Origin of the sequence: Sphingomonas sp. OK281 (genome assembly GCF_900115295.1) — a bacterium.
GTDB lineage: Bacteria > Pseudomonadota > Alphaproteobacteria > Sphingomonadales > Sphingomonadaceae > Sphingomonas.
In genome coordinates this window covers 288,358-344,561 of the sequence record NZ_FOVZ01000005.1, presented here as the reverse complement: position 1 = coordinate 344,561, position 56,204 = coordinate 288,358, and the positions used below count along the sequence as shown (strand labels likewise).

57 protein-coding genes and 1 tRNA gene (2 of these 58 only partly in view) are annotated in these 56,204 nt (G+C 64.8%); 35 read left to right on the top strand and 23 right to left on the bottom strand.

What is annotated here, in order from left to right; translation table 11 throughout:
- A protein-coding gene (locus tag BM244_RS18245) for a hypothetical protein (protein ID WP_139226969.1) crosses the window boundary here: on the top strand, positions 1 to 45 show its end. The gene continues 225 nt to the left of window position 1, outside the view; 45 of the gene's 270 nt are visible here — the last part of the coding sequence; its start codon lies beyond the left edge, outside the window; it ends in the stop codon at positions 43 to 45.
- Between the two features lie 7 nt (positions 46 to 52).
- Here BM244_RS18245 and BM244_RS18240 read toward each other — a convergent pair whose 3' ends face one another.
- Complete coding sequence (locus tag BM244_RS18240) at positions 53 to 310, bottom strand: hypothetical protein (RefSeq protein WP_093400322.1); 258 nt, start codon at positions 308 to 310, stop codon at positions 53 to 55.
- 29 nt (positions 311 to 339) lie between these two features.
- Between BM244_RS18240 and BM244_RS22765 the strand changes: the two genes are divergently transcribed.
- Both BM244_RS22765 and BM244_RS18235 read left to right on the top strand, forming a co-directional pair.
- Positions 340 to 576, top strand: a complete 237-nt coding sequence (locus BM244_RS22765) for a hypothetical protein (protein ID WP_139226968.1) — start codon at positions 340 to 342, stop codon at positions 574 to 576.
- A gap of 47 nt (positions 577 to 623) precedes the next feature.
- Positions 624 to 1,700 carry a lactonase family protein gene (locus tag BM244_RS18235; RefSeq protein WP_093400321.1) on the top strand — a complete coding sequence of 359 codons (1,077 nt, stop codon included), beginning with the start codon at positions 624 to 626 and terminating at the stop codon, positions 1,698 to 1,700.
- 21 nt (positions 1,701 to 1,721) lie between these two features.
- Here the strand turns inward: BM244_RS18235 and BM244_RS23225 are convergent, their stop codons facing one another.
- From BM244_RS23225 to BM244_RS23220, 6 genes are all read right to left on the bottom strand, one after another.
- A complete protein-coding gene (locus tag BM244_RS23225) occupies positions 1,722 to 1,898 on the bottom strand; it encodes a hypothetical protein (protein WP_175518286.1) in 177 nt (58 codons plus the stop codon).
- A 231-nt stretch (positions 1,899 to 2,129) separates the two neighbouring features.
- Positions 2,130 to 3,674 (bottom strand): DHA2 family efflux MFS transporter permease subunit, encoded by a 1,545-nt coding sequence (locus tag BM244_RS18230; protein ID WP_093400320.1) that lies wholly within the window; start codon positions 3,672 to 3,674, stop codon positions 2,130 to 2,132.
- 286 nt (positions 3,675 to 3,960) lie between these two features.
- Positions 3,961 to 5,124, bottom strand: a complete 1,164-nt coding sequence (locus BM244_RS18225) for an HlyD/EmrA/EmrK family protein (RefSeq protein WP_093400319.1) — start codon at positions 5,122 to 5,124, stop codon at positions 3,961 to 3,963.
- Entirely contained in the window at positions 5,121 to 6,530 is a 1,410-nt protein-coding gene (locus BM244_RS18220) for an efflux transporter outer membrane subunit (RefSeq protein WP_093400318.1), read from the bottom strand. The genes BM244_RS18225 and BM244_RS18220 overlap by 4 nt, the downstream gene beginning before the upstream one ends.
- Complete coding sequence (locus tag BM244_RS18215; RefSeq protein WP_093400317.1) at positions 6,527 to 6,997, bottom strand: MarR family winged helix-turn-helix transcriptional regulator; 471 nt, start codon at positions 6,995 to 6,997, stop codon at positions 6,527 to 6,529. Before BM244_RS18215 ends, BM244_RS18220 begins: the two co-directional genes overlap by 4 nt.
- 224 nt (positions 6,998 to 7,221) lie before the next feature.
- Complete coding sequence (locus BM244_RS23220; protein WP_175518285.1) at positions 7,222 to 7,371, bottom strand: hypothetical protein; 150 nt, start codon at positions 7,369 to 7,371, stop codon at positions 7,222 to 7,224.
- A 127-nt stretch (positions 7,372 to 7,498) separates the two neighbouring features.
- On the opposite strand from BM244_RS23220, the gene BM244_RS18210 reads away from it, so the two are divergent.
- The 11 genes from BM244_RS18210 (at position 7,499) to BM244_RS18160 (ending at position 20,244) form a co-directional block, all read left to right on the top strand.
- Positions 7,499 to 7,864 carry a hypothetical protein gene (locus BM244_RS18210; RefSeq protein WP_093400316.1) on the top strand — a complete coding sequence of 122 codons (366 nt, stop codon included), beginning with the start codon at positions 7,499 to 7,501 and terminating at the stop codon, positions 7,862 to 7,864.
- A 210-nt stretch (positions 7,865 to 8,074) separates the two neighbouring features.
- Positions 8,075 to 10,759: an aconitate hydratase AcnA gene (acnA, locus tag BM244_RS18205; RefSeq protein ID WP_093400315.1), complete on the top strand. Its 2,685-nt coding sequence runs from the start codon at positions 8,075 to 8,077 to the stop codon at positions 10,757 to 10,759.
- 491 nt (positions 10,760 to 11,250) lie between these two features.
- Positions 11,251 to 12,477 carry an ATP-binding protein gene (locus BM244_RS18200; protein WP_093400314.1) on the top strand — a complete coding sequence of 409 codons (1,227 nt, stop codon included), beginning with the start codon at positions 11,251 to 11,253 and terminating at the stop codon, positions 12,475 to 12,477.
- A gap of 46 nt (positions 12,478 to 12,523) precedes the next feature.
- Positions 12,524 to 13,594: a substrate-binding domain-containing protein gene (locus tag BM244_RS18195; protein ID WP_093400313.1), complete on the top strand. Its 1,071-nt coding sequence runs from the start codon at positions 12,524 to 12,526 to the stop codon at positions 13,592 to 13,594.
- A 313-nt stretch (positions 13,595 to 13,907) separates the two neighbouring features.
- Positions 13,908 to 15,284, top strand: coding sequence for a phosphate ABC transporter permease subunit PstC (gene pstC, locus BM244_RS18190; protein WP_093400312.1), 1,377 nt, complete (start codon positions 13,908 to 13,910; stop codon positions 15,282 to 15,284).
- On the top strand, positions 15,277 to 16,575 hold the full coding sequence (pstA, locus tag BM244_RS18185; protein ID WP_093400311.1) for a phosphate ABC transporter permease PstA: 1,299 nt from the start codon (positions 15,277 to 15,279) through the stop codon (positions 16,573 to 16,575). Before pstC ends, pstA begins: the two co-directional genes overlap by 8 nt.
- Positions 16,575 to 17,354, top strand: a complete 780-nt coding sequence (gene pstB / locus BM244_RS18180; protein ID WP_056051462.1) for a phosphate ABC transporter ATP-binding protein PstB — start codon at positions 16,575 to 16,577, stop codon at positions 17,352 to 17,354. Before pstA ends, pstB begins: the two co-directional genes overlap by 1 nt.
- Positions 17,355 to 17,368: 14 nt before the next feature.
- Positions 17,369 to 18,058: a phosphate signaling complex protein PhoU gene (gene phoU / locus BM244_RS18175; protein WP_056489018.1), complete on the top strand. Its 690-nt coding sequence runs from the start codon at positions 17,369 to 17,371 to the stop codon at positions 18,056 to 18,058.
- Positions 18,058 to 18,750 carry a phosphate regulon transcriptional regulator PhoB gene (phoB, locus tag BM244_RS18170; RefSeq protein WP_055873047.1) on the top strand — a complete coding sequence of 231 codons (693 nt, stop codon included), beginning with the start codon at positions 18,058 to 18,060 and terminating at the stop codon, positions 18,748 to 18,750. Before phoU ends, phoB begins: the two co-directional genes overlap by 1 nt.
- A gap of 127 nt (positions 18,751 to 18,877) precedes the next feature.
- On the top strand, positions 18,878 to 19,234 hold the full coding sequence (locus BM244_RS18165) for a hypothetical protein (RefSeq protein ID WP_093400310.1): 357 nt from the start codon (positions 18,878 to 18,880) through the stop codon (positions 19,232 to 19,234).
- 95 nt (positions 19,235 to 19,329) lie between these two features.
- Positions 19,330 to 20,244 (top strand): SDR family NAD(P)-dependent oxidoreductase, encoded by a 915-nt coding sequence (locus BM244_RS18160; protein ID WP_093400309.1) that lies wholly within the window; start codon positions 19,330 to 19,332, stop codon positions 20,242 to 20,244.
- 185 nt (positions 20,245 to 20,429) lie between these two features.
- On the opposite strand, the gene BM244_RS18155 is transcribed toward BM244_RS18160, so the two are convergent.
- Positions 20,430 to 21,062, bottom strand: a complete 633-nt coding sequence (locus tag BM244_RS18155) for a S24 family peptidase (protein ID WP_254784551.1) — start codon at positions 21,060 to 21,062, stop codon at positions 20,430 to 20,432.
- Between the two features lie 113 nt (positions 21,063 to 21,175).
- Between BM244_RS18155 and BM244_RS23215 the strand changes: the two genes are divergently transcribed.
- The 4 genes from BM244_RS23215 to BM244_RS18140 all read left to right on the top strand — a co-directional run bounded on the left by BM244_RS23215 (position 21,176) and on the right by BM244_RS18140 (position 24,134).
- Positions 21,176 to 21,352: a hypothetical protein gene (locus tag BM244_RS23215; RefSeq protein WP_165895153.1), complete on the top strand. Its 177-nt coding sequence runs from the start codon at positions 21,176 to 21,178 to the stop codon at positions 21,350 to 21,352.
- Positions 21,353 to 21,354: 2 nt separating this feature from the next.
- Positions 21,355 to 21,675 (top strand): hypothetical protein, encoded by a 321-nt coding sequence (locus BM244_RS18150; protein ID WP_093400307.1) that lies wholly within the window; start codon positions 21,355 to 21,357, stop codon positions 21,673 to 21,675.
- Positions 21,676 to 21,742: 67 nt separating this feature from the next.
- Positions 21,743 to 22,927 (top strand): acyl-CoA dehydrogenase, encoded by a 1,185-nt coding sequence (locus BM244_RS18145; protein WP_056055772.1) that lies wholly within the window; start codon positions 21,743 to 21,745, stop codon positions 22,925 to 22,927.
- A gap of 73 nt (positions 22,928 to 23,000) precedes the next feature.
- Positions 23,001 to 24,134: a CaiB/BaiF CoA transferase family protein gene (locus BM244_RS18140; RefSeq protein ID WP_093400306.1), complete on the top strand. Its 1,134-nt coding sequence runs from the start codon at positions 23,001 to 23,003 to the stop codon at positions 24,132 to 24,134.
- Positions 24,135 to 24,195: 61 nt separating this feature from the next.
- On the opposite strand, the gene BM244_RS18135 is transcribed toward BM244_RS18140, so the two are convergent.
- Complete coding sequence (locus BM244_RS18135; protein WP_093400408.1) at positions 24,196 to 25,491, bottom strand: sugar MFS transporter; 1,296 nt, start codon at positions 25,489 to 25,491, stop codon at positions 24,196 to 24,198.
- Between the two features lie 104 nt (positions 25,492 to 25,595).
- Here BM244_RS18135 and BM244_RS18130 point away from each other — a divergent pair, with 104 nt between their 5' ends.
- From BM244_RS18130 to BM244_RS18100, 8 genes are all read left to right on the top strand, one after another.
- Entirely contained in the window at positions 25,596 to 26,141 is a 546-nt protein-coding gene (locus BM244_RS18130; RefSeq protein WP_093400305.1) for a (2Fe-2S)-binding protein, read from the top strand.
- A 295-nt stretch (positions 26,142 to 26,436) separates the two neighbouring features.
- Positions 26,437 to 27,429: an RcnB family protein gene (locus BM244_RS18125; protein WP_093400304.1), complete on the top strand. Its 993-nt coding sequence runs from the start codon at positions 26,437 to 26,439 to the stop codon at positions 27,427 to 27,429.
- 116 nt (positions 27,430 to 27,545) lie between these two features.
- Positions 27,546 to 28,229: a prolyl hydroxylase family protein gene (locus BM244_RS18120; RefSeq protein WP_093400303.1), complete on the top strand. Its 684-nt coding sequence runs from the start codon at positions 27,546 to 27,548 to the stop codon at positions 28,227 to 28,229.
- A gap of 414 nt (positions 28,230 to 28,643) precedes the next feature.
- Positions 28,644 to 30,407, top strand: a complete 1,764-nt coding sequence (gene recJ, locus BM244_RS18115) for a single-stranded-DNA-specific exonuclease RecJ (RefSeq protein WP_093400302.1) — start codon at positions 28,644 to 28,646, stop codon at positions 30,405 to 30,407.
- Between the two features lie 47 nt (positions 30,408 to 30,454).
- Positions 30,455 to 30,529: transfer RNA gene (locus BM244_RS18110), tRNA-Glu, on the top strand.
- Between the two features lie 79 nt (positions 30,530 to 30,608).
- A complete protein-coding gene (locus tag BM244_RS23635) occupies positions 30,609 to 31,229 on the top strand; it encodes a DUF6538 domain-containing protein (RefSeq protein WP_254784550.1) in 621 nt (206 codons plus the stop codon).
- Positions 31,226 to 32,053, top strand: a complete 828-nt coding sequence (locus BM244_RS23630) for a site-specific integrase (RefSeq protein ID WP_254784548.1) — start codon at positions 31,226 to 31,228, stop codon at positions 32,051 to 32,053. Before BM244_RS23635 ends, BM244_RS23630 begins: the two co-directional genes overlap by 4 nt.
- Positions 32,054 to 32,096: 43 nt before the next feature.
- Positions 32,097 to 32,681: a serine hydrolase domain-containing protein gene (locus BM244_RS18100; protein ID WP_175518284.1), complete on the top strand. Its 585-nt coding sequence runs from the start codon at positions 32,097 to 32,099 to the stop codon at positions 32,679 to 32,681.
- Between the two features lie 54 nt (positions 32,682 to 32,735).
- On the opposite strand, the gene BM244_RS18095 is transcribed toward BM244_RS18100, so the two are convergent.
- The 4 genes from BM244_RS18095 to BM244_RS18080 form a co-directional block, all read right to left on the bottom strand.
- Positions 32,736 to 33,944, bottom strand: a complete 1,209-nt coding sequence (locus BM244_RS18095; protein ID WP_139226966.1) for a hypothetical protein — start codon at positions 33,942 to 33,944, stop codon at positions 32,736 to 32,738.
- A gap of 17 nt (positions 33,945 to 33,961) precedes the next feature.
- Positions 33,962 to 34,825 carry a serine protease gene (locus tag BM244_RS18090; RefSeq protein ID WP_093400299.1) on the bottom strand — a complete coding sequence of 288 codons (864 nt, stop codon included), beginning with the start codon at positions 34,823 to 34,825 and terminating at the stop codon, positions 33,962 to 33,964.
- Complete coding sequence (locus tag BM244_RS18085; protein WP_175518283.1) at positions 34,822 to 36,519, bottom strand: caspase family protein; 1,698 nt, start codon at positions 36,517 to 36,519, stop codon at positions 34,822 to 34,824. Before BM244_RS18085 ends, BM244_RS18090 begins: the two co-directional genes overlap by 4 nt.
- A 419-nt stretch (positions 36,520 to 36,938) precedes the next feature.
- On the bottom strand, positions 36,939 to 37,988 hold the full coding sequence (locus BM244_RS18080) for an alpha/beta hydrolase (protein WP_175518282.1): 1,050 nt from the start codon (positions 37,986 to 37,988) through the stop codon (positions 36,939 to 36,941).
- Between the two features lie 590 nt (positions 37,989 to 38,578).
- On the opposite strand from BM244_RS18080, the gene BM244_RS18075 reads away from it, so the two are divergent.
- Together BM244_RS18075 and BM244_RS18065 are read left to right on the top strand one after the other, a co-directional pair.
- Positions 38,579 to 39,331 (top strand): GntR family transcriptional regulator, encoded by a 753-nt coding sequence (locus BM244_RS18075; protein ID WP_093400296.1) that lies wholly within the window; start codon positions 38,579 to 38,581, stop codon positions 39,329 to 39,331.
- A gap of 520 nt (positions 39,332 to 39,851) precedes the next feature.
- On the top strand, positions 39,852 to 40,112 hold the full coding sequence (locus tag BM244_RS18065) for a hypothetical protein (protein WP_139226965.1): 261 nt from the start codon (positions 39,852 to 39,854) through the stop codon (positions 40,110 to 40,112).
- Between the two features lie 280 nt (positions 40,113 to 40,392).
- Here the strand turns inward: BM244_RS18065 and BM244_RS18060 are convergent, their stop codons facing one another.
- The 5 genes from BM244_RS18060 to BM244_RS23210 all read right to left on the bottom strand — a co-directional run bounded on the left by BM244_RS18060 (position 40,393) and on the right by BM244_RS23210 (position 42,712).
- Positions 40,393 to 40,659, bottom strand: coding sequence for a hypothetical protein (locus BM244_RS18060; protein ID WP_056056324.1), 267 nt, complete (start codon positions 40,657 to 40,659; stop codon positions 40,393 to 40,395).
- Positions 40,660 to 40,724: 65 nt separating this feature from the next.
- Positions 40,725 to 41,240: a YciE/YciF ferroxidase family protein gene (locus BM244_RS18055; protein WP_093400407.1), complete on the bottom strand. Its 516-nt coding sequence runs from the start codon at positions 41,238 to 41,240 to the stop codon at positions 40,725 to 40,727.
- A 107-nt stretch (positions 41,241 to 41,347) separates the two neighbouring features.
- Positions 41,348 to 41,839 carry a nucleoside deaminase gene (locus BM244_RS18050; protein WP_093400293.1) on the bottom strand — a complete coding sequence of 164 codons (492 nt, stop codon included), beginning with the start codon at positions 41,837 to 41,839 and terminating at the stop codon, positions 41,348 to 41,350.
- Between the two features lie 92 nt (positions 41,840 to 41,931).
- Positions 41,932 to 42,564, bottom strand: coding sequence for an SOS response-associated peptidase family protein (locus tag BM244_RS18045; RefSeq protein WP_093400292.1), 633 nt, complete (start codon positions 42,562 to 42,564; stop codon positions 41,932 to 41,934).
- A 10-nt stretch (positions 42,565 to 42,574) separates the two neighbouring features.
- On the bottom strand, positions 42,575 to 42,712 hold the full coding sequence (locus BM244_RS23210; RefSeq protein WP_175518280.1) for a hypothetical protein: 138 nt from the start codon (positions 42,710 to 42,712) through the stop codon (positions 42,575 to 42,577).
- A 306-nt stretch (positions 42,713 to 43,018) separates the two neighbouring features.
- Between BM244_RS23210 and BM244_RS18040 the strand changes: the two genes are divergently transcribed.
- On the top strand, positions 43,019 to 43,219 hold the full coding sequence (locus BM244_RS18040; protein WP_093400291.1) for a DUF3606 domain-containing protein: 201 nt from the start codon (positions 43,019 to 43,021) through the stop codon (positions 43,217 to 43,219).
- 157 nt (positions 43,220 to 43,376) lie between these two features.
- A complete protein-coding gene (locus tag BM244_RS18035) occupies positions 43,377 to 44,186 on the top strand; it encodes a SirB1 family protein (protein WP_093400290.1) in 810 nt (269 codons plus the stop codon).
- 33 nt (positions 44,187 to 44,219) lie between these two features.
- Here BM244_RS18035 and BM244_RS22755 read toward each other — a convergent pair whose 3' ends face one another.
- From BM244_RS22755 to BM244_RS18010, 5 genes are all read right to left on the bottom strand, one after another.
- The gene (locus tag BM244_RS22755; protein WP_139226964.1) at positions 44,220 to 44,594 is read right to left on the bottom strand and encodes a hypothetical protein; all 375 of its coding nucleotides are present in this window, start codon (positions 44,592 to 44,594) and stop codon (positions 44,220 to 44,222) included.
- 68 nt (positions 44,595 to 44,662) lie between these two features.
- Complete coding sequence (locus BM244_RS18025) at positions 44,663 to 44,950, bottom strand: hypothetical protein (RefSeq protein WP_056413837.1); 288 nt, start codon at positions 44,948 to 44,950, stop codon at positions 44,663 to 44,665.
- On the bottom strand, positions 44,950 to 48,213 hold the full coding sequence (locus BM244_RS18020; protein WP_093400288.1) for an error-prone DNA polymerase: 3,264 nt from the start codon (positions 48,211 to 48,213) through the stop codon (positions 44,950 to 44,952). Before BM244_RS18020 ends, BM244_RS18025 begins: the two co-directional genes overlap by 1 nt.
- Positions 48,210 to 50,000: a Y-family DNA polymerase gene (locus BM244_RS18015; protein ID WP_368086089.1), complete on the bottom strand. Its 1,791-nt coding sequence runs from the start codon at positions 49,998 to 50,000 to the stop codon at positions 48,210 to 48,212. The genes BM244_RS18020 and BM244_RS18015 overlap by 4 nt, the downstream gene beginning before the upstream one ends.
- Positions 49,915 to 50,676, bottom strand: coding sequence for an ImuA family protein (locus BM244_RS18010; protein ID WP_254784546.1), 762 nt, complete (start codon positions 50,674 to 50,676; stop codon positions 49,915 to 49,917). The genes BM244_RS18015 and BM244_RS18010 overlap by 86 nt, the downstream gene beginning before the upstream one ends.
- Before the next feature lie 239 nt (positions 50,677 to 50,915).
- Between BM244_RS18010 and BM244_RS18005 the strand changes: the two genes are divergently transcribed.
- The 5 genes from BM244_RS18005 to nirB all read left to right on the top strand — a co-directional run.
- On the top strand, positions 50,916 to 51,113 hold the full coding sequence (locus BM244_RS18005; RefSeq protein ID WP_093400286.1) for a hypothetical protein: 198 nt from the start codon (positions 50,916 to 50,918) through the stop codon (positions 51,111 to 51,113).
- 915 nt (positions 51,114 to 52,028) lie between these two features.
- On the top strand, positions 52,029 to 52,607 hold the full coding sequence (locus BM244_RS17995; protein ID WP_093400284.1) for an ANTAR domain-containing response regulator: 579 nt from the start codon (positions 52,029 to 52,031) through the stop codon (positions 52,605 to 52,607).
- Positions 52,607 to 53,821 (top strand): CmpA/NrtA family ABC transporter substrate-binding protein, encoded by a 1,215-nt coding sequence (locus BM244_RS17990; protein WP_093400283.1) that lies wholly within the window; start codon positions 52,607 to 52,609, stop codon positions 53,819 to 53,821. Before BM244_RS17995 ends, BM244_RS17990 begins: the two co-directional genes overlap by 1 nt.
- A gap of 347 nt (positions 53,822 to 54,168) precedes the next feature.
- Positions 54,169 to 55,551: an MFS transporter gene (locus BM244_RS17985; protein ID WP_093400282.1), complete on the top strand. Its 1,383-nt coding sequence runs from the start codon at positions 54,169 to 54,171 to the stop codon at positions 55,549 to 55,551.
- 37 nt (positions 55,552 to 55,588) lie between these two features.
- A protein-coding gene (gene nirB / locus BM244_RS17980) for a nitrite reductase large subunit NirB (RefSeq protein ID WP_093400281.1) crosses the window boundary here: on the top strand, positions 55,589 to 56,204 show its start. 1,877 nt of this gene lie beyond the right edge of the window; 616 of the gene's 2,493 nt are visible here — the first part of the coding sequence; it begins with the start codon at positions 55,589 to 55,591; the stop codon falls past the right edge of the window.

The following is a 56,204-nucleotide window of genomic DNA, read 5'->3' as shown; positions in this document are numbered from 1 at the left end:
CTGCAGCATACCGGTTGGTTGATGCGCAAAAGCTACGGCGTTTAGGCCGGCCCTATTCCATATCCGCTTTGCCGAGATTGATCTTGTCGTACAACGCCAACAGCGCGGTGACCTCTTCGACGACTGTTTCCTGTTCGGCGCGCCAGCGTGCAGTCGCGTCCTGCTGTGGAATGCCGTCCTGCCCGTCGTGCAGAGTAAACCCCTGATCGATCAACCAGATCGCATCGCTCGCGCGCGATCGTTGTCGCCTCAGGTGATAGACCCATTGCTCGATAATCCCCGAAGGAACCAGTCTATCCAGATCGCCCATCGCGCGTCGGTAGGACAATGCCGGCCGCAATGCCAGCCATCGAACGGGTATCTTTATGGGACGACGGCTCGTCTGAAATTTGCCGGCAACATGCCGGGCGCAGCCGAACGATGATGGATTATCTACCGCACCCCTCAGTGCTCGAACGCAGGATGGACGATCAATCGGTTCTGGCTCGGCTCGCGCAGAACGTACCAATCGCACGGATGCACGAAGACCTCGCACAACTCTACCGCGAGCAGCTGATCGCCGCGCTGAAGCGATAAGCCGTTTCGGCTTTGGCGATGCATCGTCACGCCGTAGGAGCATTGCCATGCTCGACCGCGACATCGAACCTGCCCTCTCCGTCACGCCGTCCCCGTGGATCGGCACCTATGCCGGTGAGGGCGGCGGCGGCCTGTATCCCCTGACCGGCACGACTGGTTCGCTCGCGGTCGGCCCGCCGTATCGCGACGCGAGCAACGCCTCGTTCGGCGTCCATGCATCACGATTCGACCTCCACTATCTGGCGGACGAGCAGGATATCGGCAGGCTCGGCGTCCATCGGCGGACGAGTTCCGGCTGGCATCGGCTCGGCAGCGTGGCCACCGAGGGCGCCGCGCCCTGTCATGTCGCGATCGATGCCACCCAGTCGTGTATCGCGGTCGCCAACTATGGCAACGGTGGCATCGCGGTGTACCGTCTCGACCAGAATAGCGGCATGCCGATCATACCACCGATGGTGTACGTCAACGACGGGCGCGGCCCAGATCCGGATCGGCAGGAATCGCCGCACGCACATTGGGTCGGCTTCAGTCCGGACAACCGAACCTTGTATGCAACGGACCTGGGCACGGACGCCGTGCTCGCGTTTGCATTCGATGCGCAAAGCGGGACCATCGGTTCGGTCCAAACCGCGTTTCGCGCTGCACCGGGCTCGGGACCGCGGCACATGCTGTTTCACGACAGCCAGCCCGGGTTGGCGTATCTCGTCTGCGAACTGGACAGCACGCTGGTCACGCTAGACATCGACGGTACCGGTAATGGGTCGGTCGAACTTCGAGAACGCGCAACGTTGCCGACGATCCCCGCCGGATGGAGTGGCCACAGTATCCTCGCGCATATCGGCGCAAACGCGGCTGGAGACCGTCTATACGTCTCCAACCGCGGCCATGACAGCATTGCCGTCTTTGCCCTCGATGCACGCGGCGATGCGACACCGATCCAGCATATTACCAGCGGCGGCGTGTCGCCCAGGTTCTTCATGATATTGGAAGAAGAGGCCCGCATGATGGTCGTGCACGAGCGCGATCACCGCGTCACGATGCTCGACATATTGGCCGATGGAACACTCGCATCGACCGGCAACGCCATCACCGTACCAGGCGCGGCGTTCGCGCTGATCGGCTGACAGCCGCCACGCCCCTATGCTTCAGCTGACGCTGGCGATCAGCAAGGTCAGTTCGTTACGAACCGGGTCGACCTCGCTTCGCATCGGCTTCACGACCCGGCGCTTGGCGGGATAGGAAGCGCGCACGGCGTCGCACAGGTCGTTGACCGAGACGCGAATGCACGAACCTTCGTCGCAGATCAGGCGCGGCTTGCTCACGGACTGCACACATGTGGACGATGGCGCGGCCCATAACGGAGTCGCGCTCGTCAGCAGGCATGTCGCTACGATCCGCAAAGCGGTGTTCTTGATGATCATGTATCTGGCCCCCCACAGGCTGTTCGTATTTGGTGAAGCCACCGTTAGGGGTCTATTGGTTTCGATAGTGTTTCGATGGCCTATCAATCGTTTCGGACGCGATCCGTCATAAAGAAATGACAGCGATCTTGGTCAGTCGGCCGCAATTGGGCCTTGCGGGGGGTTGGCGCGGCGGGTGCACCAGACGAGCAGGATCAGCGCGAGGCACAGCCATGCCGAGAGGCGGAAGATATCGGTCGAAGCGAGCAGATATGCCTGCCCGACCATCTGCCGCGTGATCGCGCCCGCCGCCTGGACATCCGTCAGGCCCATCCGGGTCAAGGCGCCGCTGGCCATCTGATAGGGCGACGCGCTACCGACGGCGTCCGACAACCGGCTCTGGTGCAGGGCCTCCCGCCGATCCCACGCGGTCGTAATCAGCGAGGCGGCAAAGCTGCCCGCGGTGATACGCGCGAAATTCGAGATGCCCGTCGCGGACGGCAGGCGCTCGGCCGGTATGCGGTCGAACGAAATCGTCAGCATCGAAAGGAAGAAGCTGCTCATCGCGATACCCTGCACCAGCATCGGCAGCATCAGGTCGTAGAAGCTCGCATAGGTCGTGTACCCGGAGCGCAGGTAATAGGAGTAGCCGAACGCCGCGAACGCCACGGTGGCGAGCAGGCGCGCATCGAACTTGCCGGCAAGCTTCGCCATCAGCGGCGTCAGCAGCACGGCGACCACGCCGCTCGGCGCTGCGACCAGCCCCGCCCAGGTCGCGGTATAGCCCATCTGCGTCTGCAACCAGAGCGGCAGCAACAGCGTGTTGGCGAAGAACACCGCATAGCCGAGGCAGAACGCGGTCGTGCCGATCGCGAAGTTGCGGTTCTTGAACAGCGACAGGTTCACGGCCGGGTTGGCGTCGGTCAGCTCCCAGATGAGCCAACCCACAAAGCCGATCGCGGCAACGATCGTGGCGACGACGATCCGGTCGGCGGCGAACCAGTCGTCGTTCTTGCCGAGATCGAGCACGATCTGCAGTGCGCCGACCCAGATCACCAGCAGGATCAGCCCGACCTGATCGATCGGCAATTTCCGGGTGGGGGTGTCGCGCTTGCCGAGCTTGTTCCAGCAAATGAACGCCGTGAAGATCCCGAACGGGACGTTGATCAGGAAAATCCAGCTCCAATGATAGTTATCGGAGATGTAGCCGCCGAGTATCGGCCCCATGATGGGCGCAACCAGCGTCGTCATCGACCAGATCGCCAACGCAGTGCCCCGCTTGTGCGCAGGGAAGATCGCAATCAGCAGCGCCTGGCTGCCTGGAATCATCGGCCCCGAAACCGCGCCTTGCAACACGCGGAAGCCGATCAGCGAGGGCAGATCCCACGCGATCCCGCACAGGAACGACGCGATCGTGAACAGGACAACCGAGGTGCAAAACGTCTTCACCACCCCGAACCGGCCCATCAGCCACCCGGTCAACGGCACCGCGACTCCATTGGCGACCGCGAACGCCGTGACGATCCAGGTGGAGTTGTCGCTCGAGACGCCGAGATTGCCGGCGATGGTCGGGAGCGAGACGTTGGCGATCGTCGTGTCGAGCACCTGCATGAAAGTGCCGAGCGCGAGCGCGAACGCAGTGAGCGCGAGCGAGCCGCCGACGAGGGGGGCGGGACCGGGGCCGGAGGGGGCTGCCATTAGAGAACGTCCCGCTGAGAGCGAACTGCTGCACCCCAACCACCCCGGCGAAGGCCGGGGCCCAGTTGGGGGACGAGGCTAACGGAAGGCAGCGCGCTGTTACAACCACCTTTCCAACTGGGCCCCGGCCTCCGCCGGGGTGGTGCCGCCTGAAGCGTGGAGGTTACCAACAAGCCTGTTTCCCCGCGAAGGCGGGGACCCAGACTAGACTCCCGCCTTCGCGGGAGAACAAGGAAGGGAGCGCCGGCACCAACCCAGCAAGACGGGAGCGAACGGCGCACAATCATCACCGGTTCGCCGCGATGATCTGGCGGATCTTCGCATCGACCGCGGCATCACCCTGCCCGGTCGCCAGACCCTTATACGCCGCCACCGCCGGCCGCCCGACCATCGTTCCCGACTTGTCCGCGGTCTTGACGATCGCGTTCACCGACAGCCCGACCCGCAACGGATTGCGCCGCAGCTCGCCCTTGTCGAGCGCGATGCGCACCGGCACGCGCTGGGTGATCTTGATCCAGTTGCCGCTCGCATTCTGCGGCGGCAGCAGCGCGAACGCGTTGCCGCTACCCGCGCCGAGGCCGACGACATGTCCGTGATAGACGAGATCGTCGCCATACATATCGGCCGTCACCGTCGCAGCCTGCCCGATCCGCAGATCGCGCAACTGCGTCTCGCGGAAGTTCGCGTCGACCCAGACGCGGTCGAGCGGCACCACCGCCATCAACGGCATCCCCGCCGACACCTGCTGCCCGAGCTGCACGGTGCGTTGCGCGACGACGCCATCGATCGGCGCGACGACGTGCATGTGGCTGCGCGTGATCGCCGCCCGCCGATACGCCGCGATCGCCGCCAGCACCGCCGGATTGTTCGACACCGTCGTGCCGACGACGCCGTTACGCGACTGTGCTTGCTGGCTGCGCGCGAGTTGCAGCGTCGCGCTCGCCACCTTTACCTGGTCCGCCGCATGGCTCAGTTCCTCGCCCGAGATCGCGCCTTCCGCAGCGGCGCCGCGGCGACGGGCGAGATCGTTCCGCGCCCGCGCCAGCTCGGCCTCCGCCTGAACGACCGCAGCCCCGGTCTCGTTGACCTTCGAAAAGTCCGAGCGCGTCGCACGCACCGCCCGCGCAAGCTCCGCCTCGGCGGAGGCCACGCCGACATCCGCGGTCGCGGCGTCGAGGTCGATCAGCGGCTGTCCCGCCTTCACGACCTGCGTGTTGTCGGCATGGATCGCGGTCACCTGCCCGGGATCGCGCGCGGTGATCGCCACCACGTCGCCCGCGACATAGGCGTCGTCGGTCTCCTGGACGGGCGCCGCGAGCAGGAAGTGGAACACCGCCCACACGATCGCGCCGATCACGACGACCACGCCAAGGATCGTCAGCGCGCGCTTGCGTGCGCGCGGATTGCCGGCCGGAGCAGCGGCAGGCGGCGGCGTTTGCGTATCGGTCATCGCGTCATCCCCTGAAAATCATAACCACCGCCCAGCGCCAGTACGAGTTGCACGCGCTGTTGCGCGGCATCGGCGGCCAAGTCGGCGTCGGCCTGTTCGGCGGCCAGCGTGCGGACGTCGTTGTCGACAAGATCGAGCCGGCTATCGAGGCCGCTCGACACGCGGATCGCGTTCAGTCGGCCGGTCTCGGCATAGCCGCGCACCACCTCGCGCTGTCGCTGCCGGTCCGCGTCGAGCGCCCCGATCCGTGCCACTGCGTCACCCGCCTCGCGCACCGCACCGATCACCCGGTCGTTATAATCCGCGGTCGCCAGATCGAGCGCGGCGGTCGCGCCCGCGAGGTCCGCCTTCAACCGGCCATTGTCGAAGATCGGCAGATGGATCGCCGGCCCGACGCCGACCGTGCCCGCATCGAGCGAGAACAGATTGCCGAGCCCGACCGCCTGGAACCCCGCCAGCGCCGCCAGATTGACGTTCGGATAGAACGCCTTCCGCGCGACCTGACGCCCGGCGGACGCAGCCTCGATCCGCGCCTGCGCCGCCGCGATATCGGCACGTCGTGAGAGCAGGTCGGCCGGCACGGTCTTCGGCAACGGCAGCGCCGCGTCGAGCCGCAACGCCGTCGCGCCGATCGTCGCCGGATAATCCGCACCGCGCCCGGCGAGTGCGGCCAGCGCGTTCTTCGCGAGCACCTGCGCCGCCTCCGCACGCAGCAACGCCTGTCGCGCCTGAGCCAGCAGCGTGGTCGCCGCCTGCGCGTCGAGCTTGCTCGCCAGGTTGTTGCGGATCCGCACGTTCACCAGCCGCAGCGAATTCTGGCGCGTCGCGATCGTCCGCTGCGCGATACCAGCCTGCGCCTCGGCACGTTCGAGATCGATATACGTCTGCACCACCGCCCCCGACAGCGCCATCCGCGCCGCCGCGACGTCGAGCGAAGCCGCGCGCACCGACGCCCGCGCACCCTCGATCGCAGCTTTCTGACGCCCGAACAGATCGAGGTTCCAGCTGAGGTTCGCCGCAGTCGACCCCACGAACCGCGTCGACCCGGCATAGGGCGGCGGGATCGTGTAACGACCGCTCAACCGCGCGAGCTGCTCCTGCGCGTCGAGCGTCACGTCGGGGCCATTGTCGGCACGCCGCGTCGACAGCACCGCCTGCGCCTGCGCGACCCGTGCCAGCGCCGCATCGAGCGACGGGCTGCCCGCGACGGCATCGCGCACCAGCCGATCGAGCTGCTGATCGCCGAACGACCGCCACCAATCGGCGGCGATCACCGGCGCCGCATCCGGCGCCAGCCCCAGCGCCGTGGCCGATACCGGCTCCACGACGGTCTTCGAAGCAGGGATCGCGCATCCCGCGAGCAGCCCCGCCACAGCGATCGGGGATAGGGCGGTACCAATCTTCATGCGCGGCGTCCTTCGGTCAGAGCGTCGTCCAGCGTCGTGCGGAGTTTCTGCATCAGTTCGATCAGCTTCTCGATTTCGGCCCGGTCCCAGTCGACCAACAGGGTATTCCAGTATTCGATGATCGTATCGCGACACCGGATCGCGACCGCCTCGCCGTCGGGCGTCAGATCGAGATTGAGCACACGCCGGTCGTCGCTGGCGCGCGACCGCGTAACCCAGCCGTTTTGCTCCATCGCGTCGACCAGCCGCGTCGTCGCGCCCTTGTCGTGCGAAAGATCGCGCGCGAGATCGGCGCACGTTGCCGCCCGGCCAGCGAGGATGGACATGAGCGCAGACCATTGCGTGCCCGACAGGCCCTCCGCCGCGAACACCGGCTCGATCAGGCCCTGCCCGATCTGATGGATTCGCCGCGCGAGGTAGCCGAGCGAACAGTCCGGCCCGAAATCTGATTTGGTGTAGAACGCCATATCATTGCCATGGCAACCATTGCCCAGGCAGTCAATTGCGCGTTTGTACATTTGCCGGTGCAGCTACCCCGCTTTTACAGCTTAGAGGAAGCCGGCCTATAGAGCCGGGCTTATGGAGGGGGTCGATTTTGCGGCGTGGTGAGGCAAGTCATGCTGCCCACAGAGCATCGTGCCAGCGCCACCCTGCCCGATGAAAGAATATCCTTTGAAACCAGCGCGTTCGATCAGCCGGTCAGGAATTTCTGTCGATCGAGTTCGTCGAGACATTGTGCCAGCAGCGCACCGATCAAATGATTTAGCCGCTCGTCGGCGATTGATAGCGCGTGTGCGACTGCATCGCGCAACGCTCCGGTCTCTTCGCGCTCAATGGCCATGCGCGATGATCGCCGCTCTTGCACGGCCTTTCAATGAACTAGATTAGTTCACAAGATACTATCCTTTATCAAGTCTACCCTCTGTTTTGGCTATGGCGTGGCGCATCGGCCGAGCTTAGCATCCGGTATGGCAAACGAACCCGAATCGGCGCACGCGGGATCATCGCGGACTGCGGAAAACCTCATTCATGTGCGCAGCCTGCGCGCCGAAGTCTTCCCGAGCGAGATTTTCGACGAGCACGCCTGGAATATGATGCTGCAGCTGTTCGTCGCGCAGGCGAAGGCACAGGAAGTTTCCGAGAACGAATTGATCCGGGCGACCGGAACGCCGCCGGGCGCGGGGCAACGGTGGCTCGCGCATCTCGTCGCCGACGGGCAAATCGAGCCCTACACGGACGGCGGCGCCATCGCGTTGACGGCGTCCGCACTGGACCGGATGGAGGGATTCCTCCGCGATGCAAGCGCCATCCATCAGTCCGACGACTCAGCCTAGCGCGGTACGGTACGTCCCACGGCCGAACCGCCGCCGGTCGAGAAGATTACCGCGCAGCACAGGCACCCGCGCCCTTCCCCGATGCGCTCCCCCTTGCTAAGGCCCCAGCGGTAACAGCATTTTTCGCTCGGTCCCCGACGCGCCCGCGTGGCCTATACGGCTGCTTTCCCCTCGGCGCCCGGCGGCCCGACGCCCACGGGAAGGACCCCTATGACTGCCATTGGCCAGGATACCCTCAAGACCCGCACCAGCCTCTCCACCGGCGGCAAGTCGTACGACTATTACAGCCTCGCCAAGGCGTCGGAACAGCTTGGCGACATCAGCCGCCTGCCCTTCTCGATGAAGGTGCTGCTCGAGAACCTGCTGCGCTTCGAGGACGGCGTGACCGTCACGCGCGAGGATATCCAGGCGATCGTCGACTGGCAGAAGGAGCGTCGCAGCGACCGCGAGATCCAGTATCGCCCCGCCCGCGTACTTATGCAGGATTTCACCGGTGTTCCCTGCGTGGTCGACCTCGCCGCGATGCGCGACGCGATGACCAAGCTCGGCGGCAACCCCGAGAAGATCAACCCGCAGGTTCCCGTCCACCTCGTCATCGATCACTCGGTGATGGTCGACGAGTTCGGCACCCCGCAGGCGTTCCACGACAACGTCGACCTCGAATATGAGCGCAACATCGAGCGCTACGAGTTCCTCAAATGGGGCAGCAAGGCGCTCGACAATTTCCAGGTCGTCCCCCCCGGCACCGGCATCTGCCATCAGGTGAACCTGGAATATATCGGTCAGGCCGTCTGGTCGTCGGCTAGCTCGGGCGACCACGGTGACGGCACGATGATCGCGTATCCCGACACGCTGGTCGGCACCGACAGCCACACGACGATGATCAACGGTCTCGGCGTGCTCGGCTGGGGCGTCGGCGGGATCGAGGCCGAGGCCGCGATGCTCGGCCAGCCCGTGTCGATGCTGATCCCCGAGGTCGTCGGCTTCAAGCTGCTCGGCAAGCTGAACGAGGGCATCACCGCCACCGATCTGGTGCTCACCGTCACGCAGATGCTGCGCGCCAAGGGCGTGGTCGGCCGCTTCGTCGAGTTCTTCGGCCCCGGCCTGTCGTCGATGACGCTCGCCGATCGCGCGACGATTGCCAACATGGCGCCTGAGTACGGCGCGACCTGCGGCTTCTTCCCGATCGACGACAAGACGCTCGACTATATGCGCCTCACTGCGCGTTCGGACGAGAATGTCGAGCTGGTCGAGGCCTATGCCAAGGCCAACGGCTTCTGGCGCGACGAGAACGCGGAAGACCCCGTCTTCACCGACACGCTCGAACTCGACATGGGCACCGTCGTCGCCTCGCTCGCAGGCCCGAAGCGCCCGCAGGACCGCGTCAGCCTCAACAAGGTCGACGAGGTGTTCAACAGCGACCTCCACAAGCTCTACCACAAGGAGCAGCCCGCGCGCGTCGCGGTCGAGGGTCGCGAGCATGACATCGGCGACGGCGACGTCGTGATCGCCGCGATCACCAGCTGCACCAACACGTCGAACCCGTCGGTGCTCGTCGCCGCCGGTCTCGTCGCGCGCAAGGCCAACGCACTCGGCCTGAAGTCGAAGCCGTGGGTGAAGACCTCGCTCGCCCCCGGTTCGCAGGTCGTCACCGACTATCTCGACAAGGCCGGGCTGACCGCCGACCTGAACGCGCTCGGTTTCAACCTCGTCGGCTATGGCTGCACCACCTGCATCGGCAACTCGGGCCCGCTTGCACCTGCGATCTCGGCCGCGATCAACGAGAACGACCTCGTCGCCGCGTCGGTGCTCTCGGGCAACCGCAACTTCGAGGGCCGCGTGTCGCCCGACGTCCGCGCCAACTTCCTCGCCTCGCCGCCGCTCGTCGTCGCCTATGCGATCAAGGGCACCGTCACGACCGACATGATCGAGACGCCGCTGGGTCAAGGTTCGGACGGCCAGGACGTGTATCTACGCGACATCTGGCCGACCAACGAGGAAGTCCGCACGACGATGGACGCCAACATCGACGCCGGCATGTTCGGTGCGCGCTACGGCGACGTCTATGCGGGCGACGCCAAGTGGCGCGAGATCGACGTCACGGGCTCGGACACGTACGCATGGCGCGCAGGGTCTACCTATGTCGCCAACCCGCCCTATTTCGAGGGCCTCAGCATGACGCCGTCGCCGGTACAGGACATCATCGACGCCAAGCCGCTCGCGATCCTCGGCGATTCGATCACCACCGATCACATCTCGCCGGCCGGTTCGATCAAGGCCGACAGCCCCGCTGGCCGCTTCCTCCAAGAGCATCAGGTCAGCAAGGCGGACTTCAACAGCTATGGCGCGCGCCGCGGCAACCATGACGTGATGATGCGCGGCACCTTCGCCAACATCCGCATCAAGAACGAGATGGTCCCCGGCATCGAGGGCGGCATGTCGAAGTACGACGGCGCAGTCATGGCGATCTACGACGCCGCCATGCGTTTCAAGCAGGACGGCACCCCGCTGGTGATCGTCGCCGGCAAGGAATACGGCACCGGATCGTCGCGCGACTGGGCGGCGAAGGGCACCAACCTGCTCGGCGTCCGTGCGGTCATCACCGAGAGCTTCGAGCGCATCCACCGCTCGAACCTGGTCGGCATGGGCGTGCTGCCGTTGCAGTTCGCCGAAGGTACCGATCGCAAGACGCTCGGGCTCGACGGCTCGGAGACGTTCACGATCCTCGACGTCGCGAGCATCCGCCCGCGCCAGGACGTCACCGTGAAGATGACCCGCGCCGACGGCACCAGCGAGACGTTCCAGACCAAGTGCCGGATCGATACCGTCAACGAACTGGAATACTTCCTCAACGGCGGCATCCTCCACTACGTCCTGCGCAAGCTGGCCGCGTAAGACTGCCCTACGATCCTCCCCCGCAAGGGGGAGGTGGCGCCATAGGCGACGGAGGGGGAGGACACCGGAACAGAGGTTTCCCTTACCTCCCCCTCCGTCAGGCAAGCGCCTGCCACCTCCCCCTGGCGGGGGAGGATCGATAGAGTTCCAAAATCTCAGGTTATTGCCGCACGTCTCGCGCCGCGATCCCGCGCGCTCCCAGAACACAAAAAGGCGGGGCGATCGCAAGGATCGCCCCGTAGTTCAGGGAGAAGACCGGGACAGGGGAGACCCGGTCAAGTCGCCGTCCACAGGGGGAGAGGGAGCGGCGACGCCCACTCCTTCGACCCGATATGTTGCAGCTATATGTCGCCCATGTGTGGAAGCCCGGTTTTGCGACGAACCGAAGATCGCCGGAGCGGCCGGAACGCGACGCACCCCACTCGCCCGGCGAATTGGTAATTCCGCCAAGCCCCGATCCATCCTAAGGCAACGATCCTGAGGGAGACGCCATGTTGTCCGGATTCGGCCTGCGCACGTTCTGGGCTATCGTCGTCGTCGTCGTCGCGGCCGTTGCGGTATTCGCGATCACGCGGGACATTCAGGGAGCGATCGTCGCGCTGGTCGGCGGGATCGCCGCCGCGCTGGTCGCGGCGGGCACGGGCGACGAGGCCCCCGCCCCCGATTCGTCCGCCGCGACGAGCATCTCGATCCTCGACGACGTACTGGACGCGATCGTCGCGCCGGTGCTGCTCGTGCAGGACGGCCGCGTGACGCTGGCGAACGAGGCCGCGCGCGCATTGCTCGGCGCGCATATCCTTGGCGAGGATGCCCGTGTCGCGATCCGCCATCCTGCCGCGGCCGAGCGCCTGGGTACGCCGGGCCCGATCGATGGCGAGCGTCCGATCGAACTGGTCGGCCTCGGCACGCGCGATCAGCGCTGGGAGATGAGACTGCGCGAGGCGACGGACGGCCAGCGCATCGTCCATCTCGTCGACCAGACCGGCAATTATGCGGCCGAGCGAATGCGGATCGATTTCGTCGCCAATGCGAGCCACGAACTGCGTACGCCACTGGCATCGATCCTGGGGTTCATCGAGACGTTGCGCGACGAGGCGGGCGAGGATGCCGAGGTCCGTGCGCGCTTCCTCAAAGTAATGGACGACGAGGCGCGCCGAATGCAGCGGCTGGTCGAGGATCTGATTTCACTGTCGCGTATCGAGGCGGAGAAGTTTCGCCTGCCTGAGCAGGCGGTCGATCTTGCGCAGCTCGTCGAGGATACGCGAGAGGAGCTGGCCGATGCTGCGGGCGATCGCGGGCAGGATCTGGTCGCGACGATCGATCCCAATCTGGCGCCAGTGTCGGGCGATCGCGTCCAGCTGTCGCAGATGCTCCACAACCTTATCGGCAACGCGATGAAATACGGGCGTGCGGGGACGCCGGTGACGATCGACCTGAAGCGCGACGATGCCGGGATGATCCGCCTGTCGATCCGCGACGAGGGTGACGGGATCGCGGCGGTGCACATCCCGCGGCTGACCGAACGTTTTTACCGCGCGGATGCGGGGCGCAGCCGGTCGCTGGGCGGCACGGGGCTCGGCCTGGCGATCGTCAAGCACATCGTCGAGCGTCACCGCGGACGGCTCGATATCGCGAGTCAGGTCGGCGTCGGGACGGTAGTTTCGGTCATCCTGCCGCCGAGCGGCGGCGCGGCAAAAGGCGGTGTCATAAAAGGGTAACCCAACTGTCACACAGGATCGTCTTAAGTACCGCTAAGGCCGGTGCATGACGGGAATTCTGGTGCAGCGGTTGGTTCTTCTAGGGGTGTTGGGGGCAGTGACGGGCGCTCTGGCCGCGTGCGTCGATCAGGCGAACGGCGGCGGAGCGGGCTCGCGCGACCAGATCACGGCTGTCGGGTCCTCCACCGTCTATCCGTTCACGACGATGATCGCCGAGCAGCTCGTCGCCAACGATCCCGATGCGAAGGCGCCGGTGATCGAATCGACCGGGACCGGCGCGGGCATGAAGCTGTTCTGTGCGGGCGTCGGCGCGGCGCATCCCGATATCGAGGACGCGTCGCGGCGGATGAAGGCGAGCGAATACGCGACGTGCGCGAAGAACGGCGTGCGCGACGTGATCGAGATCCAGGTCGGGATCGACGGGATCGCCTTTGCCGAGGCGAAGAACGTCCCGAAGATGCAGCTGACGCCGACCGATCTCTACAAGGCGCTCGCCGCCAATCCGGGCGGCAAGGTGAATACCGCTCGGGTCTGGCGCGACGTCAATCCTGCGCTGCCGGCTGTGCCGATCCAGGTTTATGGGCCGCCGGCGACCAGCGGCACGCGCGATGCGCTGGCCGAGCTGATCCTGACCAAAGGGTGCGAGGCGAGCGATCCTTCGGCCAAGGCGCTCGCGAAGTCCGATGCCGAGGCGCACAAGGCGCTGTGCACGCGGGTGCGCGAGGACGGCGTGTATGTCGATGCGGGCGAGAACGACAATCTGATCGTCCAGAAACTCCAGTCGAATCCGAATGCGATCGGCGTGTTCGGGTACAGCTATCTCGAAGAGAACAAGGACGACGTGAACGGGGTGTCGATCTCGGGCGTCGCGCCGACCTATGCGACGATCGCGGACAATGCGTATCCGGGGTCCCGGCCACTCTATATCTATGTGAAGAAGGCGCATCTGACCGCGATCCCGGGGTTGCGGAATTTGTTGAAGCTGTATGCGGCGAACTGGGGCGCGACGGGACCGTTGGTGAAGCGGGGGTTGATTGCTTCGCCGGCTGAGATCCAGGCGCGGTCGGCGGCGATTATTGCGAACGAGACCGTGCTGGATCCGGCGGTTTTGTCGTGATGTGTTTCTCGCAAAGCCGCACCCCCTCCCTAGTTCCCCCGCGAAAGCGGGGGCCCAGGAGCCAAGCGTGCCATCGGAACTTAGCTGGGCCCCCGCGTCCGCGGGGGAACGGCAGTTTGGCGGTCACAACCTTGCATGACAGGACAACCACCCCGGCGAAGGCCGGGGCCCAATTGGGGACCGTTGCATTGGTGTGTGCAGCGCCCCGTTACCCCGACCTTTCCAATTGGACCCCGGCCTTCGCCGGGGGGGAGTCCCCCCCGGTGCTCCATCGGGTACATGCCGGAATAGCAGCATTCGGAGGACACGCCTGATGTCCTCCATCGCTCTTCTCTTCCTCGTCCTAGGCATCGGCCTCATCGGCTGGCTCACCGCACGAGTCCGCGCCACCCGCTTCCGCGCCGGCAGCACCGTGCGGTTCAGTTCGCTGCCGTCGCATCACGGCTGGTACGTCGCGCTGTGGACGGCGATCCCGCCGCTCGTCTTCCTCGTGATCTGGTCGATGACCGCGCCGGCGCTCGTCACCGATGCGGTGCTTGCCACGCCAGCCGCGATCCAGCTCCCCCCGCCCGGCTTCGACCGCGCATCGATCCTGTCCGAAGCGCGCAGCCTCGCGGAGGGTCGCAGCTTCGGCGCGTTCCACGGGCTCGCGCGGACGCTCTCCCCGTCCTACGCCGCGGCGCAATCGCGCTACGACTGGATCGCCACCGCCGCCGCGCTGCTGCTCGCCTTCGCCGGCGGCGCGTTCGCCTTCACTCGCGTCAAACCCGGGTTCGGTGCGCGGACGCAGGTCGAGCGGGTCGTGATGCTGATGCTGCTCGGCGCATCGCTGATCGCGATCCTGACGACGGTCGGCATCGTCGCATCGCTGCTGTACGAATCCGCGCGGTTCTTCTCGGTCGTGCCGATCACGGACTTCCTGTTCGGCACACACTGGAGCCCGCAGGTCATCGACGCGCGCGATCCGGGTGCGTCGCTCGGCGCAGTGCCGTTGTTCTGGGGGACGTTCTTCATCGGCGCGGTGATCGCGATGATCGTCGCGATCCCGTTCGGACTGATGAGCGCGATCTACCTCACGCAATATGCAGCGCCGAACACGCGCAAGTGGATGAAGCCGCTCCTCGAGGTGCTCGCGGGCGTGCCGACCGTCGTCTACGGCTATTTCGCCGCGCTGACCGTCGCGCCCGCGGTGCGTGACCTCGCCGTATCGGTCGGGATCAGCTGGGCGTCGTCGGAAAGCGCGCTCGCCGCCGGCCTCGTGATGGGCATCATGATCATCCCGTTCGTGTCATCGATGGCGGACGATTCGATCGCGGCGGTTCCCTCGTCGATGCGTGACGGGAGCCTCGCGATGGGCGCGACCTCGTCCGAGACGATCCGCCGCGTGCTGCTCCCGGCCGCGCTGCCCGGTGTCGTCGGCGGTGTGCTGCTGGCCGTGTCGCGCGCGATCGGCGAGACGATGATCGTCGTCATGGCCGCCTCCGGTGTCGCGACGCTGACGCTCAACCCGTTCGCCAGCACCACCACGGTCACGAAGCAGATCGTCGACCTGCTGACCGGTGAGGCCGAGTTCGACAGCCCCAAGACGCTCGCCGCGTTCGCGCTGGGCCTGACGCTGTTCGTGGTCACGCTCCTTCTCAACATCGTCGCGCTGCGCGTCGTCAAACGGTACCGCGAAGCCTATGAGTGACACGCTCGTGCCCCAGATTCCTGTGACGAATGCGGAGCCCCTGCGCCGCGTGCCGACCGACTGGACGACGCAGGCGATGCAGTCGCGCATCCGCCGTCGCTATGCATCCGAGCGCCGCTTCCGCTTCGCCGGGCTCGCCGCGGTGTGGCTGTCCGCCGCGTTCCTCGCCTACCTGCTGATCACGATGGTGATGCAGGGCGCGAGCGGGTTCGTCGAGACACGCGTGTCGCTCCCGGTCGATCTCTCCGCCGCCAAGCTGCCGATCGAGCCCGCCCGCCTCGTCGGTCGCGGCGCCGATCTCGCGCTCGCCGGCGCAGGGCTCGAAGGCACCGTCGACCTCGCCGCGACCAAAGCGTTCGGCAAGGACGGCACCAACCTGCTGTCCGACGGCGCCTGGGCGGTGGTGCGCGATGCGATCAAGGCCGACCCGTCGCTGCTCCAGCGCAAGACAGTATTCGAGGTCCCCGTCTCCAGCCCGATCGACGTCGCCGCCAAGGGCAACGGCACGCGCGACGCCGAGGCGATCGTCGCACGTCTGAAGGCAAGCGGCGCGCTGACCCGTGGGTTCAACGCGGGCTTCCTAACCTCGGCGGACTCCACCGATGCCACCCGCGTCGGGATCTGGGGTGCGTTCAAAGGGTCGCTGTTGACGATGATCGTCACGTTGCTGCTTGCCTTCCCGATCGGCGTGCTGTCGGCGCTGTATCTCGAGGAATATGCGCCGAAGAACCGCTGGACCGACCTGATCGAGGTGTCGATCAACAACCTCGCCGCAGTGCCGTCGATCATCTTCGGCCTGCTCGGGTTGGCCGTCTTCCTCGGGACGTTCGGGATGCCCCGCTCGGCACCTATAGTGGGTGGCCTGACGCTCGCGCTGATGACGATGCCGGTGATCGTCATCGCCGGCCGCAACGCGATCAAGGCGGTGCCGCCGTCGATCCGCGACGCCGCGCTCGGCATCGGCGCGTCGCCGGTGCAGGTCGTCTTCCACCACGTCCTGCCGCTCGCTTTGCCTGGCATCCTCACCGGCACGATCATCGGCATGGCACGCGCGCTCGGTGAGACCGCGCCGTTGCTAATGATCGGCATGCGCGCGTTCATCGCCGCGCCGCCCTCCGGGCTAAGCGATCCCGCGACCGTGCTGCCCGTCCAGATCTTCCTCTGGTCCGATCAGGTCAGCCGCGGCTTCGTCGAGAAGACCTCCGCCGCGATCATCGTCCTGCTCGTGTTCCTGCTCGCGATGAACGGCGTCGCGATCTACCTCCGCAACCGATTCGAGACCCGCTGGTGATGCCAAAACCTTTCAAGCCTCCCGTCCTTAAGATGACGGCGCGCAACGTCTCCGTCGCCTACGGCAGCAAGATCGCGATCAACGACGTCTCGATCGACGTCGATCAGGACGAGGTCGTCGCGTTCATCGGCCCGTCGGGCTGCGGCAAGTCGACCTTCCTACGCACGCTCAACCGCATGAACGACACCGTCGCGAGCGCGCGCGTCACCGGCGAGATCAAGCTCGACGGCCAGGACATCTATTCGCCCGACATGGACGTGGTGCAGCTTCGGGCCCGCGTCGGCATGGTGTTCCAGAAGCCGAACCCGTTCCCGAAATCTATCTACGAGAACGTCGCCTACGGCCCGCGCATCCACGGACTGGCGGGAGCCAAGGCGGATCTCGACCGGATCGTCGAGAAATCGCTGCGCCGAGCGGGGCTTTGGGACGAGGTCAAGGATCGCCTCTCGGACAGCGGCACGGCGCTATCGGGTGGCCAGCAGCAGCGGCTGTGCATCGCGCGCGCGATCGCGGTCGATCCCGAGGTCATCCTGATGGACGAGCCGTGTTCGGCGCTCGATCCGATCGCGACCGCCAAGATCGAGGAACTGATCCACGAACTGCGCGGCCGCTATGCGATGGTGATCGTCACGCACAACATGCAGCAGGCCGCGCGCGTCAGCCAGAAGACCGCGTTCTTCCACCTCGGCACGCTGGTCGAATACGGCAACACCTCGGACATCTTCACCAATCCCCGCGAAGAGCGGACCAAGGATTACATCACCGGCCGTTACGGCTGAGTCGGGAAACGACCATGAACACGCATACGGTCAAGGCCTTCGACAACGACATCGGCGAGCTCCGCGGGTTGATCTCGCAGATGGGTGGGCTCGCCGAGGACGCGATCGACAAGGCGATGCAGGCGCTGCAACGCAACGACCTCGCGCTCGCGGAGCAGGTGCGCGTCGCCGACAAGCAGATCGACGTCATCGAGGCGGAGGTCGAGCGGCTCGCGGTTCGGATCATCGCGTTGCGCGCGCCGATGGCGGTCGACCTGCGCGAGGTGGTCGCCGCGCTGAAGATCGCCGGCGTCGTCGAGCGGATCGGCGACTACGCCAAGAACATCGCCAAGCGCGTGCCGATGATCGAGAGCGAGCACCGGATCGAGCCGATCTCGATCCTGCCCGCGATGGGCCGGATGGCGAGCGAGATGGTCCACGACGTGCTCGACGCATTTGCCGCGCGCGACGCCGAAGAGGCGGTGCGCGTGGTCGAAAGCGACAATGCGCTCGACGATTTTTACGACAGCATCTTCCGCACGCTGGTGACCTACATGGTCGAGAATCCGAAGACGATCAGCCAGGTCGCGCATCTGCTGTTCGTCGCCAAGAACCTTGAGCGGATCGGCGATCACGCCACCAACGTCGCCGAGATGGTCTATTTCGCCGCGACCGGCACGCAGATGGTCGATCGTGAACGCGGCATAAAGAAGGAGCAGGCATAATGGCACGCGCGAAGATGCTGCTGGTCGAGGACGACGCCGCCCTCGCCGAATTGCTGGTCTGGCATTTCAAGCGCGAGGATTTCGAGATCGCGCATACCCCCGATGGCGAGGAAGCGCTGCTGCTCGCCAAGGAGAAGGTGCCCGACATCGTCCTGCTCGACTGGATGGTCGAGGGGCTTTCGGGGATCGAGGTGTGCCGTCGCCTGCGCCGTGCGCCCGAGACACAGAACGTGCCGATCATCATGCTCACTGCGCGTGGTGAGGAGGAGGATCGCGTGCGGGGGCTCGAAACCGGTGCCGACGATTACGTGACGAAGCCGTTCTCGCCCCGCGAGCTAGTCGCGCGCGTCGGGGCGGTCCTACGCCGGGTCCGCCCTGCCCTCGCCGGCGAAGCGCTCAGCTATGCCGACATCGAGATGGACACGGTCGGCCACAAGGTCCGTCGCTCTGGCGAAGTCGTGTCGCTTGGACCGACCGAGTTCCGGCTGCTCAAGCATTTCCTCGAGCATCCAGGCTGGGTGTTCTCGCGCGAGCGGCTGCTCGATGCGGTGTGGGGCCATGACTCGGATATCGAGAGCCGCACGGTCGACGTGCACATCCGGCGGTTGCGTAAAGCCATCAACGTCGGCGAGCGTCCGGACATCATCCGCACCGTCCGTTCGGCGGGGTATTCGCTCGATACGGGCGGATAAGGACTCTGTCCCGCTATGGGTCTAGCGGCGGGACGAATGGAATCGGATGCGAAACGAAGGACCCAAGCGCGACTTAGTGCGTTCAGACGTCGCGCTACCAAATGGTGCACCCATTTAGGAGATTCTCATGAAGTCCATCCTTCTCGCCGCCGCCGCTCTTCTCGCGTCGCCCGTGATCGCCCAGACGACGCCGCCGGCAGACCCCGCCGCGCAGACCGCACCGGCCGATCCCGCAATGCAGACGGCACCGGCCGATCAGGCTGCCCCCGCCGATCCCGCAGCACCTGCTGCACCGGCAGATCAGGCGATGGCCGCTCCCGCTGATCCGGCAGCGGCACCCGCCGCACCGATGGCGGCCCCTGCCCCGGCCGGCGGCGTGACGTTCGGCCAGCCGACCGTGACGCCACCGACGCCAGCACCGGCGACGTATCCGGTGTGCTCGAAGACGGTCAAGGACGGCTGCCGCAACCGCGGCGGCAAGTAAGTCCGGCGGCAATCGGCGGGTGATCCTGCCGCTTGCCTAGCTGGCTTTACGTTCTAGGAAAGGCGCTCCAACTATAAGAGAGGGGCGCCTTTTCCATGTCTGAGAACTTTGGATCTATCAGCTTTGAAGATCGGGTTGCGATCGTTACCGGTGCAGGCGGCGGTCTCGGCCGCGAATACGCGCTCGAACTCGCCCGTCGTGGCGCGAAGGTCGTGGTCAACGATCTCGGTGCGTCCCGCGACGGCACCGGGCATTCCGACGCCGCGCTGAAAGTCGTCGAGGAAATCGAAGCGGCCGGGGGTGAGGCGATGTCGAACGGCGGCAGCGTCACCGAGTACGACCAGATGGTCGAGATGGTCGCCCGCGCCTCCGAAAAATGGGGCGGCGTTCACATCCTCATCAACAACGCCGGCGTCCTGCGCGACAAGAGCTTTGCCAAGATGGAGCCCGCCGACTTCAAGTTCGTCGTCGACGTCCACCTCAACGGCTCGGCCAATGCCACCAAGGCGGTGTGGGACACGATGCGCAGCCAGAACTATGGCCGCATCCTGATGACTGCGTCGTCGACGGGCCTGTACGGCAATTTCGGTCAGGCGAACTACGGCGCCGCCAAGCTCGGCCTCGCCGGCTTGACCAAGACGCTCGCGATCGAGGGCGCGAAGAACAACATCAAGGTCAACACGATCGCGCCTACCGCGGGCACGCGGATGACGCAGGACATTTTCCCTGAGGAAGCGTTCAAGGCCTTCTCCCCCGACAAGGTCGCGCCCGCCGCGGTGTTCCTCGTCTCCGAGGACGCCCCCACCAACATGATCGTTGGCGCAGGCGCCGGGGTGTTCCAGGCGGCGTATGTGACGCTGACGCAGGGCAAGTTGCTGACCGGCGAAGACCTGTCGGTTGAAGGTGTCGCGGCACACTGGGACGCGATCATCGACCGGACTGGTGAGATCGTCCCGCAGTCGGGCTCGGAACAGTCGATGACCATCCTCAGCAAGTTGCAGGGACGCTGACGGTCGCACTTAGTCCAGGTCGCAGAACGCCATGGTAAACGATCCTCCCCCGCCAGGGGGAGGTGGCTGGCCCTTGCCAGACGGAGGGGGAGGTAAGGGAAACCGCCGTGCCGTGTCCTCCCCCTCCGTCACCTTCGGTGCCACCTCCCCCTAGCGGGGGAGGATCAGAGCATCGACCGTCACTATTATCGCGGCTCGCGCATTTGCCAGACTACGCGGCCGATGACGGCGATGGCTCCGTCCGGCACAGCCGCCGCGTCCGGGTTATCGCTCGTCGCCACCAATGTCCCGCGTACCAAGGCCACGCGCTTCACCATCACCGCGTCGTCGATCCGGATGACGTACACCCCGCCCTTTGCGCGCGGCGTACGGTCGGCGGTGTCGACCACGATGTGATCGCCGTCGAACAGTCCCGGCTCCATCGAATTGCCGCGCACGCGGATGATCGCCGCCTGCCTGTCCCTTAGCCTGAGTTTCCGCGCGAGGCCGGGGTCCAGCGTGTCGGTGCCGAGCACGATCTCGCCGTCGACCAGCGCGCCCGGCCCCGCAGACGCCGCCACGTCGAGCTTGCGGATGCGGAACCCTGCCGGCCGGTCGGCGGGTGCGCCCAGCGTTGCCTCGCTCACACCCAGATAGTCCGACAGCAATCGACGGTCGCGTTCGCCGAGCACCCGCGGCGATCCGCGCCGGACATATTGCTGAAGGTACGCCGCGTTGCGCCCCAGCATCGCCGACAGCGCCGCCAGACTGTCGCCACGCGCCGCAGCCAGCGTCGCCAGTGCGGTTCTTGGATCGGGATCGGACACGGTTCTAGCCACGCCCGAACCGTAGCGTAGGAATTTTCCTAGACAAGTAGGATTTGCCGGAACAGATCAAGAACACAGGCGAAGACTCGGGCGGGGTCTTGGGCTAGGAACAGGAAGGAGCGACCATGTCCGTTCTCATCAAGATCGACCGATATCTGCGGCAGACCGGCATGCCGACTTCCAAATTTGGCCGGTTGGCGGTCGGCGATCCGCGGCTGGTCCACGATCTCCGACTCGGTCGCCAGCCGCGCGCGCCGATGGTGGCGCGGATCGAGACGTTCATAGAACGGCACGGATCGTGAGGATGGACGCGATCCGCGGCCCCGATGCGGGCACGCTGCTGATCCGCGCGCTTCGCGGTCATGCAGGGGCGGCAGGCCTGACGATGCACGTCGAGTCGATCGCGTGCACGCCGTGGGCGAGCGCGACCTTCGTCGGCACGCTGCACCGGCTGACGATCGCGGCGGTACCCGTACCCGGTCTTCGAGACTGGATCGACGCGTTGCCCGAGGCGGAGTTCGCGATGCGCGGGCATATCGTCGCCGATCTGGTGGTCGACCGCATCGAGTCGATCAGCGACCGCGAGCATGTGACGATCGCGGTGCTGACGCTGATCGACGCGTAAACGTCTCGTGAGGGGTGGACTTTCGCTGGCCGAACCACGAAGTCGGCGGTCAACGAAGGAGATTCATATGGCCGGGATGGGCAAGTTCGACTGGGCGGATCCGTTCCTGCTCGACGATCAGTTGAGCGAGGACGAGCGGATGATCCGCGACAGCGCGAAGGCCTATGCCGACGACAAGCTCGCGCCCAGGATCATCGACGCGTTCCAGCACGAGCATACCGATCCCGCGATTTTCCGCGAGATGGGCGCGCTCGGGTTGCTCGGGCCGACGATCCCCGAGGAATATGGCGGCGTCGGTGCGTCCTATGTCGCGTACGGGCTGGTCGCGCGCGAAGTGGAGCGGATCGACTCGGGGTATCGCTCGATGATGTCGGTGCAGTCTAGCCTCGTGATGTACCCGATCAATGCGTTCGGGTCCGAAGAACAGAAGCGCAAATACCTGCCCAAGCTCGCGACGGGCGAGTGGATCGGCTGCTTCGGGCTGACCGAACCGGATGCGGGATCCGATCCCGGCGGGATGACGACACGCGCGAAGAAGACGGCGAACGGTTATGTGATCTCGGGCGCGAAGACGTGGATCTCGAACTCTCCGATCGCGGACGTGTTCGTGATCTGGGCGAAGTCCGACGAGCATGGCGGCGGCATCCGCGGCTTTATCCTCGAACGCGGGATGAAGGGGCTGGAGACGCCCAAGATCGAGGGCAAGCTGTCGTTGCGCGCGTCGATCACCGGCATGGTGATGATGGACGAGGTCGAGGTCGGCGACGATGCTCTGCTACCAGACGTGCAGGGGTTAAAGGGGCCGTTCGGCTGCCTCAATCGTGCGCGGTACGGGATTTCGTGGGGGGCGCTGGGCGCGGCGGAATTCTGTTTCCATGCGGCGCGGCAATATGGCCTCGACCGCAACCAGTTCGGGACGCCGCTGGCCGGGCGACAGCTTTTCCAGAAGAAGCTGGCCGACATGGAAACCGAGATCGCGCTCGGGCTGCAGGCGTCGTTGCGCGTCGGGCGGCTGATGGACGAGGGCCGGTTCGCGCCGGAGATGGTCTCGATCGTGAAGCGCAACAACGTCGGCAAGGCGCTCGATATCGCGCGGATGAGCCGGGACATGCACGGCGGCAACGGGATTTCGGGGGAGTATCAGGTGATGCGTCATCTGATGAACCTGGAGACGGTGAACACGTACGAGGGTGCGCATGACGTGCACGCGCTGATCCTCGGGCGCGCGATCACGGGTATCGCTGCGTTTTGATCGAGCTAGGGAGCTTGTTTCCCCGCGAAGGCGGGGACCCAGTCTGGGCTCCCGCCTTCGCGGGAGAACAAGGTTGAAGGATACTCCCCTCGCCGGTCTCAAGGTCGTCGAACTCGCGCGGATCCTCGCGGGGCCTTGGGCTGGCCAAGTGCTTGCCGATCTCGGTGCCGACGTGGTCAAGATCGAAAGCCCCGCCGGGGACGATACGCGAACCTGGGGGCCGCCGTTTATCGACAACCCCGACGGCACGCGCGACGCCGCGTATTTCCACGCCGCCAATCGCGGGAAGCGGTCGGTCGTCGCCGACTTTACCACGCTCGAAGGCCAGGCGGTCGTCCGTGACCTGATCGCAGACGCCGACGTCGTGATCGAGAACTTCAAGGTCGGCGGGCTCGTTAAATACGGGCTCGACTACGCCACGCTCTCTGCAATCAATCCGCGCCTCGTTTATTGCTCGATCACTGGGTTCGGGCAGGACGGGCCGTATGCCCCCCGCGCCGGCTACGATTTCATCGTCCAGGGCATGAGCGGGATCATGGACCTGACCGGCGAGCCCGATGGCGCGCCGCAGAAGATCGGCGTCGCGTTCGCCGACATCATGACCGGGCTGTACTCCGTGATCGCGATCCAGGCGGCGCTGGCAATGCGCGAGCGGACCGGCCGGGGTCAGCAGATCGACATGGCGTTGCTCGACACGATGACCGGCGTGCTGGCGAACCAGGCGATGAACTGGTTTGCGAGCGGCGTGTCGCCGACGCGAGTCGGGAATGCGCATATGAACGTGTGTCCGTATGCGGTGTTTCCGTGTGCCGATGGGTGGTTCATCCTGGCGGTCGGGAATGACGGGCAGTTCCGGCGGTTCTGCGATGCGATGGGCTTGCCCGAGATGCGCGACGATCCGCGGTTTGCGACCAATGCCGGGCGGTTGGCGTTCAAGGACATCTTGTTCGCGGGGATCGAGGCGGCGACGTCTCTGGTGCCTAAACTCGAGTTGCTGGCGCGGTTGGAGGCGGTGGGTGTGCCGGCCGGGCCGATCAATACCGTCGCGCAGGCTTTCGAGGATCCGCAGGTCGTCACGCGGGGGATGGCGATCGACGTCGCGCGGCCGGATGGGTCTCTGGTCCCGGGGCTGCGTACGCCGATCCGGTTTTCGGATGCCGATCTCGCGACCGGGCGGGCGGCGCCGATGTTGGGGTCACCAACGTAGAATTGTTTCCCCGCGAAGACGGGGACCCAGTCTGGGCCCCTGCCTTCGCGGGGGAACACGCTTAGTAGGCAGCTTCGACCACTGGCTTCCGGGCATACAACCCGTACGCCAGGATCAGCGCGTAGCAGATTGCCGGGAGCAGCAGCGCGAAGTGCAGGCTGCCCGACTTGTCCGCTAGCATGCCCGTCAAATATGGGACGATCGCGCCGCCGACGATCGCCGTGGCGATCACGCCAGAGCCTTCCGCCGCGCGCTTGCCGAGACCTTCGGACGCGAGGCTGAAGATCGTCGGGAACATCACGGCGTTCATCAGGCCGATCGCCAGCAACGCCCAGCCCGACAGCGCGCCCTCGGTGTTCGCCGAGATCAGGATCAGCGCCAGCGTGCCCGTCGCGACGCCCGCGAGGACCTTGCCCGGCGACACCTTGTTCAGCACGTACGCGCCGATGAACCGGCCGACCAGCGCGCCGCCCCAGTAGAACGGCACGTGCTTGCCCGCCGCGACGTCGCTCAGGCCCATCACGCTCGGCTGCATCAGGTAGTTCACGATCAGCGAACCGACCGCGACTTCGGCGCCGACGTACAGGAAGATGCACGCCGTCCCCATCGCGAAGCGTGGGCGCTTCAGCAGCGTGAACGCGTGGAAGATGCTGCCGGTCTGGTCCTGCTCCTCGTTGAGCCGGTTGCGACGAGTCCACACCACCGCGGCGACGATCAGCAGCGCGATCGCGAGGCCGATATAGGTGTGCACGACCGTGCGCGAAGACTCGGTCCGGTAGGCGTCGAGCGCGGCGCCGGTGAGCTTCGAGGAGTCGACCGTCGCCAAGCCACCGAGGATCAGCGCGGAGCCGACATACGGGAAGATCGTGGTGCCGAGCGAATTGAACGCCTGCGCAAAGGTCAGGCGGCTCGAGGCCGACTTGGGATGGCCGAGCGCCGAGATCAGCGGGTTAGCGACGACCTGCACGACGGTGATGCCTGCGCCGAGCACGAACAGCGCGAACAGGAACATGCCGAAGCTCGCCTGACCGGCCGCTGGGATGAACAACAGGCAGCCCGCGGTCATCGTCACGAGGCCGATCGACGCGGTGCGCATGTAGCCAGCCTTGCGCACGATCGCGGCGGCGGGGATCGAGAACAGCGCATAGGCGAGGAAGAACGCCGACTGGACCAGCATCGCGGTCGCGTGGTCGAGCGTGAAGAGCTCCTTCATCTTCGGGATGATGATGTCGTTCAGCGAGGTGATGCCGCCAAAGATGAAGAACAGCGCGAACACGAACACGCGCAGGTCGGGCGCGTCGTAGCCGTGGCTGGCATCGCCTCCGGCTGCTGCTGTGGATTTGGTATCGACGTGCATCGTATTGCGCCCTCTCGCGGTATTTCCGCGCGACATAAGCCTGCGCGGCGGCGCGTGGCAATGCCGCGTGGTGCGATCCGTCCCGGCGAGCTAGGACGGCGGGCATGAGCCGCTTCACCGTCAACAACGAGCCGATCGAATACAAGCTCGACAACGAGACGCCGTTGCTATGGGCGTTGCGCGATGCATCGAACCTGACGGGGACGAAATACGGTTGCGGTACGGGGCAGTGCGGCGCGTGCACGGTCGATGTCGACGGACGCGCGATGCGGAGCTGTCGCGTGCCGATCGGTTCGATCGAAGGCGCCTACGTCACGACGATCGAGGGGCTGTCGCGCGAACGCAATCACCCGGTGCAGCTGGCGTTTATCGCGGAGTCGGTGTCCCAATGCGGGTTCTGCATCCCCGGGATGATCATGGCGGCGGCGGCGTTGCTGAAGCGCAATGCCGACCCGAGTGAAGCGCTGATCCGCGAGCAGATCACCAACCTGTGCCGGTGCGGGGTGTATCCGCGCGTGGTCGAAGCGATTCAGCGTGCCGGGCGGGCAATGCGCGGAGAAGAGGTGATCCCCGCCGGACCGCGGCCGGGGATCGATCCCGCGGACTCGGCGCGTTTGGTGCCGGCGCTGGTGCCGCCGCCGGCGCGGTAGGGCGCCGTCAGGGTCAAGCATGTTCTCATGAACATGTCGGCGGCTTCCACCACCCCGGCGAAGGCCGGGGCCCAATTGGAACGTCCAAGGTGATGGAGCGCGCACTTCGTTACTTGCCGCCCCCAGTTGGGCCCCGGCCTTCGCCGGGGTGGATACCTTCGGGTGAGTAACAACTGATCCCGACTAAACCTGTCTAATCGCTGACGAACCCATTCAGCCTCTCCACACTCCGCGGCGTCTATACCCGACCCATCATAGGAGCCGGCTCGTGCGCCGGCAGTCGAGGACGACGGCGATGACGGGCAAGTTTCTCAAACTCTTGATGGCGGCCTCCGCGTTGGTGCCGGCGACCATGATGGCATCGACCGCGACCGCGCAACAGGTCGACCAGGACCGCGGTGATCGTGGCCAGCGTCCCGACCGCGGCCAGCGTCAGGAACGCGGCGATCGCGGCCCGCGCCCAGACGGGCAACCCTTCCAGCAGCAGCAGCGCCCCGACCGCCCCGCCGCGCCCGATCAAGGCCAGCGCCCGCAGCGCGCCGATCTCGGCACGCAACCGCAAGTCCGCGGCGACCGTCCCGATGGACAAGGCCGTCCCGACTGGAACGGGCAGCGCGGCGGACAGCGTGGCGACAGTCAGGCGTGGAACGGCCAGCGTGGCAACGGTCAGGGCTGGAACGGCCAAACCCGTCCCGACCCGCGGGCCGGCCAGAACCGCCCCGACTGGAACCGCGACCAAGGACGCCCCGGTTTCGATCGCGGCAACCAGCAAGCGGATCGCGGCCAGTTCGACCGCAACGGTGGACGCGGCGATTGGCGCAACGACGCGCGCAATGACAACCGGGGCGACAACCGCGGCGACTGGCGCAACGGAGGTCGTGACGGCTACCAGAACCGTCAGCCCAACCGCGCCTATGGCAACGTCCAAGGCTATGGCCGCGGCGGCTACAACCAAGGTCGGTACAACCAGGGCGGCGCATGGAATCGCGGCTGGCGCACCGACAACCGCTACGCGTGGAGCAACTACCGCGCGTCGAACCGCGGCGCCTACCGCCTCCCGCGCTATTACGCGCCGAGCGGCGGGGGTTCGGGCTATCGTCGCTTCGGGGTCGGTTTTTCGCTGAACAGCATTCTCTACAACCAGAATTACTGGATCCAGGACCCGTACACCTATCGCCTGCCCGAGGCGTACGGCCCGTATCGCTGGGTGCGCTATTACAACGACGCGTTGCTGGTCGATCTCGACAGCGGCCGCGTGGTCGACACGGTGTACGACATCTTCTGGTAGGCTCCGGCTTACCGTCACGCAGTAACAGGGGAGAGCCCCGCGGTGGTCCAGATCACCGCGGGGCTCTTGCGTTTACCCCTCTTGCCTTTCGGGGCGAGTTCGCCAAATCCTGCGACGTGGGTATCTTTTCAAAAGCCAAGAAGGTCGATCCGGCCGCGGCAGTCCGCCAGGCCTTCGGATCGCAGGTCGCCGCGCGCCTCGACGCCAATCCGGCGGTGCAGCGCATCGCGATGGACACGGTGCAGTTCTATTATCAGGACCAGTTCCTCGATCCCGCGACCTGCAAGCAGCTGATCGCGGTGATCGATTCGAAGCGACGGCCGTCGACCCTGCTCTCCGATCGCCCGAACAGCAATTTCCGGACCAGCGAGAGCTGCGACATGGATCGCTGGTCCCCCGACGTGCAGCCGACCGACGAGGCGATCGCGACGTTGCTCGGGATCGACCTGCTGCACGGCGAGACGATGCAGGGCCAGCGCTATGCCCCCGGCCAGCAATTCCGCGCGCACCATGATTATTTTCACGAGTCCGAAAGCTATTGGGCCAGGATGCAGGAGCAAGGCGGCCAGCGCACCTGGACCGCGATGGTGTTCCTCAACGACGTCCCCGAGGGCGGCGCGACGTGGTTTCCGCAGGCCGGCGTGAAGATCGCGCCGAAGCGCGGCATGCTGCTGGCTTGGAACAACATGAACCCGGATGGGACGCCGAACGGGCTGACGCTGCACGAGGGCATGCCGGTGGTCGAGGGCGTGAAGTATATCGTGACGAAGTGGTTTCGCGAGCGGCCCTGGATCAAGTGAGGGGCGCAAACCGACTTTAACATCGCTCGCCCTCCCCTGTTGCGGATCCGCCCGGCGCGGATTCCTCATCTCGCCCCCCTCCCCGTTCGTCCTGAGTAGCCGTCGAGTAGGCGCCGAAGGCGGCGTATCGAGACGGCGTATCGAAGGACAGGTTGGCGCGCGGAACCCATGCTTCGATACGCGCCCTCAATACGCTCCTGACGGAGCTACTCGGTCGCTACTCAGCACGAACGGGGGGAGAGTTTACATTCCGCCAGTCCGCGCAAAATTGTTTCCCCGCGAAGGCGGGGACCCAGACTGGGCTCCCGCCTTCGCGGGAGAACAAGACGCACGTGGTGCACGCGGTAGCGAGATCGCCCTAACCGCGCGGCCCCTCCCGCTCGACAATCCCCCCAGAGCCACTACGTCCAAGGCATGACAGTTCTCGGCGTAACCTCTTCCATCCTCGGCCAACCCTGGCGTTGGCGAGCCCTAGCTGCCGACGGCCGGGACGGTTTCGGGATCAACGGTTCGGGCGACGACCTCGTCACCCAGCTCCTGCTCGCGCGAGGCTGCCCCCGCGATGCGCTCGACGCGCACCGTACGCCGTCGATCCGCGCATTCATGCCCGACCCGTCGATCTTCCGCGACATGGACCGCGCCGCCGAACGCCTCGCCGATGCTGTGCAAGCCGGCGAACAGGTCGCGATCTTCGGCGATTACGACGTCGACGGCGCCACCTCCGCCGCGTTGATGGTCCTCGTCCTTCGCGATCTCGGCATCGAAGCCCGCCCCTACATCCCCGACCGCCTGCTCGAAGGCTATGGCCCATCGGGCGAAGCGCTCGTCCGCCTCGCCGGCGAAGGCGCCACGCTGATCGTCACGGTCGATTGCGGCGCACAGGCGTTCGACGCGCTCGACGCCGCCCGCGACGCGGCAGTCGACGTGATCGTCATCGACCACCACAAATGCTCGACCGCGCTCCCGCACGCGCTCGCGCTGGTGAACCCCAATCGCCTCGACGAGACGGAAGGCGCGGCGCATGGCCATCTCGCCGCGGTCGGCATGTGCTTCCTCGCCGCCGCCGCGCTTGTCCGCACGCTCCGCGTCCGCGGCTTCTTCCAGGACCGTGCAGAACCGAAGCTGATCGACCTGCTCGACATCGTCGCGCTAGGCACCGTCGCCGACGTCGCCCAACTCCGCGGCCTCAACCGCGCGTTCGTGTCGCAGGGCCTCAAGGTCATGGGTTTGCGCAAGAACATCGGCGTCGCCGCGCTGATCGAAGCCTCGCGTTTGACCCGCAACCCGACCTGCACCGACCTCGGCTTTGCGCTGGGCCCGCGCATCAATGCCGGTGGCCGCGTCGGTCGCGCAGACCTCGGCGTCCGCCTGCTGACCACGCAGGACCCAGATGAAGCGCGCCAGATCGCCACTGAGCTCGACCGCCTCAACGAAGAACGCCGCGCGATCGAGACCGCCGTGCAGGAAGCCGCCGACCTGCTGTCCAGCCGCGACCGCGCAGTCGCAGTGGTCGCCGGCCACGGCTGGCACCCCGGCGTGATCGGCATCGTCGCCGGCCGCCTCAAGGAGAAGCTCGGCCGCCCCGCGATCGTCATCGCGATCGACGAGAACGGTATCGGCAAGGGCTCGGGCCGCTCGATCCCCGGCGTCGACCTCGGTGCGGCTGTGATGGCCGCGCGCGAACACGGCCTGCTCGTGGCAGGCGGAGGCCACGCGATGGCGGCCGGCCTGACGATCAGCGAGGCCGCGATCCCCGCCTTCACCGACTTCCTCGAGGAGCGCCTCGCCGCCGCCGTCGAACGCTCGAACGGCGACCGCGCGCTCCTGCTCGATGCCGTCCTCGCGGCAGGCGGCGTCAACCCCGGCCTCGTCGAATCGATGGAAGCCGGCGGCCCCTACGGCATGGGCTGGCCCGCCCCCCGCGTCGCGATGGGCCCGGTCCGCGTGATCAGGGCGGACGTCGTCGGCAACGGCCACGTCCGCACGATCGTCGCCGGCGACGACGGCCGCAGCATCAAGGCGATGGCCTTCCGCTCGGCCGAAAGCGCGCTCGGTCAAGCGCTGCTAGGCGCCGCCCCCCACCGCAAACTCTGGCTCGCCGGCCGAGCCAAGATCGACGACTGGTCCTCGCGACCATCCGCGGAATTACACGTCGAAGACGCCGCCTGGGCCGATTGAGGGGTTGACGCCAAAGCGGCTTCCTTTTAGGCGCCTCCAACCACGCAGGCCCCTTCGTCTAGCGGTTAGGACGCGGCCCTTTCACGGCTGAAGCACGGGTTCGATTCCCGTAGGGGTCACCATTCTCGAGTAAACCTCGGAAATGCGCGGATTTACGTCTCTTTTACCCGTCATGTGTACAGAACATGGGTACAGAAGAACGTGAAGAAGACCAACATGGCGTCCCCTTTCGCCGATCCCCGGACCGGGCAACTATACTTCAGACGGGCGGTCCCGGAAGCGCTTCGGCCGGCCTTCGACGGCAAGGCCGTCGTCAAGGTATCGCTCCGGACCAAGGACCCCGCCGAGGCCAAGATCGGCTTCGCGCGCGAGAACGCCGAATTCGAGACGAAGCTCGCCGAAGCGCGCCGCCGGTTCGCGGAAGGAACGTTGGTCCCAACCCCCGGCGCCGTGGTGAGGCGCTGGTGCGAGGAGCCCGCTACTGGCACCGGGCTGTCCGGTCAGCAGCGGCTAATCATGACCTTCATGGAACTGGACGCCGCGGCGGGCTCGCGGAAGTCGATCGGCGTGGACGACGTCTATCCGCCCGCCATCATGGGTCCACCGTCCAACACCGTCTGGGACCTTGTCTGCAAGGACAAGAACCGCTTCGAAGGGTTCCCGCATCGATGCCGAGAGCGGATCGCGCCCTGCCCTTCACCGCCCGCGTCGCGAAGCACAAGAACGCCGTCCCCAAGTGCGCGCCTCCTACGCTCAAGAAGCGCGTGGGCGCTCTCCAGGCGCTACTCACCTACGCATTCCATCAACGCTGGACTCCCGTGAACATCGGAAGCGGCATCAAGATCGTCGGCTACACCAAGAAACGACGAACGCGCCGCAGCTTCGAGGACCACGAGCTCGCGACCCTGTGCGCGAGCCCGCTTTTCGTTGATCCCGCGAACTGGGAAACCAGATCGCATATCAGCGACGTCACCGTCTTCTGGCTCTTCCTGCTTTCGATAACGACCGGTGCGCGGCTGGAAGAGGTCGGACAGGTCGCTCTCACGGACGTCTGCTCCGATGGGGACATCGTGTATCTCGACATCGATGAATATGTCGAGGACGAGGACGGCGAGGACAAGAGCGTCAAGACGGACGACTCGATCAGGCTCGTTCCGGTGCACGACAAGCTCGTCGAACTGGGGTTCTCCGACTACGTGGATGCGCTCACCGAGCTCGGCCATACGCAGCTCTTTCCCGACCTGAGGGAGAACAGCGTGGGCAAGCGCACGAAGGAGGCCAGCCAGAAGATAAACCGCATCATCGATCGTCACGTTTCCGACGACCGACGCCTGGTCTTCCACTCCCTCCGCCACGCGTTCAAGGCCAAGGGCAACGATGCGCGTCTAACCGATCGCACCCTGGATCAAATCTGCGGTCACGCACCCGTGAGCACGGGTAGCCGCTACGGGTCGGAGCCACGGATCAGGACGATCCACCGGGAACTTCACCAGATCGACTTCTCGTGCATCGACTGGGCACGGATCGCAATCGGCATCAAGAAGGTGAGGTGGAAGACACTCTTGAAGGCAGCGGACGCCTTCAAGTCCAAGAGACAGAACGAAAGCGCATCTTCGCTCGGACGATCCCGCGACCCCGGACATTGAGTGGCTTGGCCACGCGATCCGGTTAATCAGGATCGTCTACCTGGTGGAGTTGGTTTCTCGGACTCCGGCCGACCGGTTCCTACAGGAGAGGGTATTCAGTCCGCTCGACATGAAGAGCACCTACTTCAACGTGCCAGCGTCCGAGGTCGGCCGTCTCGTCAAGATCTACGCCGCGAAGGACGGCACGTTCGAGCCGCGTCCTTGGCTTTTCGGCGAGGGACCGTTCAAATACTTCTCGGGCGCGGGAGGTTTGACCAGCTGCGCCCACGACATGCTGAACTTCGAAGTCATGCTGCTCAACTCAGGCAGTTTCAATGGACGCCGGCTTCTCAAACCAGCGACGGTCGCACTGATGTCGCAAAACCATGTCGGGAGCCTTTTCGCGGACTGGATCCCCTTCGTCACTCGAGGAAACGGCTTCGGTCTCGGCGTCAGCATCGTCGAGGACGAAAGCCGCGGTGCGGGCAGAGCCGTGGGTGCGTTCGGGTGGGGTGGCGCCTACGGCACGGAGACGTGGGCAGATCCCAAGCTTGATATCGCCGCGGTAATGCTGATCCAGATGGACCCGGCGCCACCGTCACCCAAGAGCGATTTCACCAAGGCCATCCGCAAGGCAATCGTGGCCTGACGCAATGCGTGCACGCGGACGGCAACAATCCGAGCCGTCGTCCGCTATCGCCGCTCAGGGCTTGACCAGATACTGATCGTTGATTGCCCTGCACGAGCCAGCGATCGTTGCGGGACGGGTCAGATCGATGCGCTCGACCAAATCCAGGTTCAGAGCGCCGGATCTCGCCTTGTCTCCCACGGCAAGCGCCTGATCCGCGGCGACGTAAGTCCGCAATGCTCCCTTCGCATCGGCTCCGGCCTGTGTGATCAACGCCGGGCCAGCCATGCAGCTTTGAACCTTCGCGAGCGCGGTAGCGAAAGCAGTCTCCGCAGCCGTTCTCAAACCTGCCAGCTTGACGTCGTCTGCCGCCGCCGCAGACGCTGCCGTGGCGGGAATGAGTGCCTGCTGAAGCTGGGTCGTCACCTCCGTCTTGACCTTCTCGTCGCTCAGTACCGTGGCGATGAACGACAGGAAGCCCGACTCGCTTTGCGTCTCTGTCGTCAGAACGCTGACCGTTAACGGCTTGGCAGCCTGCGTCTTGGCGAGGGTAAACCAAGCGGACTCTCGCGGACTGGAGTTCGTCGATGTCCTGCTCGGGTAGCGGACGATGACCCCGGGCTCGTGGCGCCCCAGATTCAGGCTAGCTGCGGGTGCCGTATCCAGCGACGGTTGCGAGCCGGGAGCAGTGATCGCAACGAAAAGAGCGATGCTACGCGCCTTCCCGGGTCGAAGCGCACGCTCCCCTATCGGGATCCCAAGGTAGGATACCGTCGGCCGGACGGCCAGCGAGGTCTTATCCTTCGAACCGATGATCTCGCCTTCGAAGAAGAAGTCAGGCGTGGCTGCCGGATAGGTGCCGTTCGCAACCAGCGCGTTGCGGGATACCTCAAGGCCGTCAGTCCAAGACGATGTTCTTTCCGTCGCCGGTGCCTCCGCCCACATCCGTCCGCGGACGACCTGTATGCACTGCGGGAAGGTCGTTTCCGATGGCTCGATGTTACGCGCCGCGGTCACCGTCCAGGTTTTAGCCTTCGCCGCCTCGCCGAGCGCCTTGCCGATGAGATTTACTCCCTGCGATATCGCGGCGGCAGCGATTGCTCCGAGAATGCGCTTCTGACCTTCATCCGAAGCACCGTCGTTCTCCGTGAAGGCACATTTGCCGACGGACACAACAGTCGCTTCGTAGTCTCCCGGCCTCGCGTCCTTCGCCGACGCTGCGTTCGGAAACATGACAGCGGCAACCGCAATCACGCAGATGGCTTTATTGGTGTTCCTGCCCATCGACTCCCCCCTCATCATCAGCAAAGCGTTCGGTCGGCAACGCAACGTTGCGCCCATGGAAGGGCGGTCAACCGAGCGTACACGCCGAACTTGTCCGGTAACGCGCACCCTTCGCCCCAACTAACCACGCCAATCTGCGCACGGGAGCCGCGAACCACACCAGTAAGCGGCCCGCCGCTGTCCCCCTGGCAGGAATCCTTCCCGGTGCGTTTGTAGGCGGCGCAGACCATGCTCGCCCCGATTGCACCACCGTATGCGACTGGATCGTTGCACTGCTTGTTCGACATGATCCGCAGATCAACGGCTCGAAGATCTCGAACCGGGCCTGAACCCGAGGACGTCGCGCCCCACCCGGTGACTTTGACGTTCGTACCGGGCGCGTCGGCCGTGAGATCGCCGGCAGCGATCAAAGGGATGACCTTCCCGAGCGGTGTTGCATCGTCGCCGAGTTCGAGGATCGCGACGTCGGAGCCTTGGGTCGCGGAGACGTAGTCGGGATGCAGATGGATGAGCGCAACCTTCAAGCGCTTGCCGTCCAGTGCAAGATTCGTAGCGCCTACGACGACATCCAGAGCGGTGGCCGGCGTCCCCCTATCTACACAGTGCGCCGCCGTAAGGACCGTCCTGGGCGCGACCAGGCTGCCGCCACAGAACAGGATACGCGAGGAAGCGTCGTTTCCGGGCAATACCAGGGCCACCTGCCACGGGTTGTCCCCGGCCTGGGCGAAGTAACCATCGACGACCTTTGGTTCGACAAGCCACTTTCCCGTCGCGGCGAAGGTCCTCGCGTTCTCTATCGGCCCCGAAACGGTGCCCGGCTCCTGGCTTCCGGCCAGAAGAAGGGCTGCGGGGAGCATCGCCAAGGGCAACCAGGGCTTCACGAGGGCACCTTCAGGACGGATATGCGCGCTTCGTCGGCCTCGACCCCAGGATCGTTCTCGAGCACGACGACGCGTTCCGGAGGCACGCCGAGGCGGAGCACGTAATCCCTTATCCGAAGAGCACGAACACGACCGACCAACTTGGCTTGCCCAATATCGGTAACGCTGCCGCTTCCAGTTCTGATCGTGACGGCCGTAGAGGGCGCGGAAAGCTTGCGGGCAGCATCCCCGAGCGGCGTCCAGTCATTCGCGTCGGCGTACTCGTCCCCCGTCGCGAAACCCAGGCGTACGTCGAGCTTGATCTGCTCGCGATTGACGGTGCTGACTCCGTCGATCCATCCGAAACGCCCATCTGGCGCCAGGATACGAGCGAAATGGCCCTTGGATTCCAGCAATTGCACTCGCGACCCGGCCGAGAGGATACCGAAGTTCGCGCCCCCCTTGCGACGTTGACGGACCGATACAGGGGAGTTGGTCACAGCTGTCACCTTCCCATCCACCATTCGGGTGGACTGCAACGCCCCAAGTAGGATGGCGATGTTCTCCAACGGCGGCTCCGGCTGCGGCTGTGGAATAGTCTGAGGCTGAGGCTGAGGCAGCGGTTGCGGTTGCGACACAGGCTGCGGCTGCGGCACGGGCTGCGGCTGCGGCTGCGGCACAGGCTGCGGCTGCGGCACAGGCTGCGGCACAGGCTGCGGCTGCGGCACAGGCTGCGGCTGCGGCACAGGCTGCGGCTGCGGCACAGGCTGCGGCACGGGCTGCGGCTGCGGCTGCGGCACAGGCTGCGGCTGCGGCACAGGCGATCCCTCAGATCCAATCTCAGCAAGCTTAGCACGAGCGGCTGCGGCATGCGTGGAAATGGGGTGGAACGACACGAAGTCCGTGAGCTGGGCGACCAGTTGCCCGATCGGGATCGTGCTCACGACGGATGCCCACTCCTCTTCGGTCGTGACACTTTCCGGCTTCAACCCATCCATCGGCAGATCCCATACCCGGGACAGGCTACTCATCGGTGTCTGACGACCGCCGGTGGCGGCGACGACGTCGGTATCAACACCAGCGAGAGCCCGCGCCAACGGCGCGTTGCGCACCAGCCTCGAAGCGAGATGCCTGGTGTATATGCTGCTCGTCGAGGGGGGATCGGAAGAAGTCCGACTGTAGGCGACCATCTTGGGCTGCGCCGCGAACGCTATCACGAACGGGCCAATCGGTCCGCCAGCCGGTGCAAGTCCCTGCACGCCACCGGTAGCGAGAACCCCGGCGTTGGTCGCGTCGAATACATCTCGATCGTCGTTGGACGTACCCGTGAAAGGATCGGCCCGACAGGCATCGAGCACGACGACGGCGACCGCCGCCTGGGCCTTCGCGATCTCACCGATGACGTAGTCAACGCTTATCCAGTCAAGGCCCGGATACTCGGGGTTCGCAGCGCCGTCCGAACCAACCAGATAGTTTATGCCATCCACCTGCACGCCATGACCGCTGTAGTAGACTACAGCGAGATCGCCCGGCGCGAGCTTGGCCCTAAAGGCCGCGATTTTGGCGAGAAGAACCGACCGTTCCGAACGACCGTCGACCGGCGCGCGGTCGATGCTGTCGAAATGGAGGGCCTTGAGCGTCTGCTCGAACTGTTCGGCGTCCATGCGGGGCGTGGTGAGTTGGCGAGCATTGTCGTAGCTGGCTATGCCGATCACCAGCGCTCTTCGTGCTGGGCGCTCCACCTTCAGCGACCACCCCGGCGGCGTCGGCAATTGCGCTGCGAGTGGAACGGCTACGAGGGTCACCAAGCAAGCCGCAGGCAAAGTCCACCGTTGCATAACCGCCCCCGGATATTGTTTTAGTGTTATCCCTTCTTTTCATGGCTACGGCCTTGAGTCGATGATCATTTTATTACAACAAAGTCCACACCCAGCGGTGCGGAGACATCAAGGTTCCGATCACGGTGACCCTTTGCGTGACCCCGAGCGTCGACTATATTACCTATTCGGAACTTGCCAAACCGGCGAGTGAAACGGTTGCTGAGGCAAAGGCACCGACCCGAGTCGTCGACACCGCGTCGACGACGTCAGACTTTCACGCGTTCTATTATCCGCAACGCCTTACGCTTCCCGCCCTATCGCAATCCGGCTCTTCTCCGCGCGAACTCGATTGTCTTCTTGAAATTGTCGTAACCAAACGGATTGTTCAACAATCCCGTGTAGTTATGACCCAGCTTCGCCATTCCCTGCGGATAGTAGTTGAACACGTGATCGACTCGATGTCTTTCGAGCGCCCGAGCCATGGCCTGAGCGTCTCGAGGAAACGTATCGGCCTGATTACCATCGGTTATGTAGGTCGGCGGGTAGCTTGAACTCACACCCCGAATGACGTCGAGTTCCCTCGCCCGCTCATCCTGCGCCACGTCCTTCGTGCCTAGGTAGGCTCTGAATATTCTGTCGGTCCCCCAATTGAGATCGCTGACCCGCAACGGGGGAGAAAACAGGATCAGACCCTTCACGTCGGCTCTTTGGATGGTAGGTCGAATACCGATCCTGGAAGCATACTCCCGGTCCGCCAGGATCAGTCCGTACTGTGCTGACATCTGCGCGCCGGCGCTGGTCCCCATTATAATGACGTTCCCCATGTCGAGCTCGTATTCCTCGGCATGCTCGCGAAGGAACCCAAGGGCTTGATTCAACTGGCGAAGTGCGACGGGATACCGATAGGCTGGAGCGAGTGCGTAATCGAGATTCACGACGTTGAACCCCGCCTTCAGCAGAAGTAGGGTTGGCCGCTGCGCGCCACCGATGCCATCGGCACCCGCCAGTGGGTCCCCGCCATCCTTGCTTCCGATGAACCACCCCCCACCGTGGATGTTGACGATCGTGGGACGTCGGGATCCATTTCCGGTCGGTAGGGACCAGATGTCGAAGAAGCTGTTTGGATAGCGGTGACCATACCCCACGTCGCTTCTGAGGCGCACGCCATCGGGGCGGTTTCTGTCGGCAGGTCGTTGTCGCGGTATGAACGTATTCGGGCCGCTCTTCCGGTTCCAGTAGGCCACCGTCTGAACGAGGCGGATCGGACCGTCCTGACTCTTTGCCAGGTAGACCCCGAAGACTGCCAGTACAGCCAAAAGCGCAACGGCACCGATCAAAGCCCATCTGGCCAAACTGCGAATCATCCTCCTTTTCCGCATGACGTCCCTAATGTTCGAATTGCAGAGCCAAGCCTGGCTTATCGTTGCCGGGCTGACGCCTCCTCGGGCGGTTTGGTACGTACCGGGACACGGTTCGGCACAAGAAACCTGGCCTTCGCCGGGAAGAGCGCGCGTCATCCCATCGGTGATCAAACTGTTCGACGGATGTGGATCGAAACGAACCTCACCGCCCGCGCGCACCCTCCCCTCCATCGCCGGCTGAATGCCTCCCATTCGACGTTCAAGTCGTATGCTCGCCTCTGATCCGTCAAATACGTCAATGATGCCGAGAAAACGCCCTACCCGCCGCGGTGATCGGATGCCGAGTTTCCTCGAGCGTGAAACTGCTTCTCATCGGTTCATGGCCGATAACCTGCAAATCCTCCATTGGTCGAGCCGTCTAGTCGCCCCCCGCGGCAACGAGGGTATCCCCCTCGCGCAAGAAATCGCGCACCATCCCAGGCGGCCTGTGCGTCAACTCAAGTCGGTCACGCATGGCATATCAAAACCGCGGATCGATTAGGCACCAGGAGTAATCCAGTTGAACAATTGGTTCCTCTGTGGTACCTATAGGTATGCCTTCTATGTCCGTCTCACTCGTCGCTCATCTCAGCGCCGGATTATCCGAGCAGAGCCGAAGAAATATCCATGACTTTCTAGTCACCGGTTTCCATATCGCGATTGAACGGAGGATCTTGTCGCCGGGCGACCTGATACCGAGCGAGCGTGAACTGTCTGCGGAGTTGGGCGTCTCTCGAAACGTCCTGCGACGCGCGATCAGCACGCTGGAGGGCGACGGATTCCTCGTCACACGGCATGGCCATGGTACGGTCGTTCCCTCCGATCACCGAAAGTCCACGAACTCGAGTTTCGGATTTTCGGAGGAGATGGCTCGACGCGGCTTCACCGTGACCACTAGGGTCCTCCGTGCCGAGGTTCGGTTTCCGACGCCGACCGAGTCGATCAACCTCGGCATCGGACCGACTGACGAACTGATAGATTTGGCTCGGGTCCGATTGGCGGATGGCGAGCCGGTCGCACTGGAACTGGCGCTTATACCCGCGTGGGCGCTGCCAACCAGCTACGACGCAACCACGTCCCTCTACGTGACGATGGAGGGGCACGGCACGAGGCCGGTCCGCCTGCTGCAGGAGATCGGCGCCGTAGCTGCCGATGCCGATGCCGCTCGAGCGCTCGGCGTCCCTCTTGCCGCGCCGATGCTAAGGATCACCCGCAAGGGGTTCGGTGCGGACAACGCCGTGGTCGAGTTCACCACATCATACTTCCGCAACGATCGATACACCTGGGTTACGGAAGTCCGGCGGTGAGTGCGGGTCATTCCGTCAGCGGCAGCGTCTACTGCTCCGGCAGCTGGGTTCGAGGACGCGTCGAGTACCGGGACGGCATCATATCGAGGGTCGTCGGTATCGATATCGTCGGCGACCCCGAACCTCCCTACATCATTCCCGGCTTCATCGATCTTCACGTGCATGGGGGCGGGGGAGCGGATGTCATGGGCGGTGCGTCCGAGCTCGCCACCATGTGCGAATACCATGCGAGCAACGGGACGGTAGCGCTCTGCGCGACGACGGTAACCGCCCCGTTGGCGGACATCGACCACGCGCTCTCGGGTGCGAGGGAGTACATGGACGCGCCGGTTCCCGGAGCCGCGGAGGTGCTGGGAGTCCATCTGGAAGGTCCCTTCATCAACCCGGCCAGACTGGGCGGCCAGCCACCGTTCGCGATCCCACCTCGGATCGAGCTGCTTGCAGGGTGGAAGGACATCGCTCCTGTTCGCATCGTGACGCTCGCACCCGAGCTTCGGCGAACATCGTCAGAGCGTTCAAGATGCGCGTCGAGATCTACGATGGCGACCGGAGCTCTCTGGAAGCCTTGAGCGGCCTCGCGACGGGGCGCGCCGACCTCGCCATGATGGAACTGCAGACGGATCCTCGCCGTGCGCATACGCAGATATTGGAAGCGATCTCAATATTCGAAGAGCTGGCGGAACAGGCTCCGAACAGACCCAGCCTTACTCTGGGCTTGCCGTCGGCTCTGAAGATGAAAGCTCGTATAGAAGAACACTGGCCCCAAGTGATGTCCGATTGAAACGGTATTGAATTCTGGTTTATCACCGCCTGCGGCCATGACGGACATCGCAGTCCCGTTCGACGATGTCGGAGTAAGGTGCGGGTGGATACTCGCGGCGGCGCGAAAACGAGGCTACAGTGCGCTTGGCACTACCGCACCGGGGGAAGCCCAGCCCAGCTTATTGCGGATAGCATCATATCCGGTGGTGATCAGCCCGCCTGAATCGGTGACTGCGGCTTGGAAAACCGTGTCCACGGCCCCTTACAAGATGCGCAACCGCTGACTTGGTAGGGCGGTTTCAGTGCTCGTTCGAATGCCGGTCTTCCGCTGGTGTATAGTAGCGCGCGATATCCGCTTCGGTGAGCGCATGACCGCTCGATTCTTCGACGAGCGCGGCGATTTCGCCATCCGTCCTGCCGGCGTCGCGCAGCTGCTCGATCTCGTCGCTTACCATGTTGATAAAGGCAGGCACTGGGAACCGCTCCTCGCCCAGGCCTAGCGCATCGCGCATATGCTTTTGCGCACGCAAGGCTTCGGGAAGCGTGAACGCGATATCATCGGCCATCGAATGTGCCTTTCATGGAAGTTATGAAAAGGTCGGGGGGCATCGGCCCCCCGACATCGTACTGCTTATGCGGTGACCGCTTCCGCCTTGGCGTTCACGCTCGACGTTGCCATCGCCGTCAGCTTGTCGTCGGTCGCATATTCTTCGTCGAGCGTTTCTTTTAGGATTGCCGCGATATCGGCGCGACCGAGCTGGTTCGCCCAGGCGATCAATGTGCCGTACCGGGCGATCTCGTAATGCTCGACGGCCTGTGCCGACGCGATCAGCGCGGCATCGAGCACTGCCTTGTCCTCGATCTCGCCGGCGACTTCGTTGGCTTCCTTGATGATGCCGTCGATCGCCGGGCAGGTCACTGCCTTTGCCTTCTCGCCGAGTAGGTCGAAGATGCTCTCGAGGCGCGTGATCTGTCCTTGCGTTTCACTCAGATGGGTTTCGAAACCCTGCTTCAGGGCTGGCGCCGTTGCCTTGTCGGCCATCTTCGGCAGCGCCTTGGTGATCTGGTTTTCCGCGTAATATACGTCCTGCAACTGGTGCAGGAACAGGTCGTCGAACGTCACGATGTCTTTGGAAAACAGGCCCATGATAGTGTCCTTGCTGAGCGGATAGCCGCGAAGCAAACTGCTCCGGCACCGTCGCAACGCGCCGGCTCCGGGGTAAGTTTCGCTCGGATCAGCGCGGCCTCAGCGGGCTATAGATTTGCCTGCTCGTCGACCGGCAGCTCTGCGCCGGGACCATAATAAAGCTTGGCGCAATCGTCGCGAAGGCACCCTCCCTCGATGACGATGTCATCGCGGTAGGCGTCGCCGATGAACGCCAGCGTGTCGACGTGCTGCGCTTCGAAATACATCTCATGAACATCATCGCGGCCCGCCCCGTAAACGACGCGACCGACCTTCGACCAGATCGACGCCATCGTGCACATGCCGCAAGGCTGCAGCGTGGAGTAGAGCGTCGCACCGCGCAGTTCCAGTTCTCCGGTGCTTTCACAGGCCCGTCGGATTGCCATCATCTCGGCATGCGCGGTCGCGTCCGGTAACTCCTTCGTCTGGTTGCGCTCGCCCGCGATAATTTTGCCATCGAGCACGATCACGCATCCCAGCGGCGAGGTCGAAGGATCGGATCCCTTCGATCGTGCGATCGCGATCGCTTCGCGCATCCAGCGTTCGTCATCCTGCGTCATCGTCTTGGCTCCCTGCTACGGCCGCACAACGCGTAGCGGACACAATGGATCGTTCGGTGCGGTCATCTTCGAATGCGAAGATTAGCCAGCCGCTACCGCTCCTTGCTGCGGGTCGGGAAGACAGGGCCCCGGACAGTCATTTTGGCAGGATCGTAGGGTTTCTGCAGCCCAGCGATATCGTCATAGGAGCCGCGCAACCACGTATCGATGTCTGCAGGGTCCAGGATCGTGATCATGGCTTTCGGGTGGATCGGCGCCACCAGCGTGTTGGGATCGCACGTGACCATCGTGAACCCGTTCCCTTCCGCGGTATGCTGCCAAAACCCGGCGACTGCGAACACCGGCTGATCGACAACGCTGAACCATATTTCGCCTTTGAGCGGCGGTTTGCCGTCGCCCAGGTCATGCTTGTCGGGCGTGAACTCGCAGAATTCGGTCAACGGCACGAGGCACCGGTTTTCCGGCTTCTCCGCCAATTTACGCCATTGTGGGAGGGCCAAGTTACGGACGTTGGTCATCGGCCATGGTGCCTTGCCGCCCAGCACATCCCACGACATCACATCCCAGGCACGCTCGCCGCCCTGTTCCCGCACCACATAGTTTCGGCTCTTGGGGCGAAGCTCGCGCGGGTCGAACCGGTTGTCGCGCGGCCGCTCGCTAAAGATCTTTGCGGCAGACTCCCAATGGGTTTCGGGTTCACCGAGCATGCGAGCGCGATTGCACATGGTCGCTGCCTTAGTTGTCTATTGCCTGATCACGGATCGCGGCTGTGGTCCGGGCCAGCAGGTCAAGAATGCGTTCGTCGGTCTCGCTTTCGGAGAACGCCTCGACGATCTGTGCCGCCTGTTCGAAATCACTGTTTGGCTCACTCATCGTGCTACGATGCCCGAGCATGAGCCAACCGGCAATGCGGCGGGTTGCATAGTCCTGCGACAGAGCGCCCCCGCGGGACGTCGCTATCGCCCTAGGGGCGATCTTCAGCGCGGCCCCGCCGCACAGATGGCGTCGAACGGATTATCATCGCGGGCAAGCGTCTGGAGGGACGCAAGGCTCGTGCGCGCTCAAATGTCGGCAATTTCGGGAAGTGTGCCACGTGGCACACCTTAATCGACATCATGCCATTGAAACGGACACGGTCACGAGGCGGTGCGTTCATGTCCAATTGGACGGAGAACCATAATGGCCGATGACAAAAGCAAAACCGACGAGCGTGATCGTAGCCGTGTCTCGGGTAGCGAGACGTATGAGGTCCAGTATTTTGCTGAGAAGCACGGGTTGACCGCGCAGCAGGCGCGCGATCTGATCGCCGACATTGGCAACGATCGTGAGAAGCTCGATGCTGCCGCGGGCGAGCTCAACGGTGGGCGCGGTAAAGCTTGAATGCTACCGGGGGCGCCGGTTCCCTTTGGCAGGAGACGGGGCGGAACTGCCTGTGGCGCACAACGGGGCTCCCGTATCGTAAACCGGTTACGGATCAGGCGCCCCGTCTCCCGACATGCCATAGAAACGATCGAAGCAGCCTCCCATCTAACCGCTCATGACCAATAGCATTCTTCATATCGGGCTGATGGAAGACGGGGAGATCGAGCTTGATCTAGCCGCGCTAGAACTCGCAGCGCTCGATCATCCTGGTATCGATCTCGATGAATATATTGACGAGCTCACCGACATAGAAATAGCCCTGCGCGCCGCTGACGGCGACGCAGCGAACAGCGTCGCTCAGGCCCAGGCTCTGAGCAGCGTGATGGTTGAAGAGTTCGGGTTCTCCGGCGACCGCACGCACTACGACGATCCCCAGAATGCGGACCTGATCGCTGTCGTTGATCGTCGGCTCGGGCTGCCGATCAGTCTGTCGATCATCTATGTGGCGATGGCACGCCGCCTTGGTTGGTCGGCGATGCCGCTAAATACCCCCGGCCACGTCCTGGTCCGCCTTGGTGACGCATCGGATGCGCTGATCATCGACCCCTTCAACGATGGTCGCATCGTCGCCCCTGCACAGGTGGAAGCCTTGTTGGAGCAAATGACGGGCCAAGCGCGGTTCTCCGACGGGATGCTTCCCCTGTCGAACCGATCGGCGCTCGTCCGACTGCTGCTCAACCAAGCGACCCGTGCCGAGCAGGCCGGGGATCCCGCGCGCGCGCTGGTCCTGTACGACCGCATGACCATCGTGGCACCCACGCACGCCCATGGTTGGTGGGAGCGCGCCAGACTGCAGCTGGTCGCAGGTGATGTGGCCGGCGCCCGCAGCAGCCTCAGTGCGATGCTGGAGATCACCCGGGACGACGATCTGCGCCTGCAGGTATCGGCAGCGCTCGATGCCCTTCCCCGGCCAACGCCGTCATGAATATTGCGGTGGATCGACCCTTGTCGTGATGCCTTATCCTAAGCGCGTCCATCGGCGCTCATGCCAGGTCCGGGACTGAACCGCGTCTCCGAAACGCCAGAACCGGGTCTCGCGTGTGGGGGGACCTGCGCGGACGAGCGTCCAGCACTCACCCGTCGGCAGCTCCACGATGCGGTGAATGTGCGCAGCGTCGACATGGTAGGTTTCGCCAGGGAGTCGGTGAACCAGTTCGCTGTGCCAACCGCCGTTTGGATCCAGGTGAAACACCTCTTCGACATAGCCGCCATCAAGGATCTCGGTGTCGAAGCTCCAGGGGTGATCATGCGGGGTCGCATGCGGCTCTTCCATCTTGAACCGGTGCAGTGCGCGTCCGTCATCCAGATGGTATTTGGTGAAGGCCCGCGACATGCGCTCGACGCTGACGATCCGCGTGCCTTCGGGAACGCGGGCAACGGCTGCTCGCGGTAGTCGCATACTCACGGTTCGGTTACCTCTTCATAACAGCCAGCGCGCCGCAGTTGCCGGACAATCCCGTTGAACGCCGCGGTCACGCCCTGCGCCCTGCCGATCTCGTTTTCCTGTCGGGCGGCATCCCAGTAAAGTTCGAGCGGCCAGCGTTCCGGGCAGTGCGGGAGTAGACAGCGCAGCGCCAACCGGATCTCGACGACATCGACGCGAGCGTCCGAGCAGCGCGCAACGCCGCCCCGCAAGATATGCACCGATAGCGCGATGACAACGCGTTGATGACGGACGAGCTTGGCCATCAATGGAAGTCGTGAGATTTGAACTTCACGACAGCTTCCGGATCCATGCCGTCCGCATGGGGTGGCCAGTAGGAATTGCGCGGGTTCGGGCTCCAGCCCTTGTCCCCGCGGTCGGGGGAGCCGGCATGCTTCGCGCCGTCACCGCGGCCGGTCCGGTGCGGGAACGACATCTCGCCGACCCGGTGCAGCAGATCGCCGTAGTCGATGATCCGGTCGCAGATGACGTGGATGACCTCGCCCTCCTTCTGCACCCTGCCCTTCATGCCGATCATCGACGCGGACATGACGGTGCGGCGCTGGCGCTCGAACCGATCGGGCCACAGGATGCCGTTGGCGATGCCGGTCTCGTCTTCGATCGTGATGAACAGCACGCCTTTGGCAGACCCCGGCTTCTGGCGAACGAGGATGATGCCGGCGACTTCGACATGCCGTCCGTCGCGGATAGTCGCGAGGTCCGCGCATTTGGTCACGCCACGCCTGGCCAGCTCATCGCGGACGAAGGTCAGCGGATGCGCGCGCAGCGAGAGTTGCAGCGCGCGGTAGTCCTCGATCACCTCACGACCGTCGGTCAGTGGCCGCAGTTCGACATCAGGCTCAATCCCTTCCGCGCTGACAACCTGGTCCGCGCGGTCGGCCGCGGCGAACAGCGGCAGCGGCGCTTCGCCGAGCCCCCTCACCTTCCACAAGCCCTGCCGACGATCGGCACCAAAGCTATGGAAGGCATCGCCGTCCGCGAGCTTCTCGATCGCCGCGCGCTGCACGCCCGATCGCCGCCATACGTCTTCGACGCTCTCGAACGCGGTCAGCACGCGCGCGCCGACGATCTTGGCGCCATCCGCGTTGGACAGGCCGCGGATCTGCCGGAGCCCCAGCCGTACGGCGAGGTAACGCCCGCCATACGGCTCCAGCGTGCAGTCCCAGCGGCTTGCGTTGACGCACGGGGGGCGAACCACGACGCCGTGTTCGCGCGCATCGCGGACAATCTGCGCGGGTGCGTAGAAGCCCATCGGCTGCGCATTCATCAGTGCCGCGCAGAACACGTCCGGGTGATGATGCTTCATCCACGACGATGCGTAGGAGATCTTGGCGAACGAGGCCGCGTGGCTCTCGGGGAAGCCGTAAGACCCGAACCCCTCGAGCTGGCGGAAGGTGCGTTCGGCAAATTCGCGCGGATAGCCGCGCTCGACCATGCCCCCGATCAGCTTTTCGCTGAAGTGCGACACGCCGCCCGTGAACTTGAACGTCGCCATGGCGCGGCGCAGCTGATCGGCTTCTGCCGGCGTGAACCCGGCACCGACGATCGCGACCTTCATTGCCTGTTCCTGGAACAGCGGCACGCCGAGCGTCTTCTCGAGCACCGCGCGCAACTCAGGGCGCGGGTATTCCGGTTTCTCCAGACCTTCGCGCCGGCGCAGATACGGGTGGACCATGTCGCCCTGGATCGGTCCCGGTCGTACGATCGCGACCTGGATGACAAGGTCGTAGAAACGTCGCGGCTTCATCCGCGGGAGCATCGACATCTGCGCGCGGCTTTCGATCTGGAAGGTGCCGAGCGTGTCGGCCTTCGAGATCATCGCATAGACGTCCGGGTCGTCGTCCTGCAGATCGGCCAAACCGACCCGCAGCCCCTTGTCCGCCTCGAGCATGTTGAACGCGCGGTTCATGCACCCGAGCATGCCGAGACCCAGCACGTCGACCTTCATGAACTTCAGCGCATCGATGTCGTCCTTGTCCCATTCGATGATCTGCCGATCTTCCATCGCAGCAGGTTCGATCGGGACCAGATCGTCGAGACGGTCATGGGTGAGGACGAAGCCACCCGGATGCTGGCTCATATGGCGCGGTACGCCGATCAGCTTGCGGGCCAGCTCGAGCGTCAGGCGCAGGCGACGATCGCCGATGTCGAGGTTCAGCTCGTTGACCTGCTTTTCGCCGACGCCTTCGGCCGACCAGCCCCACACCTGGCCGGCCAGTGACGAGGTCAGGTCCTCCGGCAGGCCGAGCGCCTTGCCGACGTCGCGCACCGCGCCGCGCGCCCGGTAGCGAGTGACGACTGCAGTCAATGCCGAATGGTTGCGGCCGTAGGTCTCATAGATCCACTGGATGATCTCTTCGCGTCGCTCATGCTCGAAGTCGACGTCGATATCGGGGGGCTCGCGGCGCTCGCCCGAGACAAACCGTTCGAACAGCAGCTCGTGCTTGATCGGGTCGATCGAGGTGACGCCGAGCACGAAGCAGACGCAGGAATTCGCGGCCGAGCCGCGGCCCTGACAAAGGATGCCACGCCGGCGGGCTTCGCGGACGATCGCGTAGACGGTCAGGAAATACGGCGCATAGCCGAGCTCGCCGATCAGCCGCATCTCGTGGGCAATCTGCTCGGTATAGGCAGCCGGCACCGCGCCGTTGAACATCACGTCGACGGCGTCTTCCGCCAGCTTCTGCAAGGCCTCTTGCGCGGTCAGCCCGTCGATCAGCCGCTCATGCGGATACTGATAGGCCAGTTCACCCAGATCGAAGGTGCACAGACGGGCAATGTCGACGCTGGCGCGCAGCGCATCGGGATACGCCTTGAACCGCCGGACCATTTCGTCGGAGGATTTGAGTGCCCGATCGGCGTTGACCTCGCGCCGGTAGCCGAGTTCGTCGACGGTGCATTTCTCGCGTACGGCCGTCACCACGTCCTGGAGAAGCCGGGCCTCCGGCGCGTGGTAGAGGACATCACCCGTCACCACCGCGCGAACGCCGGCGCCGCCCGCCTGCCGCGCCAACGCGTCGATCCGCACGGCATCGTCCGGCCGGCGCCGCTGGAACAGCGCCATATACCCGCGACGGCCATAGACCGTTTTCAGGTCGGCGAGCGCTGCCAGATTCTCCTCGTCCGGCTCAACCGGCAGCAGGATGGCGATCATGCCGTCCGACCAGGGCTCGAGGTCATGCCAGTGGAGAAGACAGCCACCCTTCCCCGCCCGCTTCTTGCCCACCGTCAGCAGACGCGTCAGGCGCGACCAGGCGGGGCGGTTGGTCGGGTAGAGCAGCAACTGCCGGCCACAGGATAGATTGACGCGCGTTCCGGCGATCGAGCGGACGCCCGTCGCCTTCTGCGCTTCCCATGCGCGCACCACACCCGCGACCGTGCCGATGTCGCTGACCCCGATCGAGGGATAGCCGAGCAGCGCCGCTGCCGCGAACAGCTCCTCGGGGCTCGAGGCGCCGCGCAGCAGCGAGAAGTGCGTAAGGACCTGGAGCTCGACATAGTCGGTCATGCGAACACGCCGTGCATCCACCAGCTTAGATCGCCGGTGTCCTCGACGAACCCGTCGCCACGCCGGAACACCCAGTAGCGACCGCCCGCGTCATCTTCGACGCGGTAATAATCGCGCACCGCCCATACTTCCGCGTCGCGACGCCACCACTCACCGTGGATCCGCTCGGGGCCGTCGCCGGCAACCACCTTGTGCGGCCGACCGCGCCACTCGAACCGCCGGGGCGGCTGATCGGGCATCAGCGCTATGACGCCCCATAGCGGTTCGGGTCTGGCCAGCAGGCGCGTCGGTCGGCGCCATTTCGGCCAGCCCGCGGGCGCCACCACCGGGTCGGCGCGCATGACGGCGCGCTCGGGCACGTGGCTTTCAACAGGGGCAATCCGGAATACGGCGTCAGCGCCGATGCGGCCGGCAACGACGTCAACGAGACGGGCTGGATCACGCACGAGTACCTCACCGGCGAGAACCGCCCCGAGGTCGACCGCGTCGAGTGGCTCGGTGTGCGGCGCCGCCAGATAAAATTGCTCGAGGCCCAAGCCTGGATCGATCCGTTCGATCCTGAGCTTCATGAGCCGCAGCAAGTGCGACACCTCGCGCGTCGGGCGTGAGGTGCCGACGGCCACGACCTGCTCGGTGCCATCGACGCGTAAGCCACCCAGCCGCAGCGACCGGACGCCGAGCCCCTTTGCGCGCAGTAGCTCGGCCATGTCGCCGAGCAGATCCTCCATGACCTGCGCAATCGCGTCTGCGGTGACGATCGGTTCGAGCAGCCGACGTTCGACGACCGGCATGACCTCGTCGGTGCGCGGCGTGATGGGTTCGGCGACCGCGCCGAGTGCCTGATCGAGCCGCGTGATGGCGGCCAGCCCGAGCCGGCGTGCCAAAGGCCCGCGCGCGACCGGTAGAAGATCGGCGACGCGTTCGAAGCCGAACTTGCGGGCGGCGACAAGCGCCGTGCCTGCTAGGCGCAAGGCCGCGACCGGTAGGCCGCTGAGCGCTTCGACCGTCCGCCCTGTGGGCACGATCGCGATGTCGGCAGGCCCGAACCGGGCAATAGCGTGTGCCGCACCCGGTGTGTCTGCAACCGCCACGCGGGCGGTGAACCCGGCACGCTGGCAAAACGCGCGCAGACGCCGGCAGAACCGTTCTTCGCCGCCATGGAGATGCGCGCAGCCGGTCAGGTCGAGCCACAGCCCGTCGGGCGGTGTGGCGGCTGCGATCGGCGACCAGCGGCGCACCGCGCGTAGCGCGAGCTGATCCAGCATCGCGGCATCCGCCTCCGTCTCGGACGGTCGGATGTCGAGATCGGACACCAGCGCGCGCGCATGGGTCGCGGCCATCCCGATCGTGATCCCTAACGCGGCAGCGCCATCGCAGGCGGCAACCACCTCTTCGCGCCGGCCGACCTTGCCCACCAGCGCGAGCGGCGCCCTGTGAAACACGGCAACGGTCGCCGCGACCCTGTCGTGACTGTCGGCTTGCTCTGGTCCGTGAAACGGATGGTTCGCCGCTTCCGATCGCCGGCCAAGTTCACGCATGGGTGGTTTCGCATGCGCGGGCAGCGCTGCGATCTCACCTTCCACATCCTGCCTGGTTGGCATGTCGGCACGAGCCCACCGCGCACCCGGCCGCCATCCGCCGCCCCGCGGTACCGAACACGCACCGGGATCGTCGTCGACGGGAAGCTGAAGGGCTGGCCGCTCAGGCGACCGCGTAGCGTGCCGGTCCAGCCGTCTCAGCCGCTCGATAGCCAAGTGCGGCAGGAACAGCGAGACAACCCGTCTCATCGCAGCCCTCCAAAATCATCGAAAATGCTTCGCCGCCACGCTGCCGTGCGACCTCGACCTGCCACCGCGATCGGCCGACGCCGGCGACGCCCAGGCGCTCGGACGACGCACTGGCGATCCGCCAGCGCGTCCAGGCCGCAGACGGTTCGGCGAGAGGATCCTGGTCGCGGTTACGTCTGCGTCGCAGGATGAGAACGGGAATGTCGGCGTCGGCCGCGACCAGTTGCAGGCGCCGGGTCGCCACCATCGGCATCCGGCTAACCTCGGCGATCACCGCGGACGGCGTTCCGTCGCGCACCGCGTCTTCGACGACGGCCAGCAAGGCTGCATCGTCACGGGGTTGTGCGTGAATCAAGTCGGCAGATGATAGCCCCGCCTGCTCCAAGCCCGGCGCATAGAGATCGTTGCGACAGCTCACCCATAGCACCGGTCCGCCTGCATGCGCCGCTTCTCGCGCGGCGATGCCTGCGAGGAACAGCGTTGCTGCGGCATCGTCGACCATCGAACAGCTTTGTGCGGCGACCTCGTGCAGTGCTCCAGCGCGAAGGCCCCTGCTTGCGAGGCGATCGTCGAGCGCAGGGATACCGAACGGCATGATGCGGTGATCCACCACCGGCGTTGCGATTGTCCGCAGGTGGGCGATGGTGGTCGACAGGGACTCGAGGGCGGTGATCATGGTGTCTAGACTCTACCTGTTCCCTTTATGTTCCGTTACCAGAACCGTTTGGTCAAGCGTCAGACTCAAGACTCATGTGGATAAGGTGTCGGCGAACAACTTATTCTGGCCGTATGGTACCCATTGTGAGACCCGACAACCGAAGGTGCAGGGGACGGCGGACGTCCCTGAGTGGAATGGTAAGAACCGACAGACCGCTCCCCCCTGCCACCCCGACGGCAAATATGGTATCGGTCCGCATGCTCAAGACAAGAATGAAGCGGCTCGCCGTTCGCGGCGATCGCGCTATGCAGCGCCTTGCCGAGGTCGAAGCCGCGATCACGAACCTATCGAACGAGGATCTGCTCGACCTAGCTGACATTTTCAAGGCCGAACCCCGCTCGCCAATTGGGCATTTCGCGTTTGTCGAAATGGAGCGGCGGGATATCAGTCTGTGACGGTCTCGCGGGTGCCCGTTGGATGGATCAGGCGTCCACGCTTGGCCTCATCGGTACCGGTAAGTATATTCTGCTACTAGCCAAAATCCCGATCGACCTACTGTACAGCAATCCTCGATGTGGTTTGGCCAATACGAGCGTTCGCAAGACAGATCGAATTCTCAAGAATGACCGGGATGGGGAATGAAAGCGGAACGGCGGCTTTCGGGAAGGTGCTGGCGATAGCCGACATTCTGTGGCGCTGCCTCCTTTTACAGGAGTATCTATCGTTACATTCACGCGCTCGGCGGTCTACTACGATCGAACTCCATTTTGAAGGTTCCGACAGACCTCAAAACATAGGTGCAATGATGCCAATCTTCCTGACTCTCTTTAAGCATGTCACGCCTTAAGGCGGATAGAGCATCATTGATGGATCGGTTCATGGTTCTCTCACCTTCCACCCCCTCAACAAGCTTACCGTTGCACACGACATCGTAGCGCCTCTGTATCCAGTCGTCGTGAACTTCTGCCACGATCCATACTTCGGATACAGAAGCAGCTAGCATTGGAGCAATTGCGAGGGCAATGCTCTCCAGCTGACGGCTACTTTCCATTTCTGCATTTACCTCCAATGTCAGATTATATCAGCGTAATCGCTTTTGCGATCCATTTTACCGTGCTCGCCATTGGCCGTAACTGGACAGCTATACCAATCCCGGGCGCCCCGATTGTAACTCATGTCTGGGAAGTGCCCCATGATCGCACTGAACGAATGGCTACTACCGGGACTCCGAATTACTAACCGGAGCGTCCGGGTGTGGGCAGAAGCGGCATGGCTGCTTTGGGAAGAAAGCGGTCCGTCTGCTTTGGAGAGCGATCACCGGAAATCGCTGTGCCCTCGCCATGAGGACCGGTGCCGCGTAAGACAATTCGATGCGGATCGCGATTATCGACACGAGCACGACGCGTGCGGCGATCATTTCGGACGGCCTGCGCGAGGCGGGGCTTGATGATATCGTCGTGATCGACGGGACGTTGGGGATGGTCGCAGCGCTCGAGAAGGCCGCGCCCGAGGTGGTGCTGATCAACCTGGAGAATCCCAGCCGCGACGTGCTCGAGGAGTTCTTCGCGGTTTCGCGCGCACTGGCGCGGCCGATCGCGATGTTTGTCGACCAGAGCGATGCGGAGTCCACGAACGCCGCGGTCGATGCGGGCGTGTCCGCCTACATTGTCGACGGGCTCGCCAAGCAGCGGATCAAGCCGGTCATCGACCTTGCGATCCGGCGGTTTCAGGCGTTCGCGCGCTTACAGGCGGAGTTGCACGAAGCGCGCAGCGCGCTTGCAGATCGCACCACCGTCGACAAAGCCAAGGCGATCCTGATGAAGCGCCGCGGGATTGACGAGCCGACCGCCTACGGCCTTCTTCGCGCGCAGGCGATGCGATCCAACCGCCGGATCGCCGAGATCGCCGACGCGATCATCACCAGCGACGCACTTATGGGAGATTTTTGATGGCGCTCGACCGGGTCCGCATCGGCTTCCTGCCGCTGGTCGATGCCGCGCTGCCGATCCTCGCGCGCGAACGCGGGTTCGCCGAGGCGGAGGGGCTGGAGATCGAACTGGTCCGCGACATGACCTGGGCAACGGTGCGTGATCGGTTGCTGTACGGTCTTACCGACGCCGCGCACATGGTCGCTCCGCTGGCGATTGCGACGGCGCTGGGGCGTGGGCGGCCAGCGGTGCCGATGGCGGTGCCGTTCGTGCTGGGGCTGAACGGCAATGCGATCACGCTTTCGCTGCCGCTCGCCGCACAGGTGATGGACGGGGATGCGCTCGGTGATCCGGTCGTACTCGGCGCGCGGCTGAAGGCGGTCGCGACCGAGCTTGCCGCGGCCGGGCGGCGGCTGCGGTTCGGCGTGGTGCATCGCTATTCGAGCCATAATTACATGCTGCGCTATTGGCTCGCTGCAGTCGGTATTCGGCCTGATACCGACGTCGAGATCGTCACGACCAGTCCGACCTTCGCTGCCGATGCACTGGCGGTGGGCGAGGTCGACGGAATCTGCGTCGGCGAGCCCTGGAACGGCGTCGCAGTCGATCGCGGAGTAGGCCGGATCGCTCTGGTCACAGCGCAGGTCTGGCAGCGTGGCGTCGAGAAGGTGCTGGCGATGCGCGAGGCAACGTTGGTCGGGCGCGGCGACGTCGTCCACCGGCTGATCCGCGCGCTGCATGCTGCGGCTGCGCAGTTCGTCAATCCGGATACGCTTGAGGCGAATGCGATGATCCTGTCTCGCCCGGAGTATCTCGATGCACCGGTCGATGCGGTGGCGCGGGCGATCGGCGACCGGGTGCGACTGATGAAGGATGCGGTGCCGATCCACGTGCCGGACTTCATGTTCCAGTACCGGGAGGCGGCGAACTTCCCGTGGCGCAGTCAGGCGGCATGGCTGTATTCGCAAATGGTGCGGTGGGACGGCATACCGTTCTCGGCCGCGGAGGCGGACATCGCGCAAGGCGTGTTCCGTCCGGACATTTATCGCGCCGCGCTAGCGGGCACGGGCGCGCCGCTTCCCAATGCTAGCTCGAAATTGGAGGGAGCGATCGGCGCGGACAGCATCGGTGCGGGGTCCACGCAGGGTCGGTTGATCCTCGGGCGCGATGCATTCTTCGATCGGCGCGCGTTCGATCCGGATGATATTAAGGGGTATCTGGCGGGGTTGAAGTAAAGGCGAGCGCAGCCCGCTCCTCATCGTTCTGCCGAGAAGACGGTAGCCCGGTCTGTTTCCCCCCGTCGCGTTGAAACAAGGTAGGGAAGCCGACGATAATTCAGGCGCCAAGCCAATCTGCTGCACATGCGAAATGACGCTTGCGCGATACGGCCACTTCGGTCATCTTCGCATCGTCCGGCAAGGGAGTCGGACACGAAATCATCGCGAGACCGGTTCCAACGACGGGACCTGACCGCGTAGGATGATCTACCGATCGTCCATAGGCAACGAAGCCGCTCCGATGCGTCCGCAAGGTCGCCGTCGGGGCGGCTTTTTCTTTGTCCGCCGCAGATGGAGGGCCGACCATGTTGTTCGCATCACCGGGTATCGACACCGCCGCACCCAAGGCCACCAGGATCGACCTGTTCAGCGCCGCCACGCCGCAGATGCGTGCGTTCCACGTCACGTGGCTCGCGTTCTTCGTGTGCTTCTTCGCGTGGTTCGCCGCGGCGCCGTTGATGCCGCTGATCAAGGCCGAGTTTGGCTTGAGCAAGGATCAGATCGCCAACATCAACATCGCCGCGGTTGCGGTGACGATCCTGGTGCGGCTGGTGGTCGGGCCGCTCTGCGACCGCTTCGGCCCCCGGCGCACCTATACGTGGCTGCTGCTGATCGGGGCGATCCCGGTGTTCGGGCTGGCGTTCGCGCAGACCTACGAGACGTTCCTGTTCTTCCGCCTCGCGATCGGCGCGATCGGCGCGTCGTTCGTCATCACGCAATATCATACGAGCGTGATGTTCGCGCCCAACGTCGTCGGCACAGCCAACGCGACCGTCGGCGGCTGGGGCAATGCCGGCGGCGGCGCGGCGCAGAGCCTGATGCCGCTGGTCGTCGCAGCACTGGTCGGCCTAGGCGTCGAGCACGCGTTCGGCTGGCGCGCGGCGATGTTCGTGCCGGGCGTCGCGATGCTCGCGATGGCGTTCGTTTATGCACGCTACACGCAGGACACGCCGCAGGGCGACATCGTCGACCTCCGCGCAGCGGGCATCGAGCTCGACGGCGGCAAGGCGACCGGCATGGCGATCTTCCGCCGCGCCGCCGCCAATTACCGGACCTGGATGCTCGCCGCGACGTACGGCGCGTGCTTCGGCGTCGAGATCTTCATCCATAACATCGCCGCCAGCTATTACGTCGACCGGTTCGGGCTTTCGCTGACCAATGCGGGGCTGGCCGCCGGGATCTTCGGTGGCCTCGCGCTGTTCGCCCGTGCGCTCGGCGGGATCGCGAGCGACCGGATCGCGCTCGTGAAGGGCCTCGACGGCCGCGCGCTGCTGTTGTTCGCGCTGATGCTCGGCGAAGGCGTCGGGCTGGTGCTGTTCGGTCATGCCGGCAGCGTCACGCTCGCGATCCTGGCGATGACGATGTTCGGGCTGTTCACGCACATGGCGTGCGGCGCGACCTATGCGCTGGTGCCGTTCGTCGACCGCAAGGCGCTGGGCGGTGTCGCCGGGCTGATCGGCGCGGGCGGCAATATCGGCGCGGTCGCGGCGGGGTTCCTCAACAAGGCGTCGGCCACCCCGCAGCAATGCCTCATCGTGCTCGGCTATATCGTCGCAGGCACCGCGGTCTGCGCGCTCGCCGTCCGCTTCTCCGCCACGCACAAATCGGACGAACGCGCGCTGCTCGAAGCGGCGCTCGACGCGCGACGCAACAGCGACCGCTCCATCAACGCCGCGCTCCCCGCGTGACCTCCCATCCCCGGCTCCAACCTGACTGGACGATCTGATGGAACACCAGACTATCACACCCTCCCCCGACACCCGCGAGCACCTCGTCGTGATCGGCAACGGCATGGCCGGCTGTCGCGCGGTCGAGGAACTGATCGCGCGCGATCCGGCCCGGTACCGCGTGACGATCTTCGGTGCCGAGCCGCACGTGAACTACAACCGCATCATGCTGTCGCCGGTGCTGGCGGGTGAGAAGACGTTCGAGCAGATCGTCATCAACGATCACGCCTGGTACGCGACCAACACCATAGAGCTGGTGACGAGCGACCCGGTGCAGGCGATCGACCGCGTGGCCAAGACCGTCACCGCGCGGTCGGGGCTGACGGTGTCGTACGACCGGTTGCTGATCGCGACCGGTTCCGATCCGTTCATCATTCCCGTCCCCGGTAAGGACCTGCCCGGCGTCATCTCGTTCCGCGACATGGCCGATGTCGATCACATGCTGGAGGCGGCCGGAAAGGGTGGCGCCGCGGTCGTCATCGGCGGCGGGCTGCTCGGACTGGAGGCCGCACACGGCCTCACGTTGCGCGGGATGAAGGTCACGGTGATCCACCTGATGCCGACGCTGATGGAGCGCCAGCTCGACGAGGCGGCAGGCTGGTTGCTCAAATCGG

Excerpts from the sequence above, each read along its gene's own strand:
- BM244_RS18080 (WP_175518282.1), bottom strand. The coding sequence starts at position 37,988 with ATGATTCGCAGTTTGGCCAGATGGGCTTTGATCGGTGCCGTTGCGCTT.
- BM244_RS23220 (WP_175518285.1), bottom strand. The coding sequence starts at position 7,371 with ATGGCCATTGAGCGCGAAGAGACCGGAGCGTTGCGCGATGCAGTCGCA.
- BM244_RS17985 (WP_093400282.1), top strand. The coding sequence starts at position 54,169 with ATGTTGTTCGCATCACCGGGTATCGACACCGCCGCACCCAAGGCCACC.
- phoB (WP_055873047.1), top strand. The coding sequence starts at position 18,058 with ATGGCACGCGCGAAGATGCTGCTGGTCGAGGACGACGCCGCCCTCGCC.
- BM244_RS18015 (WP_368086089.1), bottom strand. The coding sequence starts at position 50,000 with ATGAGACGGGTTGTCTCGCTGTTCCTGCCGCACTTGGCTATCGAGCGG.
- BM244_RS18225 (WP_093400319.1), bottom strand. The coding sequence starts at position 5,124 with ATGACCGATACGCAAACGCCGCCGCCTGCCGCTGCTCCGGCCGGCAAT.
- BM244_RS22755 (WP_139226964.1), bottom strand. The coding sequence starts at position 44,594 with ATGTCGCGGGCCTTCACCAAATACCATCTGGATGACGGACGCGCACTG.
- BM244_RS17995 (WP_093400284.1), top strand. The coding sequence starts at position 52,029 with ATGCGGATCGCGATTATCGACACGAGCACGACGCGTGCGGCGATCATT.
- BM244_RS18095 (WP_139226966.1), bottom strand. The coding sequence starts at position 33,944 with ATGGGCAGGAACACCAATAAAGCCATCTGCGTGATTGCGGTTGCCGCT.
- BM244_RS18075 (WP_093400296.1), top strand. The coding sequence starts at position 38,579 with ATGCCTTCTATGTCCGTCTCACTCGTCGCTCATCTCAGCGCCGGATTA.
- BM244_RS18145 (WP_056055772.1), top strand. The coding sequence starts at position 21,743 with ATGGCCGGGATGGGCAAGTTCGACTGGGCGGATCCGTTCCTGCTCGAC.
- BM244_RS18005 (WP_093400286.1), top strand. The coding sequence starts at position 50,916 with ATGCTCAAGACAAGAATGAAGCGGCTCGCCGTTCGCGGCGATCGCGCT.
- BM244_RS18060 (WP_056056324.1), bottom strand. The coding sequence starts at position 40,659 with ATGGCCGATGATATCGCGTTCACGCTTCCCGAAGCCTTGCGTGCGCAA.
- BM244_RS18235 (WP_093400321.1), top strand. The coding sequence starts at position 624 with ATGCTCGACCGCGACATCGAACCTGCCCTCTCCGTCACGCCGTCCCCG.
- BM244_RS23215 (WP_165895153.1), top strand. The coding sequence starts at position 21,176 with ATGTCCGTTCTCATCAAGATCGACCGATATCTGCGGCAGACCGGCATG.
- BM244_RS22765 (WP_139226968.1), top strand. The coding sequence starts at position 340 with ATGCCAGCCATCGAACGGGTATCTTTATGGGACGACGGCTCGTCTGAA.
- BM244_RS18035 (WP_093400290.1), top strand. The coding sequence starts at position 43,377 with ATGACCAATAGCATTCTTCATATCGGGCTGATGGAAGACGGGGAGATC.
- BM244_RS18215 (WP_093400317.1), bottom strand. The coding sequence starts at position 6,997 with ATGGCGTTCTACACCAAATCAGATTTCGGGCCGGACTGTTCGCTCGGC.
- pstC (WP_093400312.1), top strand. The coding sequence starts at position 13,908 with ATGTCCTCCATCGCTCTTCTCTTCCTCGTCCTAGGCATCGGCCTCATC.
- BM244_RS18040 (WP_093400291.1), top strand. The coding sequence starts at position 43,019 with ATGGCCGATGACAAAAGCAAAACCGACGAGCGTGATCGTAGCCGTGTC.
- BM244_RS18020 (WP_093400288.1), bottom strand. The coding sequence starts at position 48,213 with ATGACCGACTATGTCGAGCTCCAGGTCCTTACGCACTTCTCGCTGCTG.
- BM244_RS18130 (WP_093400305.1), top strand. The coding sequence starts at position 25,596 with ATGAGCCGCTTCACCGTCAACAACGAGCCGATCGAATACAAGCTCGAC.
- pstB (WP_056051462.1), top strand. The coding sequence starts at position 16,575 with ATGCCAAAACCTTTCAAGCCTCCCGTCCTTAAGATGACGGCGCGCAAC.
- BM244_RS18160 (WP_093400309.1), top strand. The coding sequence starts at position 19,330 with ATGTCTGAGAACTTTGGATCTATCAGCTTTGAAGATCGGGTTGCGATC.
- BM244_RS18195 (WP_093400313.1), top strand. The coding sequence starts at position 12,524 with ATGACGGGAATTCTGGTGCAGCGGTTGGTTCTTCTAGGGGTGTTGGGG.
- BM244_RS18025 (WP_056413837.1), bottom strand. The coding sequence starts at position 44,950 with ATGGCCAAGCTCGTCCGTCATCAACGCGTTGTCATCGCGCTATCGGTG.
- BM244_RS18165 (WP_093400310.1), top strand. The coding sequence starts at position 18,878 with ATGAAGTCCATCCTTCTCGCCGCCGCCGCTCTTCTCGCGTCGCCCGTG.
- BM244_RS18125 (WP_093400304.1), top strand. The coding sequence starts at position 26,437 with ATGACGGGCAAGTTTCTCAAACTCTTGATGGCGGCCTCCGCGTTGGTG.
- acnA (WP_093400315.1), top strand. The coding sequence starts at position 8,075 with ATGACTGCCATTGGCCAGGATACCCTCAAGACCCGCACCAGCCTCTCC.
- BM244_RS18150 (WP_093400307.1), top strand. The coding sequence starts at position 21,355 with ATGGACGCGATCCGCGGCCCCGATGCGGGCACGCTGCTGATCCGCGCG.
- BM244_RS18200 (WP_093400314.1), top strand. The coding sequence starts at position 11,251 with ATGTTGTCCGGATTCGGCCTGCGCACGTTCTGGGCTATCGTCGTCGTC.
- BM244_RS18135 (WP_093400408.1), bottom strand. The coding sequence starts at position 25,491 with ATGCACGTCGATACCAAATCCACAGCAGCAGCCGGAGGCGATGCCAGC.
- BM244_RS18065 (WP_139226965.1), top strand. The coding sequence starts at position 39,852 with ATGCGCGTCGAGATCTACGATGGCGACCGGAGCTCTCTGGAAGCCTTG.
- BM244_RS18240 (WP_093400322.1), bottom strand. The coding sequence starts at position 310 with ATGGGCGATCTGGATAGACTGGTTCCTTCGGGGATTATCGAGCAATGG.
- phoU (WP_056489018.1), top strand. The coding sequence starts at position 17,369 with ATGAACACGCATACGGTCAAGGCCTTCGACAACGACATCGGCGAGCTC.
- BM244_RS23210 (WP_175518280.1), bottom strand. The coding sequence starts at position 42,712 with ATGAGTGAGCCAAACAGTGATTTCGAACAGGCGGCACAGATCGTCGAG.
- BM244_RS18230 (WP_093400320.1), bottom strand. The coding sequence starts at position 3,674 with ATGGCAGCCCCCTCCGGCCCCGGTCCCGCCCCCCTCGTCGGCGGCTCG.
- BM244_RS18055 (WP_093400407.1), bottom strand. The coding sequence starts at position 41,240 with ATGGGCCTGTTTTCCAAAGACATCGTGACGTTCGACGACCTGTTCCTG.
- BM244_RS18220 (WP_093400318.1), bottom strand. The coding sequence starts at position 6,530 with ATGAAGATTGGTACCGCCCTATCCCCGATCGCTGTGGCGGGGCTGCTC.
- pstA (WP_093400311.1), top strand. The coding sequence starts at position 15,277 with ATGAGTGACACGCTCGTGCCCCAGATTCCTGTGACGAATGCGGAGCCC.
- BM244_RS18010 (WP_254784546.1), bottom strand. The coding sequence starts at position 50,676 with ATGATCACCGCCCTCGAGTCCCTGTCGACCACCATCGCCCACCTGCGG.
- BM244_RS17990 (WP_093400283.1), top strand. The coding sequence starts at position 52,607 with ATGGCGCTCGACCGGGTCCGCATCGGCTTCCTGCCGCTGGTCGATGCC.
- BM244_RS18045 (WP_093400292.1), bottom strand. The coding sequence starts at position 42,564 with ATGTGCAATCGCGCTCGCATGCTCGGTGAACCCGAAACCCATTGGGAG.
- recJ (WP_093400302.1), top strand. The coding sequence starts at position 28,644 with ATGACAGTTCTCGGCGTAACCTCTTCCATCCTCGGCCAACCCTGGCGT.
- BM244_RS18050 (WP_093400293.1), bottom strand. The coding sequence starts at position 41,839 with ATGACGCAGGATGACGAACGCTGGATGCGCGAAGCGATCGCGATCGCA.
- BM244_RS18210 (WP_093400316.1), top strand. The coding sequence starts at position 7,499 with ATGGCAAACGAACCCGAATCGGCGCACGCGGGATCATCGCGGACTGCG.